Source organism: Streptomyces sp. NPDC005898, assembly GCF_040629635.1.
Classification (GTDB): domain Bacteria; phylum Actinomycetota; class Actinomycetes; order Streptomycetales; family Streptomycetaceae; genus Streptomyces.
The window spans coordinates 229786-285762 of the sequence record NZ_JBEXWC010000006.1 but is presented as its reverse complement, the minus strand read 5'-3'; the positions used below and the strand labels follow the sequence as shown (position 1 = coordinate 285762).

51 protein-coding genes and 2 pseudogenes (2 of these 53 cut by a window edge) are annotated in these 55977 nt (G+C 72.5%); 30 read left to right on the top strand and 23 right to left on the bottom strand.

The genetic code is table 11. From position 1 onward, the window contains the following. Positions 1-955, top strand: the 3' portion of a protein-coding gene (locus tag ABZ385_RS11665) for a cytochrome P450 (protein WP_358911084.1). Its footprint begins 272 nt before the window's first position; the window shows 955 of its 1227 coding nt (coding positions 273-1227); the start codon falls outside the window, past its left edge; its stop codon occupies positions 953-955. 11 nt (positions 956-966) lie between these two features. Further along, positions 967-1191: a ferredoxin gene (locus tag ABZ385_RS11660; RefSeq protein WP_358699916.1), complete on the top strand. Its 225-nt coding sequence runs from the start codon at positions 967-969 to the stop codon at positions 1189-1191. Between the two features lie 33 nt (positions 1192-1224). Here the strand turns inward: ABZ385_RS11660 and ABZ385_RS11655 are convergent, their stop codons facing one another. Both ABZ385_RS11655 and ABZ385_RS11650 read right to left on the bottom strand, forming a co-directional pair. After that, on the bottom strand, positions 1225-3792 hold the full coding sequence (locus ABZ385_RS11655) for a polysaccharide lyase family 8 super-sandwich domain-containing protein (RefSeq protein WP_358911083.1): 2568 nt from the start codon (positions 3790-3792) through the stop codon (positions 1225-1227). A gap of 242 nt (positions 3793-4034) precedes the next feature. Further along, positions 4035-4727 (bottom strand): pyridoxamine 5'-phosphate oxidase family protein, encoded by a 693-nt coding sequence (locus ABZ385_RS11650; protein ID WP_358588755.1) that lies wholly within the window; start codon positions 4725-4727, stop codon positions 4035-4037. 185 nt (positions 4728-4912) lie between these two features. On the opposite strand from ABZ385_RS11650, the gene ABZ385_RS11645 reads away from it, so the two are divergent. The 3 genes from ABZ385_RS11645 to ABZ385_RS11635 all read left to right on the top strand — a co-directional run bounded on the left by ABZ385_RS11645 (position 4913) and on the right by ABZ385_RS11635 (position 9307). Then, entirely contained in the window at positions 4913-7795 is a 2883-nt protein-coding gene (locus ABZ385_RS11645; RefSeq protein ID WP_358911081.1) for a glycoside hydrolase family 2 TIM barrel-domain containing protein, read from the top strand. A gap of 274 nt (positions 7796-8069) precedes the next feature. Continuing rightward, positions 8070-8792, top strand: a complete 723-nt coding sequence (locus ABZ385_RS11640) for a hypothetical protein (protein WP_358588761.1) — start codon at positions 8070-8072, stop codon at positions 8790-8792. An 83-nt stretch (positions 8793-8875) separates the two neighbouring features. Then, complete coding sequence (locus ABZ385_RS11635) at positions 8876-9307, top strand: VOC family protein (RefSeq protein ID WP_358588763.1); 432 nt, start codon at positions 8876-8878, stop codon at positions 9305-9307. On the opposite strand, the gene ABZ385_RS11630 is transcribed toward ABZ385_RS11635, so the two are convergent. Further along, the gene (locus tag ABZ385_RS11630) at positions 9290-10015 is read right to left on the bottom strand and encodes a helix-turn-helix domain-containing protein (RefSeq protein ID WP_358911079.1); all 726 of its coding nucleotides are present in this window, start codon (positions 10013-10015) and stop codon (positions 9290-9292) included. The genes ABZ385_RS11635 and ABZ385_RS11630 overlap by 18 nt on opposite strands. A gap of 9 nt (positions 10016-10024) precedes the next feature. Further along, the gene (locus ABZ385_RS11625) at positions 10025-10963 is read right to left on the bottom strand and encodes an AraC family transcriptional regulator (protein WP_358911077.1); all 939 of its coding nucleotides are present in this window, start codon (positions 10961-10963) and stop codon (positions 10025-10027) included. Between the two features lie 80 nt (positions 10964-11043). Here ABZ385_RS11625 and ABZ385_RS11620 point away from each other — a divergent pair, with 80 nt between their 5' ends. Then, positions 11044-11883 carry an NmrA family NAD(P)-binding protein gene (locus ABZ385_RS11620; protein ID WP_358911075.1) on the top strand — a complete coding sequence of 280 codons (840 nt, stop codon included), beginning with the start codon at positions 11044-11046 and terminating at the stop codon, positions 11881-11883. 83 nt (positions 11884-11966) lie between these two features. Here ABZ385_RS11620 and ABZ385_RS11615 read toward each other — a convergent pair whose 3' ends face one another. Next, positions 11967-13103, bottom strand: coding sequence for a YihY/virulence factor BrkB family protein (locus tag ABZ385_RS11615; protein ID WP_358583522.1), 1137 nt, complete (start codon positions 13101-13103; stop codon positions 11967-11969). A gap of 17 nt (positions 13104-13120) precedes the next feature. On the opposite strand from ABZ385_RS11615, the gene ABZ385_RS11610 reads away from it, so the two are divergent. The 15 genes from ABZ385_RS11610 to ABZ385_RS11540 all read left to right on the top strand — a co-directional run bounded on the left by ABZ385_RS11610 (position 13121) and on the right by ABZ385_RS11540 (position 26754). Continuing rightward, a complete protein-coding gene (locus ABZ385_RS11610; RefSeq protein ID WP_358911073.1) occupies positions 13121-14755 on the top strand; it encodes an acyl-CoA dehydrogenase family protein in 1635 nt (544 codons plus the stop codon). A gap of 217 nt (positions 14756-14972) precedes the next feature. Next, entirely contained in the window at positions 14973-15560 is a 588-nt protein-coding gene (locus ABZ385_RS11605) for a GNAT family N-acetyltransferase (RefSeq protein WP_358911071.1), read from the top strand. A 112-nt stretch (positions 15561-15672) separates the two neighbouring features. Further along, on the top strand, positions 15673-15756 hold the full coding sequence (locus tag ABZ385_RS11600) for a putative leader peptide (protein ID WP_355806261.1): 84 nt from the start codon (positions 15673-15675) through the stop codon (positions 15754-15756). A 140-nt stretch (positions 15757-15896) separates the two neighbouring features. After that, entirely contained in the window at positions 15897-17594 is a 1698-nt protein-coding gene (locus ABZ385_RS11595; protein WP_358583517.1) for a nitrite/sulfite reductase, read from the top strand. Continuing rightward, positions 17591-17770 carry a hypothetical protein gene (locus ABZ385_RS11590; RefSeq protein ID WP_358583515.1) on the top strand — a complete coding sequence of 60 codons (180 nt, stop codon included), beginning with the start codon at positions 17591-17593 and terminating at the stop codon, positions 17768-17770. Before ABZ385_RS11595 ends, ABZ385_RS11590 begins: the two co-directional genes overlap by 4 nt. Beyond that, positions 17767-18477 carry a phosphoadenylyl-sulfate reductase gene (locus ABZ385_RS11585; protein ID WP_358583513.1) on the top strand — a complete coding sequence of 237 codons (711 nt, stop codon included), beginning with the start codon at positions 17767-17769 and terminating at the stop codon, positions 18475-18477. Before ABZ385_RS11590 ends, ABZ385_RS11585 begins: the two co-directional genes overlap by 4 nt. Then, positions 18474-19043, top strand: a complete 570-nt coding sequence (cysC, locus tag ABZ385_RS11580) for an adenylyl-sulfate kinase (RefSeq protein WP_358583511.1) — start codon at positions 18474-18476, stop codon at positions 19041-19043. The genes ABZ385_RS11585 and cysC overlap by 4 nt, the downstream gene beginning before the upstream one ends. Then, a complete protein-coding gene (cysD, locus tag ABZ385_RS11575) occupies positions 19040-19978 on the top strand; it encodes a sulfate adenylyltransferase subunit CysD (protein ID WP_358583510.1) in 939 nt (312 codons plus the stop codon). Before cysC ends, cysD begins: the two co-directional genes overlap by 4 nt. A gap of 2 nt (positions 19979-19980) precedes the next feature. After that, on the top strand, positions 19981-21333 hold the full coding sequence (locus tag ABZ385_RS11570; RefSeq protein WP_358911069.1) for a GTP-binding protein: 1353 nt from the start codon (positions 19981-19983) through the stop codon (positions 21331-21333). A gap of 237 nt (positions 21334-21570) precedes the next feature. Beyond that, the gene (locus tag ABZ385_RS11565) at positions 21571-22677 is read left to right on the top strand and encodes an ABC transporter substrate-binding protein (protein WP_358911067.1); all 1107 of its coding nucleotides are present in this window, start codon (positions 21571-21573) and stop codon (positions 22675-22677) included. A 36-nt stretch (positions 22678-22713) separates the two neighbouring features. Next, positions 22714-23505 (top strand): ABC transporter ATP-binding protein, encoded by a 792-nt coding sequence (locus tag ABZ385_RS11560; RefSeq protein ID WP_358583507.1) that lies wholly within the window; start codon positions 22714-22716, stop codon positions 23503-23505. Then, complete coding sequence (locus ABZ385_RS11555; RefSeq protein ID WP_358583506.1) at positions 23492-24451, top strand: ABC transporter permease; 960 nt, start codon at positions 23492-23494, stop codon at positions 24449-24451. The genes ABZ385_RS11560 and ABZ385_RS11555 overlap by 14 nt, the downstream gene beginning before the upstream one ends. 6 nt (positions 24452-24457) lie before the next feature. Next, the gene (locus tag ABZ385_RS11550) at positions 24458-25249 is read left to right on the top strand and encodes a sirohydrochlorin chelatase (protein WP_358911065.1); all 792 of its coding nucleotides are present in this window, start codon (positions 24458-24460) and stop codon (positions 25247-25249) included. 11 nt (positions 25250-25260) lie between these two features. After that, complete coding sequence (locus ABZ385_RS11545; RefSeq protein WP_358583503.1) at positions 25261-26118, top strand: hypothetical protein; 858 nt, start codon at positions 25261-25263, stop codon at positions 26116-26118. Between the two features lie 114 nt (positions 26119-26232). Continuing rightward, on the top strand, positions 26233-26754 hold the full coding sequence (locus ABZ385_RS11540; protein WP_358583502.1) for a GNAT family N-acetyltransferase: 522 nt from the start codon (positions 26233-26235) through the stop codon (positions 26752-26754). On the opposite strand, the gene ABZ385_RS11535 is transcribed toward ABZ385_RS11540, so the two are convergent. From ABZ385_RS11535 to ABZ385_RS11515, 5 genes are all read right to left on the bottom strand, one after another. Further along, entirely contained in the window at positions 26723-27112 is a 390-nt protein-coding gene (locus ABZ385_RS11535; RefSeq protein WP_358583500.1) for a DUF4440 domain-containing protein, read from the bottom strand. The two genes, ABZ385_RS11540 and ABZ385_RS11535, sit on opposite strands and share 32 nt — an antisense overlap. Then, entirely contained in the window at positions 27105-27656 is a 552-nt protein-coding gene (locus tag ABZ385_RS11530) for a DUF1697 domain-containing protein (RefSeq protein ID WP_358583499.1), read from the bottom strand. The genes ABZ385_RS11535 and ABZ385_RS11530 overlap by 8 nt, the downstream gene beginning before the upstream one ends. An 85-nt stretch (positions 27657-27741) precedes the next feature. After that, positions 27742-28950: a S8 family peptidase gene (locus ABZ385_RS11525; protein ID WP_358583497.1), complete on the bottom strand. Its 1209-nt coding sequence runs from the start codon at positions 28948-28950 to the stop codon at positions 27742-27744. Between the two features lie 368 nt (positions 28951-29318). Then, positions 29319-30311 carry a CDP-alcohol phosphatidyltransferase family protein gene (locus ABZ385_RS11520; protein WP_358583495.1) on the bottom strand — a complete coding sequence of 331 codons (993 nt, stop codon included), beginning with the start codon at positions 30309-30311 and terminating at the stop codon, positions 29319-29321. A gap of 200 nt (positions 30312-30511) precedes the next feature. Then, the gene (locus ABZ385_RS11515; RefSeq protein WP_358583526.1) at positions 30512-30934 is read right to left on the bottom strand and encodes a MarR family winged helix-turn-helix transcriptional regulator; all 423 of its coding nucleotides are present in this window, start codon (positions 30932-30934) and stop codon (positions 30512-30514) included. Between the two features lie 143 nt (positions 30935-31077). On the opposite strand from ABZ385_RS11515, the gene ABZ385_RS11510 reads away from it, so the two are divergent. Beyond that, on the top strand, positions 31078-32133 hold the full coding sequence (locus ABZ385_RS11510) for a hypothetical protein (protein WP_358911063.1): 1056 nt from the start codon (positions 31078-31080) through the stop codon (positions 32131-32133). Between the two features lie 92 nt (positions 32134-32225). Here ABZ385_RS11510 and ABZ385_RS11505 read toward each other — a convergent pair whose 3' ends face one another. From ABZ385_RS11505 to ABZ385_RS11495, 3 genes are read right to left on the bottom strand one after another with little or no spacing between them, the layout of a single operon-like run. Beyond that, entirely contained in the window at positions 32226-33524 is a 1299-nt protein-coding gene (locus tag ABZ385_RS11505) for a sugar ABC transporter substrate-binding protein (RefSeq protein ID WP_358700141.1), read from the bottom strand. After that, positions 33521-34357 carry a carbohydrate ABC transporter permease gene (locus ABZ385_RS11500; protein ID WP_358700142.1) on the bottom strand — a complete coding sequence of 279 codons (837 nt, stop codon included), beginning with the start codon at positions 34355-34357 and terminating at the stop codon, positions 33521-33523. The genes ABZ385_RS11505 and ABZ385_RS11500 overlap by 4 nt, the downstream gene beginning before the upstream one ends. After that, a complete protein-coding gene (locus tag ABZ385_RS11495) occupies positions 34354-35277 on the bottom strand; it encodes a sugar ABC transporter permease (RefSeq protein ID WP_358911061.1) in 924 nt (307 codons plus the stop codon). Before ABZ385_RS11495 ends, ABZ385_RS11500 begins: the two co-directional genes overlap by 4 nt. Positions 35278-35445: 168 nt before the next feature. Here ABZ385_RS11495 and ABZ385_RS11490 point away from each other — a divergent pair, with 168 nt between their 5' ends. Further along, on the top strand, positions 35446-36309 hold the full coding sequence (locus ABZ385_RS11490) for an aminoglycoside phosphotransferase family protein (protein WP_358911059.1): 864 nt from the start codon (positions 35446-35448) through the stop codon (positions 36307-36309). Between the two features lie 411 nt (positions 36310-36720). Then, positions 36721-37347 (top strand): annotated as a pseudogene (locus tag ABZ385_RS11485) (serine hydrolase domain-containing protein). On the opposite strand, the gene ABZ385_RS11480 reads toward ABZ385_RS11485, so the two are convergent. Both ABZ385_RS11480 and ABZ385_RS11475 read right to left on the bottom strand, forming a co-directional pair. Next, positions 37295-38209, bottom strand: a complete 915-nt coding sequence (locus ABZ385_RS11480) for an MBL fold metallo-hydrolase (protein ID WP_358697162.1) — start codon at positions 38207-38209, stop codon at positions 37295-37297. The pseudogene ABZ385_RS11485 and the gene ABZ385_RS11480 overlap by 53 nt on opposite strands. A gap of 69 nt (positions 38210-38278) precedes the next feature. Continuing rightward, on the bottom strand, positions 38279-39541 hold the full coding sequence (locus ABZ385_RS11475) for an MFS transporter (protein ID WP_358911057.1): 1263 nt from the start codon (positions 39539-39541) through the stop codon (positions 38279-38281). Between the two features lie 133 nt (positions 39542-39674). Here ABZ385_RS11475 and ABZ385_RS11470 point away from each other — a divergent pair, with 133 nt between their 5' ends. From ABZ385_RS11470 to ABZ385_RS11460, 3 genes are all read left to right on the top strand, one after another. Further along, positions 39675-39884: a hypothetical protein gene (locus ABZ385_RS11470; protein ID WP_358583482.1), complete on the top strand. Its 210-nt coding sequence runs from the start codon at positions 39675-39677 to the stop codon at positions 39882-39884. Continuing rightward, the gene (locus ABZ385_RS11465; protein WP_358911055.1) at positions 39871-41262 is read left to right on the top strand and encodes an amidase; all 1392 of its coding nucleotides are present in this window, start codon (positions 39871-39873) and stop codon (positions 41260-41262) included. The genes ABZ385_RS11470 and ABZ385_RS11465 overlap by 14 nt, the downstream gene beginning before the upstream one ends. Before the next feature lie 143 nt (positions 41263-41405). Next, a complete protein-coding gene (locus tag ABZ385_RS11460; RefSeq protein ID WP_358583478.1) occupies positions 41406-41969 on the top strand; it encodes a TetR/AcrR family transcriptional regulator in 564 nt (187 codons plus the stop codon). Between the two features lie 354 nt (positions 41970-42323). On the opposite strand, the gene ABZ385_RS11455 is transcribed toward ABZ385_RS11460, so the two are convergent. The 5 genes and pseudogenes from ABZ385_RS11455 to ABZ385_RS11435 form a co-directional block, all read right to left on the bottom strand. Further along, entirely contained in the window at positions 42324-43082 is a 759-nt protein-coding gene (locus ABZ385_RS11455; protein ID WP_358697167.1) for an exonuclease domain-containing protein, read from the bottom strand. Positions 43083-43096: 14 nt separating this feature from the next. Next, a pseudogene (locus ABZ385_RS11450) lies at positions 43097-43192 on the bottom strand (3'-5' exonuclease); the annotation flags it as partial. A 103-nt stretch (positions 43193-43295) separates the two neighbouring features. Continuing rightward, positions 43296-44537: an SAV2148 family HEPN domain-containing protein gene (locus tag ABZ385_RS11445; protein ID WP_358911054.1), complete on the bottom strand. Its 1242-nt coding sequence runs from the start codon at positions 44535-44537 to the stop codon at positions 43296-43298. A gap of 104 nt (positions 44538-44641) precedes the next feature. Further along, positions 44642-45961, bottom strand: a complete 1320-nt coding sequence (locus tag ABZ385_RS11440; RefSeq protein ID WP_358911053.1) for a copper amine oxidase — start codon at positions 45959-45961, stop codon at positions 44642-44644. Between the two features lie 97 nt (positions 45962-46058). Beyond that, complete coding sequence (locus ABZ385_RS11435) at positions 46059-46844, bottom strand: Tat pathway signal sequence domain protein (RefSeq protein ID WP_358697172.1); 786 nt, start codon at positions 46842-46844, stop codon at positions 46059-46061. A 158-nt stretch (positions 46845-47002) separates the two neighbouring features. Between ABZ385_RS11435 and glgX the strand changes: the two genes are divergently transcribed. Both glgX and treY read left to right on the top strand, forming a co-directional pair. Then, entirely contained in the window at positions 47003-49111 is a 2109-nt protein-coding gene (glgX, locus tag ABZ385_RS11430) for a glycogen debranching protein GlgX (RefSeq protein ID WP_358697174.1), read from the top strand. Positions 49112-49289: 178 nt separating this feature from the next. After that, positions 49290-51713, top strand: a complete 2424-nt coding sequence (gene treY, locus ABZ385_RS11425) for a malto-oligosyltrehalose synthase (protein ID WP_358911052.1) — start codon at positions 49290-49292, stop codon at positions 51711-51713. 36 nt (positions 51714-51749) lie between these two features. Here the strand turns inward: treY and ABZ385_RS11420 are convergent, their stop codons facing one another. Continuing rightward, positions 51750-52301 (bottom strand): DUF1707 and FHA domain-containing protein, encoded by a 552-nt coding sequence (locus tag ABZ385_RS11420; RefSeq protein ID WP_358583469.1) that lies wholly within the window; start codon positions 52299-52301, stop codon positions 51750-51752. A gap of 144 nt (positions 52302-52445) precedes the next feature. Here ABZ385_RS11420 and treZ point away from each other — a divergent pair, with 144 nt between their 5' ends. Beyond that, positions 52446-54191, top strand: coding sequence for a malto-oligosyltrehalose trehalohydrolase (gene treZ, locus ABZ385_RS11415; RefSeq protein ID WP_358911051.1), 1746 nt, complete (start codon positions 52446-52448; stop codon positions 54189-54191). A gap of 14 nt (positions 54192-54205) precedes the next feature. Here treZ and ABZ385_RS11410 read toward each other — a convergent pair whose 3' ends face one another. Both ABZ385_RS11410 and ABZ385_RS11405 read right to left on the bottom strand, forming a co-directional pair. After that, positions 54206-55366, bottom strand: coding sequence for a serine hydrolase domain-containing protein (locus ABZ385_RS11410; protein WP_358911050.1), 1161 nt, complete (start codon positions 55364-55366; stop codon positions 54206-54208). Between the two features lie 199 nt (positions 55367-55565). Further along, a protein-coding gene (locus ABZ385_RS11405; RefSeq protein WP_358911049.1) for a PDZ domain-containing protein crosses the window boundary here: on the bottom strand, positions 55566-55977 show its 3' portion. The gene runs 77 nt beyond the window's last position; only the last 412 of its 489 coding nucleotides appear in the window; its start codon lies off the right edge, out of view — the gene reads right to left on this strand; the stop codon is at positions 55566-55568.

The window sequence follows — 55977 nt, the reverse complement described above, 5'->3', positions numbered from 1 at the left end:
CGTCGCCCTGCTCGGCGTGGACGACCCGCGGCACAACACCCAGCGCCGGATGCTGATCCCGAGCTTCTCGGTCAAGCGCGTCGCCGCCCTGCGTCCGGCGATCCAGGAGACCGTCGACCGGCTCCTGGACGCCATGGAGGCGCAGGGGCCGCCCGCCGAGCTGGTGGAGGCGTTCGCGCTGCCGCTGCCGTCCATCGTGATCTGCGCCCTGCTCGGGGTGCCCTACGCCGACCACGACTTCTTCGAGGAGCGGTCACGGCGGCTGCTGCGCGGCCCGCGGGCCGAGGACACCGAGGCGGCGCGGGACGAACTCGACGCCTACTTCCACCGGTTGATCGACCGCAAGCGCGCGAATCCGGGCGACGGCCTCCTGGACGAGCTGATCCACCGGCAGCTCGCGAAGGGCGCGGTGACCCCCGAGGAGTTGGTCAGCTTCGCCACGATCCTGCTGGTCGCGGGGCACGAGACCACGGCGAACATGCTCTCCCTCGGTACGTTCACCCTGCTCCGGCATCCCGAGCGGCTCACCGAGCTGAAGGCGGGGATCGGCCGCGAGGAGCGGCTGCCGCCCGCCGTCGTCGAGGAGCTGCTGCGCTATCTGTCCATCGCGGACGGGCTGCTGCGGGTGGTGAAGGAGGACATCGAGATCGCGGGCAACACCCTGCGCGCCGGTGACGGCGTCGTCTTCTCCACCTCCCTCATCAACCGCGACGACGCGGCCTTCGAGGCACCGGAGGAGCTGGACTGGCGCCGCGCCACCCCGCACCACCTGGCCTTCGGGTTCGGCGTCCACCAGTGCCTGGGCCAGAACCTCGCCCGTGCGGAGATCGAGATCGCCCTGTCCTCCCTCTTCGGGCGGCTGCCGGGCCTGCGTCTCGCCGCGCCCGCCGAGGACATCCCCTTCAAACCGGGTGACACGATCCAGGGCATGCTCGAACTGCCCGTCACATGGTAGGAGTTGGCCGCATGACACAGGGCGCGGCGGACAGGGCGATACGGATCGACACGGACCGGTGCGTGGGCGCGGGCATGTGCGCGCTCACCGCGCCAAGCGTCTTCACGCAGGACGACGACGGCTTCAGCCAGGTGCTCCCGGGCCGCGAGGACGGCGGCGGCGACCCGATGGTGCGCGAGGCCGTTCGGGCGTGCCCGGTGCGGGCGATCACCGCACCGGGAGTCGCCGAGGACTGAGCGAGCGTCACACTCCGCCACTGCAACGGGAGTTCAGGTACGCAGGGTGACCGTGAAGCTCCTGCCGTACGCGTGGTGCGTGTCGACGTCGATCCGTGTGCCGCCGGGGGCCCGGCTCACCCGTACGCCCGGGTCCGCGGCGACCTTGCGCAGGCCGCGCCCCCGGAGGAGGACGGTGATGGTGTCCCGGCCCGTCGTCGGGTCGGACACCGCGACGGTGACGCCCCGCCCGGGGCGTGCCTCGCGGCGCACGATGACCGAGGCGGGGCCGTCGACACGCACGCGCGCGGCCTCGTGCCGTCCGGACGTGAAGGTGTTGACGGCGGTCAGGCCGAGGCCGGTGTGGGAGAGGGCCTGCAGCCGGATCGAGTTGGCGAGGACCCTGAGCGGGCCGCGCCGGGTGTGGGCGCGCAGCCGGTCCTCGGTGGCGTTCGGCACGAGGGCGTACGCCAGGCGGGCCGGCCCGGTCCCGGCGGGCGTGTCGAGGCACACACCGAGGACGGAGCGGGTCACCCGCGTATCGGCGTTGGCGGTGCGCACGAGGCGGCGGCTGCGGGTGACCCGGTCCAGGCTCACCCGCACCGGCGGGGTGTCGAGGAAGACATAGCCGACGGCGGTGCCCTGGGTGGCGTTGGCGTACCGCAGCCACTTCAGGTCGGCGGTGCCGGGGCCGGACCAGGCGCGGCCGTCACGGCGCACGCCGGTGAGGGAGGTCAGGTCGTCGGGGGCGGCGGTGCGGGCGTCGACGGTCGTGGTCACGGCCCGTCCCCCGGCGTCGCCGACCCCCGCGGCGAGCACCACGATCTCGTCGTCCAGCAGGAACCACGACTTGGTCGCCGTCGCGTTCCGGTACACCACGAAGTCGTCCGGGAGCAGGGCGCGGTCGCGGTGGGCCGCGTCACTGGACTGCACCATGCTCGCGGTGCCGTACGCCCCGAGGACGGCGCCGCCGGAGTGGGCGTTCGTGCCGCGCGGGAAGTAGACGTACTTGTTCTGCGACTCGGAGGACGCGGTGAAGTGCAGCGGGTGCCCGGGGTTGTCGTAGAAGGCCTTGCCGTACAGCTCCGGTACGGTGCGCCGCTGTTCCACGGGGGCGGTGACGCCCGCGAGGCCGTGGGGCGGGACGGTGGTGTAGTAGTCGACGCCGTACGCCTGGGTCTGGTCCTGGCCGGAGAGGTAGAGGTGGTGCGCGCCGTCGCCCTGGAACCACGGCATGAGGTTCTCGCCGTTCATGTACTCGTACTTGCTGATCCGCTCGGAGCTGCGCGCGAGGGCGAAGGCGTAGCCGGGCCTGCGGTGCACCGTGCGGTCCATGGCGTTGAAGGCGACGCTGCGTTCGGCGGGGTTGAGGTCGGCGGGGCGCACGGCGGGGTCGGCGATGATGTCGGCGTGGCGCACGATGCTGACCGGGGAGACGAACCGGGCCGGGTCGAGGGGCGCGCGCGAGGTGGCCGCGATGTGCTTGACGTAGCTCTTCAGCGCGTCGGCCGCCCGCTCCAGGGCGCCGGTCCCGGCGCGGGCCGCCAGGAAGGCGAGGTCGACGACGGCCTCCACGACCACCGCCACGTCGGCGTATCCGGTGTCGGTGCGTGCCACGGCCCGGCCCTTGACGATCTCCATCATCCAGCCCTCGAAGATCAGCGGGGCGAAGCCGTCCTTCACCCAGCCGTGGACGGTCGGCAGCAGTTCCCCGCCGTGCGCGAAGCCGGTGCCATCGAGGATCTTGAGGGTCTGCACGACGCGGGTGAGCAGGCCTTTGCCGTACGAGCCGGTGTAGGCGACGGAGGCGTGCTGGAGGAACGAGCCGTCCGCGTAGTGGCCGTCCGTCATCCCGTGGCGCGGCCGGTAGGGGTCGACGGTGAGGAACACCGTCAGCTGGTCGGTGAGCGCCTTGCGGACGCGGGCGTCGCCGCCTTCGTCGAGGAGGGCGCCCTGGAGGACGCGGTTGGTGGTGATGTCGGCGAGGTTGGCGCCGGTGTGGAAGCGGGAGTCGAGGTTCACGTCGCCGTCGGTGCCGTTGCGCAGGTAGGCGTCCATCGAGGCGACGTAGGTGGGCACGAGGGAGGGGCGGTGGGCGCGCACTTCGTCGGCGAGCAGCACCAGGGTCCGGCTCACGTGCTGGGAGATGCCGATCTCCCAGTGGAACCAGTTGCCGTAGTAGCCCTTGGTCTGGTCGCCGTAGTGGTGCTCGTGCAGCCAGGCCAGGCCGTCGATCACCCGGCGCTGCACGGCGCTGTCGCCGTACAGCGCGGACGGGCCGGGCGCGCGGGTGGCGAGGGCGATCTCGTACAGCCGGCGGTAGGCCGTGTCGAGGTTGGCTTCGTCGGTGCCGAGCGGCAGGCCGGCGAACAGCTCGCCCTCGCCGGCGCCGTCCATCGCCGCGAGGTTCGCCCGCGCCGTCCGGTCGACGGCGGCGAGCTTCGCCGCCGTCTCCGGCCGGGCGTTGGAGGCGGCGGTCCCCGCGAGGACGGCCACCGTGTTGGCGATCAGCAGGGCGCGTCCCTCCGCCACCGCGGCGGCGTCCGCGCGGCCCGCGGGGACCACCGCCAGGAGTCCGGCGGCCGACAGGGCGGACAGCAGGTGTCTGCGGGTGATCTCCATGGCGGCCTCCGCCGGGGGTGTGAGGGGGCGTTCAGGCGGGCGGAGTCAAGCAGATGCCCCCACCGGCGACAAGGGTCCGCGCGCCGACGCGCCGGACGGCGTCCACAGCGTCCTTGTGATCTTGACGCGGTGCGGTTCGGGCGTGGCGCTCCCCTCTCCCCCGCGTTTCCCCCCGCGCGCACGCCGCTCGGCACGCGCACACAGCTGCGCGACGCCGCAACCGCCGTGAGGCGATCGCTCGCTCACCCCTGCCGGGTGCCGGCGCGTGCGGCGATGTGGGGCGGGGGCGTGATCCCGGCGGGGAGCAGGGGGTCGGCGACGGGCTCGCCCCAGGTGGCCGTCAGGGGGAGGTTGCCCGCCCAGACGCCGAGCGCGGCGTCCGGTCCCTGCCCGTCCTCCGGCGGTCCGACGGCCGTCTTGACGGAGGCCTCGGCCAGGGAGAGCGCGAGCAGCGTGGTCGCGGCCAGCTCCTTGCGGCTGGGGCGGCGGGCGTAGTCCCACTGGCCGGGCGTGGCGTGCTCGGTGAGCAGGCGCAGGCCGCGCAGTTTCTCCTCGGGGTCGGTCACCTTGCGCGGGACGCCGTGAATCATCGCGCTGCGGTAGTTGACGCCGTGCTCGAACACCGACCGGGCGAGGACCAGCCCGTCGATGTGGGTGACGGTGACGCAGACCGGCGCCCCGGGGTCGGCGGCCAGGCTGCGGCTGGCGACGGAGCCGTGCAGGAAGAGGTGCGTGTCGTCGCGGCCGTAGACCGTGGGCACGACCATCGGGTGGCCGTCGACGACGACGCCGAGGTGGCAGACGAAACCGGCGTCCAGGATCGCCTCGAGGTCGGCGCGCGCCAGGCTGCCCTGTTCGCGCAGGCGGCGGTGGCGGGTGCGGTCGGTCACGGGCAGTTCCGGGGCCAGCGCGGACGGCTGGGATGGTCTGTTCACACGGCGACAAGTTACCGATATCGCGACGCAGTTGCCATACGTCGACGGATTCAGTTCCCGCGTAGGCTTACTTCCGCGATATCCGTACTCCGTGACCCTTCCGTCCAAGTGACGCCCGCAAAGTCCATCGACTCCCGCTCCGAAACGATGGTCGGCCCCGGCCCCGGCGCGGTCTGATGGAAGGCATGGTTCGCATCGCTCTCCCCCACGACGACGTGTCCCCCGGCACCGGCTGCCTCCCGCCCCGCGCGTGGTACGCCACGTCGGACGCCCGCGCCCTCTGCCTCAACGGCAACTGGCGCTTCCGCCTCTCCCCCACCGCCGACGCCGAGGACGACGCCTTCGCCGCCGACGGCTACGACGCCGACACCGACGGCAGGGGGGCCTGGGGCGAGATCGCGGTCCCCGGCCACTGGGTGCTCCAGGGGCACGGCACGCCGCACTACACCAACCAGCTCTACCCCTTCCCGGTGGACCCGCCGCGGGTGCCGACGGACAACCCCACCGGCGACCACCTGCGCGTCTTCGACCTGCCCGGCGACTGGCCCGCGGCAGGCACGACGGTGCTCCGCTTCGACGGCGTGGAGTCCTGCGCCCGCGTCTGGCTCAACGGCACGGGGCTGGGCGACTTCAAGGGCTCGCGGCTGCCCCATGAGTTCGACGTGGGCCCGCTGCTGCGCCCCGGCCGCAACGTCCTCGCGGTCCGCGTCCACCAGTGGTCCGCCGGCTCGTACCTGGAGGACCAGGACCAGTGGTGGCTGCCGGGCGTCTTCCGCGACGTGACGCTGCTGCACCGCCCCGAGGGCAGCGCGGGCGACCACTTCGTCCACGCGGCCTACGACCACCGCGCGGGGACGGGCACCCTGCGGGTCGACGCGGACGTCCGAGGCCGCGTCACCGTCCCCGAACTGGGCGTCGACATGGCGACCGGCGAGAGCGCCACCGTGCCCGTCGAGCCGTGGACCGCCGAGACACCGAGGCTCTACGACGGGGTCCTCGCCACGGCGGGCGAGCGCGTCCCGCTGCGGATCGGCTTCCGTACGGTCGCCGTCGAGGACGGGCTCATCAAGGTCAACGGCCGCCCGCTCCTCTTCCGCGGCGTGAACCGCCACGAGTTCCACCCGGAGACGGGCCGCGCCCTCGACGCCGACACGATGCGCGCGGACGTCCTGCTGATGAAGCGGCACAACATCAACGCCGTCCGCACCAGCCACTACCCGCCCCACCCGGCCTTCCTGGACCTCTGCGACGAGCTGGGCCTGTGGGTCGTCGACGAGTGCGACCTGGAGACCCACGGCTTCCAGGCGGTGGGCCGGCGCGGCAACCCCGTCGACGACGACCGCTGGACGCCCGCGCTCCTGGACCGCGCGGCCCGCATGGTCGAGCGGGACAAGAACCACCCCTCGGTCGTCGTCTGGTCGCTGGGCAACGAATGCGGCACCGGGCGGGGCCTGACCGCCATGGCCGAGTGGATCCGCGCCCGGGACGACAGCCGCCTCCTGCACTACGAGGGCGACCGTTCCTGCGCGGACACCGACCTGTACTCCCGGATGTACGCCGACCACGCCGAGGTCGAACTCATCGGCCGCGGCGAGGACGAGGGACCCGAGGCCCGGCGCCGGCTCCCCTTCGTCCTGTGCGAGTACGCGCACGCGATGGGCAACGGTCCCGGCGGACTCACCGAGTACCAGCGGCTGTTCGAGAGCTATGAGCGGCTCCAGGGCGGCTTCGTCTGGGAGTGGATCGACCACGGCATCGCGCACCCCGCGTACGAGTACGCCTACGGCGGGGACTTCGGCGAGGAGCCGCACGACGGCAACTTCGTCTGCGACGGGCTCGTCCTGCCCGACCGCACGCCGTCCCCGGGCCTCCTCGAGTACAAGAAGGTGATCGAACCGGTCCGCATCGACGGCGACGGCCACGCGGGAGTCGTCCGCATCACCAACCTGCACGACTTCGCGACGCTCGGCCACCTCTCCTTCACCTGGTCCTACGAGGCGGACGGCGTGCGCGTCGCCGACGGCCCGCTCGCCGTGCCCGCGCTCGGACCCGGCGAGCACGCCGAGGCGCAGCTGCCCCCGGCCCCGCCGCACGCCCCGGAGGCCGAGACGGGCTGGACAGTGCGGGCGGTGCTCGCCGCCGACACGGCGTGGGCGGAGCGCGGCCATGTGGTCGCCTGGGCCCAACTGCCCCACGAGGCGGGTGCCGTCCGCCCGGCGGCGCGCGGCGCGAGCCCGGTGCGCGAGGGCCGGCGGACCACCCTCGGCCCCGCCGTCTTCGACGACCGGGGGGCGCTGCTGGCCCTCGGCGATCTGCGGATCGCGGACCTGCGTCTGGACGTGTGGCGGGCGCCCACCGACAACGACAACGGCATGCCTTGGCGCCCCGAACCCTCCCTGGCCACGCGGTGGCGACAGCTCGGCCTCCATCGGATGCAGCACCGCCTGGACGCCGTCGAGCCGAGCGGGGACGCCCTGACCGTACGGACCCGGGTGGCGCCCGCCGCGAGCGACCTGGGCCTGCGGGCGGTGTACCGCTGGCAGTCGGACGGGGCCCGGCTGCTGCTCGCCCTCGAAGTGGAACCGGAGGGCGAGTGGACGGTGCCGCTGCCGCGGCTCGGCATCCGTTTCGGGCTGCCCGGCGCGCGCGGCCCCGTCCGCTGGTTCGGCGGCGGGCCCGGTGAGGCCTACCCCGACACCCGGGCCGCCTCGATGACGGGCCTGTGGGAGGCCGACGTCGACGCGCTGCAGACGCCGTACGTGCGGCCCCAGGAGAACGGCGCCCGCCCGGACGTCCGCTGGGCGCGGATCGGCGGTCTGCGGATCGACTCCGGTCACCGGCCGTGGCTCACCGCGCGCCGCTGGACCACCGAGGAACTCGACGCCGCCCGGCACCGCGCGGACCTCGTCCCGGGCCGGACCGTGTGGGTCAATCTCGACATCGGCCAGCACGGCATCGGCACGGGGTCCTGCGGCCCCGGCCCCCTGCCCCCCTACCAACTGCACGCCCGGCCCACGCGGTTGGACGTCACCTTCTCCACCGCCGTGACCCGGGGAAACATGCCCTAGACCGGCGGCCCGCGAGGACGGCGTGCGCCGGCTGCTCTCCTGACCGCAGCCGCTGCACGAGGCGTGCGTGGACCTGACCAACACCCAGGAAGAGGTGCGCCGCCCGCACCCCGTGGACTCCTGGCGCCAAGAGGTCCTGCCTCTGTGGATGACCTTTCAGGGCCTTTCGGCGCTGCGGGCCCATGCCGTATGGATGTATCAGCCGGGTACCTGAACCCCGGGACCGGCGCGGACGCGCCCGGATGAGGGAGAGGGTGCTGTGGGAGTTCGGCACGTGCACAAGGCCAAAAGGCTGCTGGAGGAGGCCCTGGCCGGCTCCGGGGAGGGGGAGGCGGAGGGCGACCTGGTGCGGGCCGCCCGCGCGGTCGTGGCCGAACTGGGCGCGCCGGAGCGGCTGCTGCCGCTGGTGACGGAGCTGGCGGCGGGCGTCGGCGACCCCGCGGGGTGTGCGCTCCTGTCGTACCGCCACGTCCTCGGCTTCGACAAGCTGCTGCTGATCGACGGCGGGCCCCGGCACCGGTTGCGCGTCCATGTGTGGCATCCGGGGGCGAGCGCCCGGGAGGACGTGCACAACCACCGCTCCCCGCTCGCCTCGCACGTGGTGCGGGGCGCGCTCGGCATGGAGGTGTACGAGCCGGTCGGGGACGGCGAGGGCGGGCGGTCCGCCGAGCGGTACCGGGAGGCCCTCGCGGACAAGGGGGGCGACTGGCTGCTCGAACCCGTCGGGCGGGGGCGGCTGCGGCTGACGCAGAGCGCGCTGTACGCGGCGGGGAGCGGGTACGCCCTGCCGTCGTACACCCTGCACCGGGCGTGGTGCGCGTCGGCGGCGACGGCGGTGACGCTGTTCCTGGAGACGGGCGCGGGGCGGCGGCGCTACACGGACGTGTTCACCGACCCCGACACGGCGGACGCGCCGGCGCGGGCGGTGGCGAAGAAACCCCTGGACGTACGGGACTACCTGGCGGAGCTGAAGGTCCTGACCGGGCTCATCGACTGAAGGCCTGGCGGGTCCGGACTGTGGGACGGACCTGTCCGATTCCTTCAAGACCGGTCGTCCGGATGGCACATACGCTCGCGGACATGAACAGCACACCCGTTCCACGATTCGATCTGATCGGCCTCGTCGTCTCCGACATGGCCGCCTCGCTCGCCTTCTACCGCCGGCTCGGCCTCTCGTTCGCGGAGGGTGTGCAGAGCGCGCCGCACGTCGAGGCGGAGCTTCCGGGAGGCCTGCGCCTCGCCTTCGACACGGAGGAGACCATCCGCTCCTTCCACCCCGGGTGGCGCCCGCCCACCGGCGGGGGGCGGATCGGGCTCGCCTTCCACTGCGGGAGTCCCGAGGGTGTCGACGCCTCGTACGCGGAGCTGACGGGCTGCGGCTACCGGAGCGAGCTGGCGCCGTTCGACGCGCCCTGGGGGCAGCGCTACGCGGTGGTGCTCGACCCGGACGGCAACGGCGTGGACCTCTTCGCACCCGCGGCGGCCGCCGGGCGCTCAGGGAGCGCCGAGTAGCGCGGTCAATGAGCGGCCCGTCAACTCCTTGACGTCGCGGGCGAGATGCGCCTGGTCGGCGAAGCCCGCGGCGGTGGCGGTGGCCGCGTACGGCAGTCCGGTGCGGGCCAGCGCGAGGGCCCGCTGGAGCCGCAGCATCCGGGCCAGCGTCTTGGGGCCGTAGCCGAACGCGGGCAGTGAGCGGCGGTGCAGCCGGCGGGCGTCGACCCCGAGGGCCGCCGCCGTCGCGGCGACCGATCGGCCCGCGTCCAAGAGGCGGACGACCTCGGCGAGGAAGGGGTCGGGCGGTCCGGTGTCGGCGGCGCGGTCCAGGGCGAGGTCCTCCAGGGCGGCCACCGGATCGCGCGCGCTGTCCACCCGCGCCGTCAGGCGGCGCACCCGTGTAGCGGTCCACAGGTCCGCCAAGTCCACCCGTCTGTCGCGCAGTTCGTGGGCGGGTACGCCCAGGATGGCGGGGGCGGTGCCGGGGTGGAAGCGGATGCCCACGTGGCGTCCCGCGGTCCCGGCGGCGCCCGGGAGGTGCGCGCGGGTGTCGGGGCCCGCGACGAACAGCCTGCCCTCGGTCCACAGCAGGTCCATGCAGCCGTCGGGCAGTACGGGGCGGGTGGCGCCGGGGCCGGGCGCGGGCGTACGGGTCCACATGGCCGCGTCGGGCAGCCGGGAGGGTCGTTCGCGGTACTCCCCCTGGGCGCCGGTGCCGTGCGTCATTCCAGCAGGCTACGCCGTACGGACGCGGTGCTCCTGTGGGCTGATCCCGTACACCCGTTTGAAGGCGCCGGACAGGGCGAAGGCGCTGCCGTATCCGACCTTGCGGGCTATCGAGGCGATCGTCCGCTCACCGTCGCGCAGCAGGTCGGCGGCGAGCGCGAGCCGCCAGTTCGTCAGGTACGTCATCGGGGGCTCGCCCACGCGGTCGGTGAACCGGCGGGCGAGCGCGGCCCGGGAGACGCCCGCCTTCGCGGCGAGGTCCGCGATCGTCCAGGGGTGCGCCGGGTCGTCCTGGAGCAGCCGCAGGGCGCGGCCCACGACGGGGTCGCCCATCGCCACGTACCAGGCGGGGGCCGCCGCCTCGGGCCGGGAGAACCAGGCGCGCAGCGCGGCGATCAGGAGGAGGTCCAGGAGCCGGTCGAGGACGACGTCCTGGCCCGGCTCCTCCTTGCCGAGCTCGTCGGCGACCAGCGGGGTGAGCGGGCAGTCCCACACCTCGCCGGGCAGCACCAGCAGCGGCGGCAGCGCGTCCAGGAGCCGTCCGGTGAGTTCGCCCCGCAGCTGGTAGGTGCCGATCAGCATCTCCACGGAGCTGTCGCGGGACTCGCCCCAGGCGCGCGGGCCGAGGTCGGTGTACTTGTCGGGCGGGGCGCCGCCCAGCGGGACGCAGCGCTGGCCCGGCCGGATCTCGGCGAACGGCGCGGTGGCGGGGTCGCCGGCGCAGGTGTAGTGGTCGGGGCCGCGGGCGATGGCGAGGTCGCCGGGGCGGATGCGCTGGGCGGGCGTGCCGTCCTCGGGGACGATCCACGCGGTGCCGCGCACCATGACCATGACGGACAGGGGCGCCTCGTCCGCGATGCGCACGGACCAGGGCGGGTCGAACAGCGCGCGGATCATGAAGGCACCCCGGGCGCGCGGGCCTTCCAGCAATCCTGCGAGTACGTCCATGGCGGCAGCGTAGACGCAGGCGTATGGGCGTGAGCGCCTGGGCGATGGTCGCGGCGCGGGCCGGGCAGTTGGCTGAAGCCATGACGACGAACACGGCGGAAATGACGGTTTTGGTGACGGGCGCGACCGGGCGGGTGGGGCGCAGGGTGGTGGAGTCCGCCACGGCGGCAGGCCACACGGTGCGGGCGGCCTCGCGGTCCGGGGCGGTCCCGTTCGACTGGACGGACGGCTCGACCTGGGCGGACGCCCTGCGGGGCGCCGACGCGGCGCACCTCGCGTATCTGCCGGACGTCGGCGCGCCCGGCGCGGCCGAGGCGGTGGGCGCGTTCGCGCGGCTCGCGGTGGACCTCGGCGTGCGGCGCATGACGCTGCTCTCGGCGCGCGGCGAGCACCAGGCGCACGCCACCGAGCAGGCGGTACGGGACTGCGGCGCCGAGTGGACCGTCGTACGGGCGGCGTGGTTCGCGCAGAACTTCAGCGAGGGGCCGCTGCTGGACGGCATGCGGGGCGGGGAGCTGGTCTTCCCGGCCGGTGAAGTGCTCGAACCGTTCATCGACGCACGGGACGTCGCGGACGTGGTGGTGGCCGCGCTGGGCGGCGGCGACCGGTGGACGGGCCGGACCCTGGACCTGACCGGGCCCCGCCTGCTGTCGTTCCGGCAGGCGGTGGCGGAGCTCGCGGGGGCGGCGGGGCGGGAGATGACCTACGTACCGGTGCCCGCGAGGGACTACGGGGCGGCCCTCGGGGAGTTCGGGGTGCCGGCCGAGGAGGCGGAGTTCCTGGTGGAGCTGTTCGAGACGACGCTCGACGGCCGCAACGCGGCGGTCTCCGAGGGGGTGCGGGAGGTGCTGGGCCGCGAGCCCAGGGACTTCGCGGAGTTCGCCGAGGAGTGCGCGGCGGCGGGGGCCTGGTCGGCGTGACGCCGTGGGGCCCCGGTCGCCGAAGGGGCCGCGATGTGCGGCCCCTTCGGCGACCGGGTGCGCATACTGTGGAGCCGGTGGCCCTACTCCGGCGGGTGGTCGTCCGTCCCATGGCGCTTCACGTGCGCCCGCAGACGCGACGTCACGTCGTCCGGGGGCAGGAAGCGGGACCACCGCTCGGGGAACTCGGACGGCATCTCCGGGTCGTCCGGGTCGAGCCCCTCGCGCGCGGCGGCCGCGCGGGCGACGACCTCGGCGGCCTGGGCCTCCCTTATGCGGTCGTTGGCGGCGCGCGCGGCGGCCGTGGCGACGGACGGCCAGACGCGGTCGATCGCCGCGTTGACCGCGGCGCCCACCAGGACCGCGAAGGCCGACACGCCGATCCACAGGAGCACGGCGACCGGGGCCGCGAGCGAGCCGTAGATCGTGGGGCCCTCCACGGTGCTGGTGAGGTAGATGCGCAGCAGGAAGCTGCCGAGGACCCACATCGCGAGGGCGATCAGCGCGCCCGGCATGTCCTCGACCCACGGCGAGCGCACCGGCACCGACACGTGGTACAGCGTCGTCAGGAAGACGATGGAGAGGATGACGACGACCGGCCAGTAAAGGATCTGGACGACCGTCGTCGAGCCGGGCAGGAGATTCACCACGGCGTCGGGCCCGGCCACCATCAGCGGCAGCGCGACCGAGCCGATGAGCAGCGCCACGATGAAGAGACCGAAGGCGAGGAGCCGCGTCTTGACGATGCCGCGGACGCCGTCGAGGCCGTACATGACGGTGATCGTGTCGATGAAGACGTTCACGGCGCGCGAGCCGGACCACAGGGCGAACAGGAAGCCGATGGAGATGATGTCCGGCCGGCTCACCTTCATGACGTCTTCCAGTATCGGCTGCGCGATCTGGCTCACCCCCCGGTCGGACAGGACCGTGCGGGACGCCTCCAGGATGTTGTTCTCGACGCTGGCGATGGTGTTCGCGCCGGTCCACCGGTCGACGTAGGCGAGCAGCCCGATGAGGCTCAGCAGCAGGGGCGGCACGGAGAGCAGCGTGAAGAACGCCGCCTCGGCCGCGAGCCCCAGGATGCGGTACTCGACGCACGAGTTGACGGTGTCCTTGAGCAGCAGCCAGGCGGTCCTGCGCTTGGAGACGTTGCGGTAGAGAGCGCGGGCCCGTTTCCAGCGCCCCGAGGGCCGCCCGGGTGTTTCATTTGCCTGGTGCACCTCCTTACCGTAGCGGCATGGCAGCCAGCACCCACACAGTGACCAACCAGGCTCCGCCCCTGGTCGGATATGACGTCTTCGCGTCCGACCGGGCCCTCGTGGAGGGCGTCGAGCGGCATCTGGATCCGGCGCTCCTCGATTCCGCCCGCGAGGAGCTCTCGCTGCTCGGCCGCAGCGCCGGCTCCGCCCAGGCACAGGAGTGGGGAGCACTGGCCAACGACCACCCGCCGGTGCTGCGCACCCACGACCGGTACGGGCACCGGATCGACGAGGTCGACTTCCATCCGTCCTGGCACCGGCTGCTGGGCAAGGCGGTCGGCGCGGGCCTGACGGCGGCCTGGTCGCGGCCCGGCGGGCACCTGCGGCGGGCCGCGGGGTTCCTGGTGTGGACGCAGACCGAGGGCGGCCACGGCTGCCCGGTGTCGATGACGCACGCCGCGGTGCCCGCGCTGCGCGCCGATCCGGCGCTCGCCGCCGAGTGGGAGCCGCGCCTGACCTCGACCGTCTACGACCAGGGGCTGCGCCCGGCGTCGCGGAAGGCGGGCGTCCTGTTCGGGATGGGCATGACGGAGAAGCAGGGCGGCAGCGACGTGCGGGCCAACACGACGCGCGCGCGGGCCCTGTCCGAGGAGGGCGCCTACGAGCTGACGGGCCACAAGTGGTTCTGCTCCGCCCCGATGTCCGACGGCTTCCTGGTGCTCGCGCAGGCCGAGCAGGGGCTGACCTGTTTCCTCGTGCCGCGCGTGCTGGAGGACGGCACCCGCAACCCGTTCGCCGTCCAGCGGCTCAAGAACAAGCTGGGCAACCGCTCCAACGCCTCCGGCGAGGTCGAGTTCGACGGGACGTGGGCGCGGCGGGTCGGCGACGAGGGGCGCGGGGTGCGCACCATCATCGGGATGGTCGCGGCGACCCGGCTCGACTGCGTGATCGGTTCGGCCGCGCTGATGCGGCAGGCCGTCGCGCAGGCGGTGCACCACGCCACCTACCGGGAGGCGTTCGGCGGCAAGCTGATCGACAAGCCGCTGATGCGCAACGTCCTCGCGGACCTCGCGCTCGAATCGGAGGCGGCCACGACGCTGGCGCTGCGGCTCGCGGCGGCGTACGACGACGGGGGCGAGCAGGAGCGGGCGTTCCTGCGGCTCGCGGTGCCGGCGGCCAAGTACTGGGTGACCAAGCGGTGCACGCCGATGGTCGGGGAGGCCCTGGAGTGCCTCGGCGGCAACGGCTACGTCGAGGAGTCGGGCATGCCGAGGCTGCTGCGCGAGGCGCCGCTGAACTCCATCTGGGAGGGCTCGGGGAACGTCCAGGCGCTGGACGTCCTGCGGGCGTTGCAGCGGGAGCCGCTGGCCCTGAACGCCTTCCTCCAGGAGGTCGGCGAGGCCCGGGGCGCCGACCACCGCCTGGACGGGGCGATCAAGGGCCTGCTGACGGAGCTGGCCGATCTGGACGGCATCGAGGCGCGGGCCCGGCGGCTCGTGGAGCGGATGGCGCTGGTGCTCCAGGGCTCCCTGCTCGTGCGGTACGCGCCCCCGGAGGTGGCCGACGCGTTCTGCGCCTCGCGGCTCGGCGGCGACTGGGGCGCGGCGTTCGGCACGCTCCCGCACAGCCTGGACCTGGCCTCGGTGGTGGAACGGGCGGCGCCGCGTTCCTAGGCGGCACGGGCATGACACGGGGGCGGTGCCGCGCGACACGGGGCCGCCCCTGTCCTTGCCGGGTACCGCTGCGCACCGGGGCGATCCAAGGCGCGCGGTGACGGTGCGCACGGCGTGCGGTCGGACGGGGGTGCGGGGCCGTCGCGGGGGGCCCGCGGAGCTTCCCCGTCCGGACCCGGCAGCCGGAAGCGGCCCGGCGCGTGGTTCGCTGAGTCCCATGAGTCTCACCGTCACCACATGGTCGCTGGAGCAGACCTCCCCCCGCGATCTGCTGCCCGCCGCCGCGCCCGAGGGCGACGTGCGGATCGTGCGCGCCGAAGTGCCCTCGCCCGAGTTCAGCCGGTTCCTGTACGCCTCCGTCGGCGGGGACATCCGCTGGACCGACCGGCTCTCCCTCACCCATGCCGAGTGGCGCAAGCTGCTGGAGCGGCCGGGCGTGGAGACGTGGGTCGCCTACGACAGGGGGACGCCCGCCGGGTACGTGGAGCTGGCGGCGCAGGGCGAGCGGGGGGACGCGGCGCCGGGCGTCGTGGAGATCGTCTACTTCGGGCTGCTCCCCTCCTTCCGGGGCCGGCGCATCGGCGGGCACCTCCTCTCGTACGGGGTCGCGCGCGCCTGGGACCTGGCCGAGCGGTGGCCCGGCCTCGCGCCGACCGAGCGGGTCTGGCTGCACACCTGCTCCAAGGACGGCGAGCACGCCATGGACAATTACCTGCGGCGCGGCTTCCGGCTCTTCGACACCAAGGTCGAACAGGAACCGGAGGTCGCCGCTCCGGGCCCGTGGCCGGGGGCCCACCGCGACTGACGCGGCGACCTGCGCTGTGACCGACGACACCCCTGTCCACGATGCGGGACAGAGGTGTCCACATTTTGGATAATGCTGGACTGGGCCGAAAGTCCCATGACACGCTTCCGTCATGGATCGCACTGGAACCGCCTTGGTGAGTCGGCGTCACGTCGACCTCGGCCGCATGTCCAGCGCCATGTGTCCGGCCCGCTGACCGCCTCAGCGCCGCCGCACCTCCACCCCCTCGCTCGTCCCTGATCCCCTCCCTGCGCAGCGCCGCGCGCACATTTCCGCATGTGCCCATACCCGCAGGTCAGAGAGACGTTTCTCCGCTGCCCCGAAGGACGTACACCCATGCCCGCCACGCCAGAGAAGCCCGCCCCAGCCACGCCCCGCCGCAAGGCGAGCCGTCACCGCGGCGAGGGCCAGTGGGCCGTGGGCCACTTCACGCCCCTCAACGGCAACGAGCAGTTCAAGAAGGACGACGACGGTCTCAATGTGCGGACACGTATTGAGACGATCTACTCCAAGCGGGGCTTCGACTCCATCGACCCCAACGACCTGCGCGGGCGCATGCGCTGGTGGGGCCTCTACACCCAGCGCAAGCCCGGGATCGACGGCGGCAAGACCGCGGTCCTGGCGCCGGAGGAGCTGGACGACGAGTACTTCATGCTGCGCGTGCGCATCGACGGCGGCCGGCTGACCTCCGAGCAGCTGCGCGTCATCGGGGAGATCTCCGAGGAGTTCGCGCGCGGGACCGCCGACCTCACCGACCGGCAGAACATCCAGTACCACTGGATCCGCATCGAGGACGTCCCCGAGATCTGGCGGCGGCTCGAAGCCGTCGGCCTGTCCACCACCGAGGCCTGCGGCGACACGCCCCGCGTCATCCTCGGCTCGCCGGTGGCCGGTGTCGCCGAGAACGAGATCATCGACGGCTCCCCCGCCATCGACGAGATCCAGCGCCGCTTCATCGGCAACCCCGAGTTCTCCAACCTGCCGCGCAAGTTCAAGACGGCGATCTCCGGCTCCCCGCAGCTGGACGTCGCCCACGAGATCAACGACGTCGCCTTCGTCGGCGTGCACCACCCCGAGCACGGCCCCGGCTTCGACCTGTGGGTCGGCGGCGGCCTGTCCACCAACCCCAAGCTGGGCGTGCGCCTCGGCGCCTGGGTGGCGCTGGCGGACGTGCCCGACGTGTACGGCGGCGTCATCGGCATCTTCCGCGACTACGGCTACCGCCGGCTGCGCAACCGCGCCCGCCTGAAGTTCCTCGTCGCCGACTGGGGCCCGGAGAAGTTCCGCCAGGTCCTGGAGGACGAGTACCTGGGGCGCAGGCTCACCGACGGGCCCGCGCCCGAGCAGCCCGCCGGCACCTGGCGCGACCACCTCGGCGTGCACCGGCAGAAGGACGGCCGCTTCTACGTCGGCTTCGCGCCGCGCGTCGGCCGCGTGGACGGCGCCACCCTCACCAAGATCGCCGAGGTCGCCGAGGCCCACGGCTCGGGGCGGCTGCGCACCACCGCCGAGCAGAAGATGATCGTGCTGGACGTGGCGCGGGAGGACGTCGACTCGCTCGTCTCCGCCCTGGAGGCGCTCGACCTCAAGGTCAACGCCTCGCCGTTCCGGCGCGGCACGATGGCCTGCACCGGCATCGAGTTCTGCAAGCTCGCCATCGTCGAGACCAAGGCCCGCGGCGCCTCGCTCATCGACGAACTGGAGCGCCGCATCCCGCGGTTCGACGAGCCGATCACCATCAACATCAACGGCTGCCCGAACGCCTGCGCCCGCATCCAGGTCGCCGACATCGGCCTCAAGGGCCAGCTCGTCCTCGACGACGCCGGCAACCAGGTCGAGGGCTACCAGGTGCACCTCGGCGGCGCGCTCGGCCTCGACGCCGGCTTCGGCCGCAAGGTGCGCGGCCTGAAGGTCACCGCCGACGAACTGCCCGACTACATCGAGCGGGTCCTCAAGCGCTTCCAGGAGGAGCGCGCCGAGGGCGAGCGGTTCGCCACCTGGACCGCCCGCGCCTCAGAGGAGGCCCTGCGGTGAGCGAGCGAGCCGCCCCCTTCCACTGCCCCTACTGCGGCGACGAGGACCTGCGACCGAACGAGACCGGGCACGGCGCCTGGGAATGCGCCGCGTGCAACCGGGCCTTCCAGCTGAAGTTCCTCGGGCTGCTCGCCCGGGGGGTTCGGCACACCGACGGCGGAGGGGATCAGATATGACGTCCACTCAAGCAGTGCGTACGAACGACGAGTTGAAGGCGCTGGCCGAGCGGGCGGGGCGCGACCTGGAGGACGCGTCCGCCCTGGAGATCCTGCGCTGGGCCGCCGACACGTTCGCCGGCGCGTTCTGCGTGACCTCCTCCATGGAGGACGCGGTCGTCGCCCACCTCGCCTCGCGGGCCATGCCCGGCGTGGACGTCGTCTTCCTCGACACCGGCTACCACTTCCCGGAGACCATCGGCACCCGCGACGCCGTCGAGGCCGTGATGGACGTCAACGTCATCACCCTCACGCCCCGCCGAACCGTGGCCGAGCAGGACGCCGAGTACGGCCCCAGGCTGCACGACCGCGACCCCGACCTGTGCTGCAAGCTGCGCAAGGTGCAGCCCCTGGAGGACGGCCTCAAGGGGTACGCCGCATGGGCCACGGGCCTGCGCCGCGACGAGTCGCCCACCCGGGCGAACACCCCGGTGGTCGGCTGGGACGAGAAGCGGCGGAAGGTCAAGGTCTCGCCGATCGCCCGCTGGACGCAGGACGACGTCGACGCCTACGTGGCCGAGCACGGTGTCCTCACCAACCCGCTCCTGATGGACGGCTACGGCTCCGTGGGCTGCGCGCCCTGCACCCGCCGCCTCCTGGAGGGCGAGGACGCGCGCGCCGGCCGCTGGTCCGGCAACACCAAGACCGAGTGCGGGATCCACGGATGACCGCGGCACGACGAGCAGTTCAGGAGTCCCACGTGAGCGGAGCCACCGTCTGGCTCACCGGCCTGCCCAGCGCGGGCAAGACCACCATCGCGCATGAACTGGCGGGCCGGCTGCGCGCGGAGGGCCGGCGGGTGGAGGTGCTCGACGGGGACGAGATCCGCGAGTTCCTCTCGGCGGGCCTCGGTTTCAGCCGCGAGGACCGGCACACCAATGTGCAGCGCATCGGCTTCGTCGCCGAACTCCTCGCGCGCAACGGCGTGCTGGTGCTGGTCCCGGTGATCGCGCCGTTCGCGGACAGCCGTGCGGCGGTCCGTAAGCGTCACGAGGTGGCGGGCACCGCGTACCTGGAGGTGCACGTCGCCACACCGGTGGAGGTGTGCTCCGTACGCGATGTGAAGGGCCTGTACGCCCGGCAGGCGGCGGGCGAGATCTCGGGCCTGACGGGGGTCGACGACCCCTACGAGGCGCCCGAGTCGCCGGACCTGCGGATCGAGTCGCAGGACCAGACGGTGCGGGAGTCGGCCACGGCCCTGTACACGCTGCTCACCGAAAGGGGTCTGGCATGACCACTGTTGCCACTGTGACCGGCGAGGGCACCCGCAGCCCCTACGCCCTGAGCCATCTGGACGCGCTGGAGTCCGAGGCGGTGCACATCTTCCGCGAGGTGGCGGGCGAGTTCGAGCGGCCGGTGATCCTCTTCTCCGGCGGCAAGGACTCCATCGTCATGCTGCACCTGGCGCTGAAGGCGTTCGCCCCCGCTCCCGTGCCCTTCTCGCTGCTGCACGTGGACACGGGCCACAATTTCCCCGAGGTCCTCGACTACCGCGACCGCGCGGTGGCCCGGCACGGGCTGCGGCTGCACGTGGCGTCCGTGCAGGAGTACATCGACGCCGGAAAGCTGCGCGAGCGCCCCGACGGCACGCGCAACCCGCTGCAGACGGTGCCGCTCACCGAGAAGATCCAGAGCGAGAGGTTCGACGCGGTCTTCGGCGGCGGCCGCCGCGACGAGGAGAAGGCGCGCGCCAAGGAGCGGGTGTTCTCGCTGCGCGACGAGTTCTCGCAGTGGGATCCGCGCCGCCAGCGCCCCGAGCTGTGGCAGCTCTACAACGGCCGCCACGCGCCCGGTGAACACGTGCGCGTCTTCCCGCTGTCCAACTGGACCGAGCTGGACGTGTGGCAGTACATCGCGCGGGAGGGCATCGAGCTGCCGCAGATCTACTTCGCCCACGAGCGGGAGGTCTTCCAGCGGGCGGGGATGTGGCTGACCGCCGGCGAGTGGGGCGGCCCCAAGGGCGAGGAGCGGGTGGAGAAGCGGCTCATCCGCTACCGCACGGTGGGCGACATGTCCTGCACCGGCGCCGTCGACTCCGACGCCACGACGCTGGACGCCGTCATCGCCGAGATCGCCGCCTCCCGGCTGACCGAGCGCGGGGCCACCCGGGCCGACGACAAGATGTCCGAGGCCGCGATGGAAGACCGCAAGCGCGAGGGGTACTTCTAACCATGAGCAACACCACCACCGCGAGCGCCCGGCTGGGTGACCCGACGGCCACCACGCTGCTGCGGTTCGCCACCGCCGGGTCCGTCGACGACGGCAAGTCCACCCTGGTGGGCCGGCTCCTGCACGACTCCAAGTCGGTCCTGAGCGACCAGCTGGAGGCCGTCGAGCGCGTCTCGGCCGACCGCGGCGCCGACGCACCGGATCTCGCGCTGCTCACCGACGGGCTGCGCGCCGAGCGCGAGCAGGGCATCACCATCGACGTGGCCTACCGCTACTTCGCCACCGCCCGGCGCCGGTTCATCCTGGCCGACACCCCCGGCCACGTGCAGTACACGCGGAACATGGTCACCGGCGCCTCCACCGCCGACCTCGCCGTCGTGCTGGTCGACGCCCGCAACGGCGTCATCGAGCAGACCCGCCGCCACGCCGCGGTCGCCGCGCTGCTGCGCGTCCCGCACGTCGTCCTGGCCGTGAACAAGATGGACCTGGTCGCCTACGACGAGACGGTCTTCGCGAAGATCGCCGAGGAGTTCACCGCCTACGCGGGCGAGCTGGGGGTGCCGGAGATCACCGCGATCCCGATCTCCGCCCTCGCCGGGGACAACGTCGTCGAGCCGTCCTCCCACATGGACTGGTACGGCGGCCCCACCGTCCTGGAACACCTGGAGACGGTCCCGGTCAGCCACGACCTCACCTCGTGCCACGCCCGGCTTCCCGTGCAGTACGTGATCCGCCCGCAGAGCGCCGAGCACCCCGACTACCGCGGCTACGCGGGCCAGATCGCGGCCGGCACCTTCCGCGTCGGCGAGTCCGTCACCGTCCTCCCCTCGGGCCGCACCTCGAAGATCGCCGGGATCGACCTCCTGGGCAAGGCGGTGGACATGGCGTGGACGCCGCAGTCCATCACCCTGCTCCTGGCGGACGACATCGACATCTCGCGCGGCGACCTGATCGTGCCGAGCGGCGACACCCCGCCGACCTCGCAGGACATCGAGGCGACGGTCTGCCATGTCGCCGACACGCCGCTGGCCGTCGGCCAGCGGGTGCTGCTCAAGCACACCACCCGCACGGTCAAGGCGATCGTCAAGGAGATCCCCTCGCGGCTGACCCTGGACGACCTGTCCCAGCACCCCGAGCCCGGACAGCTCGTCGCCAACGACATCGGGCGCGTGAAGGTGCGCACCGCCGAGCCGCTGGCGCTCGACGCGTACGCGGACTCGCGGCGCACCGGATCGTTCCTGCTCATCGACCCGGCCGACGGCACGACGCTCGCGGCGGGCATGGCGGGCCAGGCGTTCGCCACGCCGGCGGACGACGGCGCCGCCCCGGCCGACGAAGAGGGCTGGGACTTCTGACATGCCCCCACTCGACGTGTTCTCCACCTTCGCGAAGGAGGGCGGCCGCATCGGCAGCGGCGCCCTCGGCAGCGGGCAGGGCGGGGTGGCGCGATGTGCGCGATGACGTACGCGCACCGCTCGCGCGCCCACGGCCGCCCCGTCCTCCGGGGCGCCTCTGTACGACGACGAAGACCTGCCGACCTCCCGGCCACGACCTGACGGCGTGCGCCCGGGCCGACGAGAGGAACACCTCCCGTGCCTGCTGCACCACGTACCACCCTCACCGCCCTGCTGGCGCTCCCCCTGCTGGCCCTGTCCCTCGGCGCCTGCGGCTACGGCTCCGGGGCGAGCGAGGGCGACGGCAAGACGAAGATCGCCGCGGGCGCGAAGAAGATCGACGGCCTGGACAGCGTGAAGATCGGCTACTTCCCGAACCTCACGCACGCCACCGCCCTGGTCGGCAACCGCGAGGGCCTGTTCCAGAAGGAACTGGGCGGCACGGAGGCGAAGTACTCGCAGTTCAACGCCGGCCCCTCGGAGATCGAGGCCCTGAACGCGGGCTCCATCGACATCGGCTGGATCGGCCCCTCCCCCGCCATCAACGGCTACACCAAGTCCGCCGGCAAGAACCTGCGCATCATCGGCGGTTCGGCCTCGGGCGGCGTGAAGCTCGTGGTGAACCCCAAGAAGATCAAGTCCCTGGCCGACGTCAAGGGCAAGAAGATCGCGACGCCGCAGCTCGGCAACACCCAGGACGTGGCCTTCCTCAACTGGATCGCGGAGCGGGGCTGGAAGGTCGACGCGCAGAGCGGCAAGGGTGACGTGTCGGTGATCCGCACCGACAACAAGATCACCCCGGATGCCTACAAGTCCGGTTCCATCGACGGCGCGTGGGTGCCCGAGCCGACCGCGTCCAAGCTGGTCGCCGAGGGCGGCAAGGTCCTCCTCGACGAGGCCGACCTGTGGCCGGACAAGAAGTTCGTGATCACGAACATCATCGTGAAGCAGAGCTTCCTCGAGGAGCACCCGAAGGTCGTCGAGGCCGTCCTGCGCGGTTCCGTGAAGACCAACGCCTGGATCGGCGAGAACCCGGCCAAGGCCAAGGCCGCGGCCAACGCCCAGCTCAAGGCGGACTCCGGGAAGGCGCTGCCCGCCGAGGTGCTCGACCCCGCGTGGAAGTCCATCAGCACGACCGACGACCCGCTGGCCGCCACCCTGGACGCCGAGGCCGAGCACGCGGTCAGGGCCGGTCTCCTGGAGAAGCCCGACCTCAAGGGCATCTACGACCTCCGGCCACTGAACAAGGTCCTCCGGGCCGCGGGCCGGCCCCCGGTCGACGACGCCGGTCTCGGCGTCAAGTAGCCCCGGAAATATCCCCGTTCCCAGGAGGTGACGACCATGGCGACCACCCTCGCCGAGGCCGCGCAGGACATCCGCACCGAGACCACGCACGCCGCCCGGATCGCGCACGTATCGAAGTCCTTCGCCGGTCCCGCCGGGACCCAGCTCGTCCTCGACGACATCACGCTCGATGTCGCGCCCGGCGAGTTCGTCACCCTCCTGGGCGCCTCCGGCTGCGGCAAGTCGACGCTGCTGAACCTGGTCGCCGGGCTCGACAAGCCGTCGGCCGGGGCCATCACGACCGACGGCCGGCCCGCCCTGATGTTCCAGGAGCACGCGCTGTTCCCGTGGCTGACGGCGGGCAAGAACATCGAACTGGCCCTGAAGCTGCGCGGCGTGGCGAAGGCCGAGCGCCGCCCGAGGGCCGAGGAACTGCTCGAACTGGTGCGGCTGCACGGCGCGTACGGCAAGCGGGTGCACGAGCTGTCCGGCGGCATGCGCCAGCGGGTGGCGCTGGCCCGCGCGCTCGCCCAGGACAGCAGGCTGCTTTTGATGGACGAGCCGTTCGCGGCGCTGGACGCGATCACCCGGGACGTGCTGCACGACGAGCTGACCCGCGTCTGGCGCGAGACGAACGTCTCCGTCCTGTTCGTCACGCACAACGTCCGCGAGGCCGTGCGCCTCGCCCAGCGCGTGGTGCTCCTCTCGTCGCGTCCGGGCCGGGTGGCGCACGAGTGGCGGGTCGACATCCCGCACCCGCGCCGCATCGAGGACTCCGCCGTGGCGGAACTGTCCGTCGAGATCACCGAGAAACTGCGTGGGGAGATCCGCCGCCATGGCCAGCACTGAGACGACCGGTCCGGTCACCGGGACGACCGGCACGGGCTCCGGGACGACCGGCCTGCGCAAGGAGTCCGAGGGGCCCGGTGACGGCCAGGACCTCGCCGGCCTGGAGGCGGGCCTCGACGCGCTGGAGACCAGCGCGGGGCCCGGCCGCACGCCGCTGCGCCAGGTCCTGACGCAGAAGGTGCTGCCGCCGCTCACCGCGGTGCTGCTCGTCCTGCTGGTCTGGCAGGCGCTGGTGTCCTTCGAGGTCGTCGACGACCCGAGCAAGCTGCCCTCGCCGTCCGCGGTCTGGGACGAGGTGCGCGCGGCCTGGGTGCAGGGCACGCTGCTCGACTACATCTGGACGTCCGTCTCACGCGGCCTGCTCGGCTTCCTGCTCGCCCTCGCGATCGGCACGCCGCTCGGTCTGGTCGTCGCCCGGGTGCGGTTCATCAGGGCCGCGATCGGCCCCATCCTCTCCGGACTCCAGTCGCTGCCGTCGGTGGCGTGGGTGCCGCCCGCGGTGCTGTGGCTGGGCCTGGAGAACAAGATGATGTACGCGGTGATCCTGCTCGGCGCCGTGCCGTCCATCGCCAACGGCCTGGTGTCGGGTGTCGACCAGGTGCCGCCGCTGTTCCTGCGCGCGGGCCGCACGCTCGGCGCGAGCGGCCTGCGCCACACCTGGCACATCGTGCTCCCGGCGGCGCTGCCCGGCTATCTGGCGGGGCTCAAGCAGGGCTGGGCGTTCTCCTGGCGCTCCCTGATGGCCGCCGAGATCATCGCGTCCTCGCCCGAGCTGGGCGTGGGTCTCGGCCAGCTCCTGGAGAACGGCCGCAACGCCAGCTCCATGCCCATGATCTTCCTGGCGATCTTCCTCATCCTGATCGTCGGCATCGCCATCGACCTGCTCATCTTCAGCCCGCTGGAGCGGCGCGTGCTGCGCGGCCGCGGCCTCCTCGTGAGGAGCTGACCCGCCGTGCGCCGACCCGTCCCGCCCCCGCGCCGTCCCGTGCTCCTCGTCATCGCCCACGGCAGCCGCGACCCGCGGCACGCCGCGAGCGTGCGCGCGCTGGTGCGGCAGGTGCGCTCGCTGCGCCCGGGGCTGCGCGTGGAAACCGCCTTCCTGGACTTCAACGCCCCCTCCGTCCCGGGCACGTTGGAGCAGCTCGCGGCCGAGGGCGTACGGGACGTGGTGGCGCTGCCGCTGCTCCTGACGCGGGCGTTCCACGCGAAGGCGGACATCCCCGCGGTGCTGCGCGAGGCCCCCGCGGGCCTGCGCGTGCGCCGGGCGCCGGTCCTCGGCCCTTCCCCGCTCCTCCTGCACACCTTGGAGCAGCGGCTGCACGAGGCGGGGCTCGACCCCGCCGACAGGTCCTCGACCGGGGTCGTCCTGGCCTCGGCGGGGTCATCGGATCCGGAGGCGATCGCAGTGATCGCTGAAATCGCGCGGGAGTGGCGGCTCACCGGTTGGTGTGCCGTGCGGCCTGCGTTCGCCTCCGCTTCCTCGCCGCGCACCCGGGACGCCGTACGCGCACTGCGTGCCGTGCCCGGCGTACGTCAGGTGGCGGTCGCCCCCTACGTCCTCGCGCCCGGTTTCCTGCCGGATCGCATCGCGCGGGACGCCGTCGAGGCCGGCGCCGACATCCTGGCGGACGTCCTCGGGCCCGCGCCGTCGGTGGCGCGGCTGCTGCTGCGGCGCCACGACGAGACGTACGCGCCGGACACCTGCCCTGTTGCTCCTCTGGCGCGGACCCCCGCTCTGGCCTAGCTTGTGGGGTCATGACCCCGAGCCGTTCCCGCACGCTGTGGCTGCGGACCGAACCCCTGCACGCGGTGATCTACTTCGAGGAGCGCTGCCGAGGCCTCGGCCGTGCGGTGGGCCTCAAGGGCTTCTGGATGGGGTATTTCGCCGCCCGCACCGCGCCGATGGGGCGCGTGGGCCCCGGCGTCGCCTCGGCGGCACTCGGTGTCTTCGCGCCGGGCATGGTGGCCCGCGCCCTGCCGTCCGCCTGGGAGTACGCCTCACCGGACCGGGTCGTCGAGGAGCGGGCCCGCCTCGCGGCCCGCGCCCTGCGGCAACTGGTCCCGGACATCGCCATCTTGACGACGTCGTCCAACCCGCCGCTGACCGCCGTGGTGGAGGACGCCCCTCCCCTGGCCCGTCCGCTGTTCGCCGCCAACCGCGACCTGGTGGGCCGCACCGACCCGGTCGAGCGCCTGTGGCAACTGACCACCTGCGTACGCGAGTTCCGGGGCGACGCCCATGTCTCGGTGCTCGCCGACCACGGCCTGGACGCCCGCGAGGCCCTCGCCCTGGCCGCCGTGACCGGCAGGGTGGATGCGGCCCGCATCCGGCAGGACCGGGGCTGGAGCGAGGAGGAGTGGGAGACGGCCATGGACCGGCTGCGCTGCCGGGGCCTGATCGACACGGCGGGCCGGGTCACCGAACGGGGGCTCACGGAACGCGAGTTGATCGAGGACGACACGGACCGCCTCGCGGACCGCCTGCTGCGCCCGCTGTCCGCCCCGGCCGCGGACGCCCTCCTCGCCGCCCTGCATCCGGCGGCCCGCGCCATCCAGAACTCGGGCCTGCTGCCCTACCCGAACCCGATCGGGCTGCCGCGTACGGTCGGGTGAGCGGCGTATCGCCGGGCGCGGGGACCCAGGGCCGCCGGGGGGGGCGCACAGCCGGTCGAAGAGAGGGCGCAAACTGCTTGCTCCGCCCGCCCCCGCCCCCTTACCGTCTCGCGGATGACACCCGAGCTGCGGTCCGAACGACTCTCCCTGACGCCTTACGTCGCCTCCGACGAGGCGCACTTCGTCGCGCTGTTCCAGGACGAGGCCGTGGGGCGGTGGTTCGGCGAGGGGGTGCAGAGCGCGGCGGAGGACCGGGCCCTGTTCGGCCGGATATTCAGCCTCGTCTACGCGGAGGAACGCTTCCCCGTGTGGGCGGTCCGGCACGAGGGGCGCTATGTCGGGCACGCCGAGGTCAAGCCGTCGCCGGAGACCTGGCTGGACGGCCACGAGATCGTCTACGGCCTGACCAGGGAGAGCTGGGGCCTCGGGCTCGGCACGGAGCTGGCGCGGCTGCTGACCTCGTACGGGCACGAGACCCTGGGGCTCGCCGAGGTGCACGCCACGGTGGACTCGGAGAACACCGCCTCCCTCGCCGTCCTGAAGCGTCTCGGCTACACCCAGGGACGCGAGGTCCCGGAGGAGGACGGCAGGACCACCCTGCTGCTCACCTCCCGGGTTCCGGACCCGGGTCGGTGAACGGCGTGCCCTGATGGAACCAGAGCCGCCAGCGGCCGTCCGTGCGGCGCCACAGTGAACTGCGGTGCGCGCGGCGGCCGTTGTCGTCCGTGTCGTAGGTGAGGTGCACCAGGTCGTCGGCGAGCTGGACGCCGCGCATGCGGGAGACGGTGGTGGCGGCGCGGCCGGCGGGTGCGGACCCGTCCATGAGGACCTCCCCGATGGTCTCCCGGTCCCAGCGCGTGCCGGAGGCCCCGACCTCGGTGAACTCCGGGTGCAGCAGCGCCCCGAACAGCTCCGGTGACGCCCGCACCTCGGGGTCGAGGAGGCGCAGCTCGCCCTCCATGGCGGCCTCGACGGCGGGGGTCGGCTCAGGCACGGGTCAGCTCCACCAGTCGGGTGACGGTGCTCCAGTTGCGGGTGGTGGCGATCAGGCCCTTGTTCAGGGCGGGCCGCGACAGTTGCTCGCCGAGCTTGGAGCGGCCGAGGCCGTCGGGCGCGTACAGGTACAGGGCGCGGTCGCCGAGCCTGAATTCCTCGGGCAGGTAAGCGGCCTGGTCGATGGCGGCGAAGCGCGCCGGGTCGACCGGCGCGGAGAAGTAGGTGACGTGGAGCTGCTTGGCCTCCAGCTCGGCCGCGGGGAAGGGGCAGGCGTCCGCCACCGCCCGCAGATACGCCCCGTCGCGGACCAGGACGTCGACGGCGAAGCCGAAGTGCTCCTCGATGGCCGCCCGCAGCTCGGCTCCGAGCGACTCCTCGTCGCCCCGGGGCGCGGTGAAGACGGCGTTGCCGCTCTGCAGGTACGTCCGCACGTCGCTGTGCCCGAGCTCCTCGAGGAGCGTGCGCAGCCCGGCCATCGGCACCTTCTTGTGGCCGCCGACGTTGATGCCGCGCAGCAGCGCCGCGTATGTCCTGGTCGCCATGCGCACACGATAGGGCACATGACGAGGCGGCCGCCGTGCCCCGTGGGGGCGGGCACGGCGGCCGCGGTTCAGTGGACGGCGAGGATCACTCGACGATCTTCAGGAGCTTGTTGGGCGTGCCCTCGCTCGGGTTGGAGATCTTGTCCGGCGTGGCGCCGTCGGTCAGGGCCTTGGCGACGTCCGCGGGCTTGGCGTCCGGGTGGGCGGCGAGGTAGACGGCGGCGGCGCCCACGACGTGCGGGGTCGCCATCGACGTGCCGGAGATGGTGTTGGTGGCGTCGTCACCGGTGTTCCAGGCGGAGGTGATGTCCGAGCCGGGGGCGTAGAGGTCCACGGCGGGGCCGAAGTTGGAGAAGTCCGACTGCTTGTCGTCCTTGGTGGAGGAGGCGACCGTGATGGCCTCCCGCACGCGGGACGGGGAGCCCTGGGAGGCGTCGGTCGACTCGTTGCCGGCGGCCACCGCGAAGGTGACGCCCGAGGCGATCGCCTTGCGCACGGCCGCGTCGAGCGCCTCGTCCGCGCCGCCGCCGAGGCTCATGTTGGCGACGGAGGGGCCCTGGTGGTTCTTGGTGACCCAGTCGATGCCCGCGACGACCTGCTCGGTGGTACCGGAGCCCTGGTCGTCCAGGACGCGGACGGCGACGATCTTGGCCTTCTTGGCGACGCCGTGCGACTGGCCGGCGATGGTGCCGGCGACGTGCGTGCCGTGGCCGTTGCCGTCGTCGGCGTTGTCGTCGTTGTCGACGGCGTCGAAGCCGGAGGTCGCGCGGCCGCCGAAGTCCTTGTGGCTGACGCGGACGCCGGTGTCGATGACGTACGCGGTGGCGCCCTCGCCGGCCGCGTCCGGGTAGGTGTACTTGTCGTCGGCCGCGGTGTCCGTCTGGTCGATGCGGTCCAGGCCCCAGGACGGCGGGTTGTCCTGGGTGGCGTCGATGGTGAACTTCTTCGACTGGACGACCTTGCCGACGGCCGGGTCGGCGGCCAGGCGCTTGGCCTCGGTCTCGCTCAGGCCCTTGGCGGAGAAGCCGTTGATGGCGGAGGAGTAGGTGCGCTTCAGTTCGCCGCCGTACTCCTCGGCGAGCTTCGACTTGGCCGCCTTGTCGGCCTTCTCGTCGAGCATCACGATGTAGCTGCCGGCCACGGCGCCCTTGGCGTCCAGGCCGTACACCCTGCCCTCGGCGGGGGTGGCCGCGCCGGCGAAGGAGGTGGCGAATACGGTGACTCCGACCGCGGTGGCGGCGGTGGTGATCGCGGCGGTGAGCTTCATCGTGCGGGCACGCCTGTGAGTTGCCATGAAGAGGGGTCTCCTCAGTGCTGTGTGGGGGGAATGTGGGGGGTATTCAGCTGTCTGCCCAGGGGTGCGCCGCGGCGGGAAGTTCCTCGGCACGTCCCCTGAGGCCCGGAAGATCTCCGGGTGTTGGGACGAAACCCTGACCGATTGACGCGCGCAGATCAATACCTACATGCAGCTGTGACTTGTTCAACAAGGTTCCGTAATGACAAACCGGCTCTCTTGCGGTGGAACCTGACATCTCACGGGCCGACAACGGCAACTTCCAGCCACAGCAGCCACTTTGCGCCCCACACGCACCACCGGGCGGGCTGGAGTGACCAGCCCGCCCGGCGCGAGTTCTCTCCGTCTTCCAGGCCTTCCCGGCCTTCCTAGACCGCGGTGGCGACCTTCTGCTCCTCGAAGGAGTCGATCGTCCGCGTGAAGTCCCGTGTGGAGAGCAGCAGTTTGTAGATGATGGCCAGTTCGAAGACCAGCAGCAGGGCGCCGGCGACGATCGTCGCGGGCATCACCACGTCGAAGAGCGGGCCGATGATGAAGACGCCCATCTGGAACTCGATGCCGCTCACCAGGTGCGCGCGGATGCGGTGGCGCAGCAGGAAGGAGCGGGCCCGCAGATAGGCGGGGAACTTCCGCCGGAACTCCTGGTGCAGGTCGATCACCTGGGGCTTCGGCGCCACCGGCGCCGCCTCCCCGTCGACATCCGCGCCCCGCGCCTCGGGAAGGTCGTACGCGGCCTCCCCTGCGGCCCGCTGGAGGTCCTGCTCGATGTCCGCCGAGGGGTTGTCGCGGAGCAGGTCCTCCATGAAGGCCACCTCCGCCTCGTTCTGCGCGCGCCGCGCGGCCCGCATGCGGGCCTTGATCTGCTTGCGCATGGTGTGGCGGATCTTGAAGATCTCCAGGGAGTTGATGTAGCGCAGGGTGTCGAGCGCCACGACGGCGAGCGCCAGCCAGATGTAGCGGGTGTCGCCGGTGCGCTCGTACTGGCCGCCCATGAGGGCGACGCCGCACACCATGACGCGGATCCGGTCGAAGACGAAGTCGAGCCAGGCGCCGAAGACGGAGCCCTGCCCGGTGAGGCGGGCGATCTTGCCGTCCATGCAGTCAAGGATGAAGCTGAAGTGGTAGACGACGGCGCCGAGGGCGAGCCACTTCCAGTCGCCGAACGCGAAGCACGCGGCCGAGCCGAGACCGAGGAGGAAGGCGCCCCAGGTGATCTGGTTGGGCGTGATCCTCGTGCGCATCGCGGTGCATCGCACGAGCGGGGTGGCGACCGGGTCGACAAGCAACACGGTCCACCACGCGTCGCGCTTCTTCTGGGTGATGCGACGCACCTCGGCGAGGGGCGGTATGTCTCGACGCATGGGGGTCAACTTCCTGGCGTTCGACGAAAGTTCATCTCACGCTAGGGAGTGATTCACCCCAGGAACAAGATCTACGGAGTGCAACCTTTCACCGGGGGTAACGGTCAACCTTTCGCGCTGAGTCCATGGCCATTCCAGGACATTGGGCGTGTTACCAGAGTGTTATCGAATGGAGGGAACGGCCGACCCCTCACGGAGCGTCACTTCAGGGCCCCTCCGTCCGCGCCGCCGTCCCCGGCCCCTTCGGCCGCCTCGTTGTACCGCAGCAGATACTCCGCGAACCGCGCCAGGTCCGGCCCGCTCCACTCGGCGAGCCGCTCCTGGAACGCGACCCGGCGCGCGGCGCCGACCTGCGCCAGCACCTCGTGACCGCGCGCGGTGAGGTGCAGGACGTGGACCCGGTGATCGGCCGGGTCGAGCCGCCGCTCGACGAGTCCCGCCTTCTCCAGGGTCCCGACCTGCCGGCTGATCGTCGATTTGTCGAGGGTGTAGTGCGCGGCCAGGTCCGTGGCCCGGCAGCCGCCCTGGTGCTCCAGGTGACCGAGCAGCGTGAACGAGACGAGCGACAGCTCGGGGTGCATGCGCGCGGCGGTGGCGCGCGCCCGCCGGGCGAACGCCGTCATCTCGCGCTGGATGACCTCGATGGACTCATCCCGCGCCGCCGGCTCGGACCTGTCTCGATCGGTCACAGTTTTTCCCTCTCCGCGAATGGTTGTAGAGTACAACATTAGAGAGAGTTGCATATACCAACCATCGGAGTCCCCCCATGTCCGCCACCGCGGCAGCCGCCCCTCGAACACGTGACGCCCTGCGCCATGTCCTCCTCCACCTGGTGACCCCCCTGCTGATGTGTCTCGGCATGGGCCTCGCCTACATGGGCGCGTTCGTCACGCCCGAGCCGCACGACATGCCGATCGCCGTCGTCGGCTCGGGCCCGCGGGCCGAGGCCCTCGCCCGCACCGTCCAGGACAAGGCGGGCGACGCGCTCGACGTACGCACCCTCGCCGACCGCGAGCAGGCCGTCGCCGCGCTCAAGTCCCTGGACATAGCCGGGGCCTACCTCCCGGACGCGAAGGCGCCCGAGCTGATCGTGGCCTCCGCCGGATCCGACATGAGCGCGCTGGCCGTGCAGAAGATCTTCACGCCGGTCGCGGCGGAGCAGGGCCTCCCGCTGAAGGTCACCGATGTGGCCAAGCCGGTCTCCGACGACCCCACCGGGCAGGGCCTGTTCTTCCTGCTCGTCGCCGTCAGCATCGGCTCCTACGCCTCGGTGGCGGTACTCGGCGCGGCGGGCGCGGCGCTGCGGATGCGGGTCCGCGCCGCTCTCGTGGTGGGCGTCTCCTTCGCGGTCAGCCTGATCGGCGCGGCGCTCGCGGGGCCGGTCTTCCACCTGGCGCACCAGGGCCTGTGGGGCGTGTGGGCGATGTCGTGGCTGTACTCGGCCGGGGTCCTGTTCATCGGCGTGGGCCTGCACACCTTCCTGAAGCGCTGGACGACGCTGACGATGATGGTGCTGTTCGTGATGCTGAACTTCACGACGTCCGGCGGGCTCTTCCGGCCCGAGCTGCAGAACGGCTTCTTCGGCTCGCTGCACGCGTTCTGGAACGGCGCCGGCTTCGTCGAGGGAATCCGCGGCCACCTGTACTTCGGCGGTCACGACCTCGGCCGGCACGTCATGACGCTGGCCGCCTGGCTGGTCCTCGGCCTGCTGATGACCGCCGTCGCGGGGCTGTGGGAGCGGCGCCGGCGCCCGGCCCCCGTCGCCGCCGCCACCCGCGAGGCGGACCAGGAGGAGGAGATGGAGGAGTCGGTCGCGGTGTGAGCTGCGGCTCGCCCCACAGCCCGCTGGTCCGGCGACCCCGGCGGCCCGCTACGAGGCTTCGCCCCGCCCCCCGGCGCCGGGCCGGACGCGGCTCAGCGCTGGTACCGGGCGAGGACCAGGTTGCCGTCCTCGACCAGCCGCTCGCGCAGCTCGGGGAGGCCGATCGCGCCGCTGTAGTACTCCTGGAGCGCCGGGGTGGCGACCTTGTCCTTCCACTCCGGATAGCCCCGCACGGACTGGGCGGGGGCCGAGCGCAGGTGTGCGGCGAGGGCGGTGCCCACCGCCCAGTCGTTCTCCGTCGTGTGCAGCGCGCGGTCCTTCAGCGCCTCCTGGCCGGTCGGCAGCATCCAGTCGCCGCGCGCCAGCCGGACCATGTTCCGCGGCTGGAGGAAGAAGTCGAGGAACGCGGCCGCCTCCTTCTTGTGCGGGCTGTCCTCTGCGACGGACAGGGTCTGCGGGCTGACCCCCTGGGTGAGCCCCTCGGGCCCGGCGGGCGCGGGCAGCACCTGCCAGTCGAAGCCCTCGGGGGCCTGCTGGGCGAGCTGCTGGCGGTAGGAGAACCCGAGCGGGACCATCGCGTACTTCCCGCCGAAGAAGCCGGGCAGGGTGTCGGAGCCTCCCATGCCGAGGGTGGTGGCGGAGGCGCTCTTGTCGCCGTTCACCTGGTCGTGGACCGTGCGCGGCACGGTCTCGTCGGCCTGGTCGAAGCGGACCTCGACCTTGCCGTCCGCACCCCGGTGGAACATCTTGCCGCCGGTCGACAGGGAGAGGTTGAGGGTCGCCGAGACCGGTTCCTTCAACGGCCAGGCGACGCCGTACTTCCCCTCGTCCGCGTCGCCCAGTTCCCTGGTGACGTCCCGGAACTCGGCCCAGCTCCAGGGCTTGTCGGGGGTGGGGACGCGTACGCCCGACTTCTTCAGCCACGTGGCGTTGGCGACCAGGACGCGCGGCTCCTGGAGGAACGGCACGCCGTAGACCTTGCCGCCGAACGTCGTCGTCCGCCAGCTGCGCCGGGGGATGTCGGACTTCAGGCGGTCGGGCAGCAGCTCGCCGAGATCCGCGAGATAGCCGCCGTACGCGAAGTCGGCGAGGTCGTCGGAGGCGTCGTGGATGATGTCCGGCGCCTCGCCGCCCTCGAAGGAGGTGAGCAGCTGGTCGTGGACGCTGTCCCAACTGCCCTGGACGTACTCGACCCGCACGTCGGGGTGCGTGGCGTTCCACTGGGCGACGAGGGCCTTGTTGGCGTCGACGGACTCCTTCTGCCAGGCCAGGGACTGGAACCGGAGGGTGATCTTCCCGTCGTCGTCGCCGGAGTCGCCGCCGCACCCGGTGAGCAGCAGGGCGAGGGCCGTGGCGGCCGCGGTCAGCATGCGGGGTGCCGTGCGCATCAGGCCTTCACCGCCCCGGCCAGCATGCCGCTCGTGAGCCGCTTCTGGATGATCGCGAAGAGGACGAGCGAGGGCAGGGTCGCGAGGAACGCCGCGGCGGCGAGCGGCCCGAGGTCGGCGACGCCCTCCGCGCCGATGAAGCGGTTGAGGACGACCGGCAGTGTCTGCTTCTCGGGGGTCTTCAGCAGGACGAGCGCGAAGAAGAACTCGTTCCAGGCGGTGATGAAGGCGAACATCGCCGTGGCCACGATGCCGGGGGCGAGCAGCGGCGCGACGACGGAGACGAACGTCCGCACCTTGCTCGCGCCGTCCACCGCCGCCGCCTCCTCCAGCTCGGCGGGCACCGCGCGGACGTATCCGACGAGCATCCACAGGGCGAAGGGCAGCGACCACACCACGTACACCATGACCAGGCCGGTCAGTGAGTTGATCAGGTGGAGGTTCTTCAGGATCAGGAAGAGCGGGATGATGATCAGTACGAACGGGAACGCCTGGCTGATCACCACCCAGCCGGTCGCCGCCTTCGCCAGGCGGGTGCGGTGCCTGGCCATGACGTACGCCATCGGTGTGGCGACGACGACCGCGATCAGGGCCGCGCAGAGCGCCGCGAGCAGGGAGTTGCCGGCGGCCCGCAGGAGCGGCTGCTCGTCGAAGGCCTGCCGGAAGTTGTCCAGCGTGGGGTTTTTCGGGATCCAGGTGGGGTGCAGGCTGCCCAGTTCACGGGCGGGTTTGAAGGCCGTGGAGATCAGCCAGAGGAACGGGAAGGCGAGGAAGACCAGATAGGCGGCGAGCGCCGTGTACTGCGCGGCGCGCGCGGACTTGTTGGTGCGCGTCACGTCTCGTCGCCTCCTTTCAGCCGGCCCACGAGGTAGCAGGCGAGGATCACGGAGATGACGGCGACCATCACGCAGCCCATGGCGGCGGCGTAGCCGAACTGGCCGTAGCGGAAGGCCTCTTCGTAGGCGAAGAGCATGGGCAGGCGCGTGCGGCCGCCGGGGCCGCCCTGGGTCAGGACGTAGACCAGGGCGAAGGAGTTGAAGTTCCAGATGAAGTTGAGCGCGGTGATGGCGAGGGCGACCGGCTTGAGGGCGGGCCAGGTGACGGTGCGAAAGCGCCGCCAGGCGCCCGCGCCGTCCATCGCGGCGGCCTCGTGCAGCTCGCGCGGCGTGTTCTGGAGCCCGGCGAGCAGGGCGACGGTGGTCTGCGGCATGCCCGCCCAGACGCCGACGACGATCACGGCGAAGAGGGCGGTGGCCGTGCCGGTCAGCCAGTCCTCGCCGTCGCCGAGGCCGAGGTCGGCGAGCGTTTCGTTGAGGATGCCCGCGTCGGGGTGGTAGACGAGGCGCCACATGATGCCGACGACCACCTCGGGCATCGCCCAGGGGATGATCGCGAGGGCCCGCGCCAGCCAGCGGAAGCGCAGATTCTGGTTGAGCAGCAGGGCGAGGCCGAGCGCGAGCAGGAACTGCGGCACGGTGACGCCGGCCGCCCACAGCAGGCCGATCCGGAACGAGTCCCAGAACAGCGTGTCGTGCAGCAGGTCCTGGAAGTTGAGGGCGCCGATCCACCGGGTGGGCTCGGTGCGGCCCGACTGGGAGTCGGTGAAGGCCAACGCGATGCCGTACAGGAGCGGGCCGACGCTCAGGACGAGGATCGGGATCAGCGCGGGCAGCACCAGGAACCACGCGCCGTGGTCCGCGACGGCCCGGTGCGGCGCGCGTGGCGCTGACCGCTTCGTCGCGGTCGCCAAGGTCACGGATTCGGCTCCTTCGGGCGGCTCGTACGGTCCGGCCGCCCCGGCGGCCCCCGTCATCGTGCTGACGCGGTCCTGATACGTCAAGGAGGTGCGCGTCCCCCGTACGCCTGGTGGCCTGTGCGAATGCGAGACTGTCGGCGAACGGGGCACCGGGTGCGGGAGGCACGGATGGACGAGGCACGGGCGCGGCACGTACTGGAGGCGGCCGATCTGCCGGTTCCGGTGGGCGGGGCCGAGCTGCTGGCGCTCGGCGAGAACGCGGTGTTCGGCGCCGACGGCCTCGTCGTCAAGGTCGGCCGCGCCGCCCCCGGGCTCCTCGACCGGGCCCGTCGCGAGCTGGGCGTCGCGGCCTGGCTGGAGCGGGCCGGCGTCCCCGCCGTTCGGGCCGCCGAGGCGGAGCCCCGGGTCGTGGACGGGCACCCGGTGACACTCTGGCACCGGCTCCCGGCTGCCGTGCGGCCCGCCGAGCCGCGTGACCTCGCCGCGCTCCTGCGGGCCGTCCACGAACTGGCCCCGCCCTCCTTCGCCCTGCCGCGCCGTGAACTGCTCGGCGGTGTGGAGCGCTGGCTGCGCCTGGCGGGCGGCGCGATCGACCCCGCCGACGCGGACTATCTGCGCGCGCGCAGGGACGGCTTCGCCTCCGCCGCCGCCGCGCTGACGCCGCACCTGGCGCCGGGTCCGATCCACGGCGACGCGCTGCCCCGCAACGTCCTGGTCGGCCCGGACGGGCCGGTCCTGGTGGACCTGGAGACCTTCTCCTTCGACCTGCGCGAGCACGACCTGGTCGTCATGGCCCTCTCCCGCGACCGGTACGGCCTGGCGCCCGAGGCGTACGAAGGCTTCGTGCGCGCCTACGGGTGGGACGTACGGGAGTGGGAGGGCTGCGCGGTGCTGCGCGGGGCCCGGGAGACGGCCAGCTGCGCGTGGGTCGCCCAGCACGCGCCCGCCAACCCCAAGGCGCTGACGGAGTTCCGCCGCCGGGTGGCATCCCTGAGGGACGGCGACACGGCGGTGCGGTGGTACCCCTTCTGAGCCCGGGCGGCGCGACACCGGACCGGTGACGAGCCGCCCTGGGGATATTCCCCCCTTCCGGGCGTGGGGTGTGCCGGATGGCCTCTCGTCGGGGGCGAATCCAGCGTTCAGACATGACTTGGACTCCGCGAAAGCGCCTCGCCGTGTCACTCGGTGTCGCCGCGCTGCTCGCCGCGGAGGTGGCCACTACCGTCGCCCGGCCCGCCCGCCCCTCCCCCGCGGAGCAGTTACGTCGGGACACCGAGGCGATCCACGCCCTCGGTGTCAGCGGTGTGCAGGCCCGCACGATCGCGCCTGACGGTCGGCAGACGGTGGCCACCAGCGGCACCGCCGACCTGAACACCGGCCGCCCCATCGCTTCCGACGGCTATTTCCGCATGGCCAGCACGTCCAAAGACGCTGGTCGCCACCGTGGTCCTCCAGCTGGAGGCCGAGAGAAGGCTGTCCCTGGACGACACGGTCGACCACTGGCTGCCCCACGTGGTGCGGGGCAACGGCAACGACGGCCGCCGGATCACCCTCCGCCAACTGCTCCGGCACACCAGCGGCATCCACGACGACCTGCCCGGATACACCACGCCGGAGGAGTAGCGCCACGACGTCTACGGCCCCGAGCAGTTGGTGGCCCGCGCCCTGGCTCACGCGCCGGACTTCCGGCCCGGCAAGGACTGGGCGTACTCGAACACCGGCTATGTCCTGCTCGGCAGGATCATCCAGAAGGCCACCGGGCACTCCGCGCACCAGGAGATCGAAGATCGCGTCCTGCGCCCGCTCGGCCTCGACCAGACCAGGTGGCCGGGCACCTCGCCCACCCTGCCCCGGCCTCACGCCCAGGCGTACCAACTCTTCGGCCCCGGCTCGCGGGTGAACGTCACCGACCAGATACCGGTGGACCACGAGACCCTTTCGTGGGTCACGACCACGCGGGACGAGAACCACTTCTTCCGCGCGCTGCTCTCGGGCCGCCTGCTGGGCCGCCACCGGGTCAGTGCGAGTCGGCGGGGACGGGTGCGAGTCGGTAGGCGCCCTCATGGGTGACGACGCGGCCGGCGGTGGGCGGCGCGAAGTGGGTGCCCAGGACGAGGGTGCGCGTACCGGCGAGCGAGCCGAGCAGCGCGCGGCGCGAGGCCTCGGACTGCTCGGGTTCGATGTCGACGCAGGCTCCGATGGTGGGGTGGGCGAGCTGGACGGGGTGGTGGACGCAGTCGCCGGTGATCAGAGCGGTCTCCCCGCGGCTGGTCAGCTCGACGGCGACGTGGCCGGGGGTGTGCCCGGGGGTGGGGATCAGGCGCAGGCCCGGGAGAACTTCGATCCCGTCGGCGGGGACGTCGACGAGGTCGAGCAGCCCCGCCTCCTCCACCGGGATCACGGAGTCGCGGAACATCTGCTCGCGCGCCTCCTCCATGTCGTACCCGACCCAGAACTCCCGCTCGACGCGGGAGGTGACGTAGCGAGCGTTGGGGAAGGTGGGAACCCACTCGCCGTTCACCTCGTGGGTGTTCCAGCCGACGTGGTCGGCGTGCAGGTGGGTGAGGATCACCAGGTCGACGGAGTCCGGGGGGAACCCGGCGGCGCTGAGGCGCTGAAGGTAGTCGGTGTTCAGAGCATGCCAGGCGGGGTTGGCCCGTTCCTTGCCGTTGCCGATGCCGGTGTCCACCAGAATGCGCAGCCCGCCGACGGTGAACGCGAAACTGTGGCTGTCGAGGCGCAGGATGCCCTCGTCGTCGGCGAAGTCCGGGCGCAGCCAGTCCTGTCCGGCAACGACGTCCGGGGTGGCGCCGGGCAGCAGCCACGGTCCGGTGGCCGGCGGCAGCCGGATCTCGTCGATGCGGTGGACGGTGACGTCGCCCACGGTCCAGGAGGGGATGGCGGTCGGGCCGGTGGCCGGTGCGGTGCTCATGATCGGTCGTTTCCCTTGCTCTCGCTCATCTCGTTACGGAAGGTCGTCTCGTTACGGAAGGTCGTCTCGTTACGGAAGGTCGTCGTGTGCGCTGTGGGCTGCCCCGCGTCTCGACATGGCGAGTGCGGCCAGGGCCGTGACGGCGAGCAGGGCGGCGGCGATGGCGTAGGCAAGCGCGGTGGTGCGCAGCCCGTAGTGCTGGGTGGCGGCGCCCGCGGCGATGGCGGGCAGGCTCATGGACAGGTAGCTGAGGACGTAGTAGGCGGCCAGGGTCGCGGCGCGGTCCTGCTCGCCGATGGAGGCGAGCGTCATGCGCAGCGCCCCTTGGGAGACGGCGCCGAAGGCGACTCCGGCCAGGGCCGCGCCGCCGTAGACGGCGGGCAGGCCGACGCCGTGCAGACCGAGCAGGCTCAGGGCCGCGGACGGGATGACGGCCAGGCTTCCGCCGGTGACGGCGGGGCGCGGCGCCGTGCTCCGCAGTGTCCACACGGTGAGCGTGGCCGCGGCGGTGAGTACGAAGAAGATCAGGCCACCGGCCGTCTGTGAGGCATCTGAGGCCACGAGGCGCACGAGCGCCGGTCCGAGGGAGGAGTAGAAGCCGCCCAGCGCCCAGACGGCGACGACAGCGGCGCCGACCGCCAGCAGGGCGCTGCGCGCCGACGGCGGCACGGCGAGGTGAGGGCGCAGCGATCGCAGGGCGCCGGTGTGCGGGCGGGCCGTCTCCGCGGTGAACGTGACCGCGATCGCCTGGGCGGCGAAGAGGATCGACGGCAGGACGTACACGGTGACCGTGGGCGCGGGGGCGAAGCGGAGGAGGAGGGTGGAGGCGAGGACGCCGGCGGCCATGCCCGCCACGGGCGCGATGCTGTTGGTCAGGGCGGACCGGTCCGGACGCAGGGGGTCGTGAAGGTCGAGGAGGGCCGCTCCCGCGGCGCTGGTGGCCGCGCCGGTGGCCGCCCCCTGCAGTATCCGGGCGGTGATCAGCGCTTCGGCGCCGTCCGCCGTGGCCAGCATCAGCATGGCGGCGGCCTCCAGCAGCAGGGCGCCCACCAGGACGGGGCGCCGCCCGAGGTGGTCGGAGAGCGCTCCGGTGGTGAGCAGGGCCAGCAGCAGCGTCAGGGAGTAGGCGCTGAAGACCACCGTGATGGTGAGTGCGGACAGGTCCCAGGCGTCCTGGTAATGGGGGTAGAGGGGCGTCGGAGCACTGGATGCCGCGAGGAGGGCGGCCAGGATCGAGGCGGCCAGGACGAAGGACGCCGCGCGGTGGGTGTGCTGGGTGCGGGCTCCCGGATGACTGGATTGGGCGGGCGCGCGCGGTGTGACGGTGAGCATGGGACTCCTTGGGAGCTAAACGCAATGGGTTTGCGTTTAGCCACCGTAGGACTCTACAGTCGACTAAAGCAAACCCTTAGCTTTTGGCCTCGGAGGGTGCTCCGCCCCCTCCAGTCCTGAGGAGAGAACGTCCATGTCCGCCGCTGAACTCACGCCGTCGGAAACGGCCCGCTGGGCCGCCCACGCCGGGCTCCCGCTGCCTGCCGACCGCCACGCCCCGGTCGCGGCCACCGCCCACCACATCCACTCCGTCGTCGCGGTCCTGCGGGAGCTGGACTTCGGGGACACCCCGCCCGCCCCCGCCTACCGCGCCGAACAGGAGAACCACGATGCAGCCGTATGAACTGCCCCTGACCGCGGCCGCCGACGCGATCCGGGCCCGGCAGCTGTCCCCCGTCGAGCTGGCTGAATCCGTCCTGGAGCGCATCGAACAGGTGGAGCCGTACCTTCAGGCGTACGTCACCGTCACCGCCGAGCACACCCGCTGGGCCGCGCGCGAAGCCGCGAACGACATCGCGGCCGGTCGCTACCGCGGTCCGCTGCACGGCATCCCGATGGGCCTCAAGGACCTGATCGACGTCGCCGGAGTGGCGACGTCGGCCAGTTCCCGCGTCCGAGCCGACCACCGCGCCAAGGCCGACAGCGCCGTCGCCGCACGTCTGTCGGCGGCCGGAGCCATCCTGGTCGGCAAGACCCACACCCACGAGTTCGCCTACGGGCTGACCACCCCGCAGACCAGCAACGCCTGGGACACCGGCCGGGTCGCAGGCGGCTCCAGCGGCGGATCCGCCGTCGCCGTCGCCGCGGGCACCGCGACCTTCGCCCTGGGCACCGACACCGGCGGATCGATCCGGGTGCCCGCCGCGCTGAACGGGGTCGTCGGCCTCAAACCGACGTACGGCCTCGTGCCCCGCCACGGCGTCACGTCCCTGTCCTGGTCACTGGACCACGTCGGCCCCATCACCCGCACCGTCGAGGACGCGGCCCTGGTCCTGGCCGCCCTGGCCGGACACGACCCGCGCGACCCCGCGTCCCTCACCACTCCCGCCGTGGACTACCGGCCGGGCGGGGGCACGGACCTGACGGGGCTGCGCGTGGGCGTGCCGCGCAACTACTACTTCGATCACGTCGACGCGGAGGTGGAAGCCGCCGTCCGGCACGCGATCACCCAGCTTCAGGCCCTTGGCGCGCGCCTCGTCGAGGTCGAGATCCCCATGACCCGCTACATCCAGGCCACCCAGTGGGGCCTCATGGTGCCCGAGGCGACCGCCTACCACGAGAGCACCCTGCGCACCGCCCCCGAGCTCTACCAGGACGACGTCCGCATCCTCCTCGAAGCCGGCGAACTGATGCCCGCCGGGGACTACCTGCGGGCCCAGCGCGCCCGCACCCTCATGCGGCAGGAATGGGCACGCATGCTGCGGGAGGTCGACCTGATCGTCGCCCCCACCGTCCCGGCGACCGCGGTCGAGGCCGGCCAGGAGACGATCACCTGGGCCGACGGCACCGTCGAGGGCGTATCCGACGCCTATGTACGCCTCTCATCCCCTGCCAACATCACCGGGGTGCCGTCCCTGTCCGTCCCCGTCGGCCACGATGCGGCAGGCATGCCGATCGGCATGCAGCTGCTCGGGCGACCGCTCGCGGAGAGCGCGCTCCTGCGAGTCGGCCAGGCCTACGAGCAGACCCAGCCCGCCCGCGAGCTCGCGCGCGCAGCGTGAACGAGCGCTTGGGCCCCGCCTCCCCACTCGGCCGGACCCGAAAGCGCCGTTCGACTCCGCTCGGCCAGGTGCCGCGAGAAGAAGGCCGTCGCACGGAGGGGGCAGGCCACTAGACGCAATGATTTTGCTTTAAGGTGGGCTGTATGAGCAGGCAGATGGTGCGCCCCGGCGGGCGCAGCGCCAGGGTCCAGGCATCGGTCCACGCCGCCGTACGCGAACTCGTGTCGGAAGCGGGCCGGGACGCCCTGACCGTACCGCTGATCGCCCAGCGTGCGGGCGTGACACCGTCGACGATCTACCGCCGCTGGGGGGATCTGCAGGAGCTGCTGTCGGACGTGGCGGTCGAGCGTCTGCGGCCCGACACCGCACCCGACGACCACGGCGCCCTGTCGTCCGACCTGACGGCCTGGGCCGAGCAGTTCCTCGACGAGATGGCCTCCCCCACCGGGCGGGCCTACATCCGCGACGCCCTGCTCGGCGACCCGGACGGCAGCAACGCCGGCCAGTGCTCGGCCTACGCCGCCGAGCAGATCGGCCTCGTCCTCACCCGCGCCACCGAACGCGGGGAGAAGACGCCCGAGGTCGAGACGGTCATCGACGGTGTCGTCGCGCCCATGATGTACCGCATCCTCTTCCGCCCGGACGGACTCGACGCCACGTACGCGCGCTGCCTCGTCGCAGAGGTCCTCGGCCGGACCGGCCCATGACCAGCTGATCGCACCGGCATGCCCCGTCGGCAACGCCTGCGCGAAAGCGCCGGCTTGCTCGCTCTCGCACCGCCGGCCCGGACCGCCAAAGCCGCGCCGTGGCACGGTCAGGACAGGTGGGGGTGGTGAACGTCCAGGAGTCAGCCGGTTAAGCGTTCGCACCTCCAGGGTGCGGTGCTGCGCGGCGATGTCCAGGGCCCGCTCGACGCGCTCGGCCGCGCCCGCAGCCACGCGGCCGATGTGCCGCTCCTCCCGCTCCGGGAGCGCCGTGAACGGCCCCGGCGCCCGGGTGACATGGGCGAGGAGCCACCGCGCGACGTACGGCGCCGCGGATCAGTGCCGCGCACCTCCCCCTCACCCTCCCAGGGCCCCCTGCGGGCTCACCTCGGCGATACCTCCCGCGTACGGCACCACCGGCCAGGCCGGCTCGATCGTCGCCTCGGGGTTCGAGGTCCGGCGCAGGTACCTCTGCAGGGAAGCCGCCTGCTCGGCCGCCGCACGTACCTGTAGATCGTGCAGTTCCGCCGGCCCCAGCGTGCCTATGGCCGCATGGGCGAGGCCCATGGATCGCGCGGCGCGCGCCGCGGCCACCGCGTCCGCGACCGCGTTGTGCGCGTCGTCGAGCGGCACTCCGTAGTGCTCGCAGAGCGCCTGGAGGTTTCTCGACCCCTTCCGATACCGGTCCACGTGCTTGTCCAGGACCAGCGGGTCGACGACGGGCGAGGGCGGGGCCCCTTCGCCCAACCGCTCGGCCAACGGCGCTATCCCGTGCCGTCTGCACTCGCGGTCCAGGAGCGAGAGGTCGTATCGCGCGTTCATCACCACCAGCGGAGTCCCCGAGTTCAGCACGTCGGCCACGGCCGAGGTGATCTCCTCGATCGCGGGAGGTGCCGCGACCCCGTGCCTGCGGGCGTGTTCCGTGGAGATGCCGTGGATGGCCGAGGCCTGTCGCGGGATGCTCACCCCCGGGTCGAGCAGCCAGGTCCGGGCCTTCGGCGGTCGGCCGTCCGCCTCCACGGCGACGACCGCCGCGGTGACGATCCGGTCGGTCTCGATGTCGGTCCCGGTGGTCTCCAGGTCGAAGGCCATCAACGGCCCGCTGGTCCAGCTCATCACAGGGCCCCGGCCTCGATCACCGCGCCGGTGACGACGCGCGCCTCGGCCGGATCCGTCCCCTTCGTCCCCAGGTCGAAACCGATCAGCAGCTCCCGGTGCCGGCCCATGCCCGCCCCCTTCTTTCGTGGTGCTTTCCCCCAGTGACCACCACGATCGCATGGGCCACTGACAATCCGAGGGGCACCTTCCGCTTCCGGCGGCCGGGGGCCGTCAGGACACCGGCCGCGAGTCCGCCCACGCCACCTCGAACTCCTCGCGATACGTGACGAAAAGGCCGCCCTCGCCCGGATCGCCCGATTTCACCACGCGGCCGCCGCCGCGCAGCACGAGCACCGGCGCCTCCATCCCCCGCGTCCTGCGCAGGTAGGACTGGACGACGGCGATGCCGTCCGCCCCGTCCCCGTCGACCAGATACGCGGTGAACCTCGGTGTCTCGTCGAAGACCTGGATCTCGAAGGCGCCCGGATCGCGCAGCCGCGCCCGCACCCGCCGCATGTGCAGGATGTTCATCTCGACCGAGCGGCTCAACTCGCCCTTCTTGATGCCCAGTTCCCGCTCCCTGCGCTTGACCGCGCTGCTCGCCGGGTTGAGGAACAGCAGCCGCACCCGGCACCCCGACTCGGCCAGCCGGACCAGGCGGCGCCCGGAGAAGTTCTGCGCCAGCAGGTTGAGCCCGATGCCGATCGCGTCCAGGCGCCGGGCGCCGCCGAAGATGTCCTCGGCGGGAAACTGCCGCAGCAGGCGCACGCGGTCCGGGTGCACCGCCACCACGTCGGCGTACCGGTCGCCGACCAGGTCCTCGACGGCGTCGACGGGAAGGCGGCGCGCGGAGGGCGTGTCGGTGCCCGCGCCGAGGATGTCCAGGAGCCTGGCCGAGGCCCGCTCCGCCTGCGCGAGGACGGCCTGCGAGAGGGCCCGGTTGCGCGAGACGACGTTCCGCGTGACCTCCAGCTCGTCCAGCGCCAGCTCGACGTCCCGCCGGTCGTCCAGGTACGGCTCGAAGCACGGCCAGTGCTGCACCATCAGCTCGCGCAGCTGCGGCAGCGTCAGGAAGCTGAGGACGTTGTCGTCGGCGGGGTCGAGCAAATACCCCTTGCGGCGGCTGACTTCGCGTACGGCGACGGCCCGCTGCACCCATTCCTGCCCCGCCGGGCCCGCCGCGGCGACCACCCAGTCCTCGGCGTGGACGGGTTCGTAGACGGGACGCAGAACAGCGGCCACGACCGCGCGCAGCCGCTGCTCCACCAGGTTCAGCCAGATGTAGGCCCGCCCGGCGCGCTGGGCGCGCGTACGGACCTCGCGCCAGGCGTCGGTGTCCCAGTCCAGTTCCGGTCCGATCTGGGACCCCGTCTCGATCGGCCGCGCCAAGGACACCGCTGAGGCGGGTACGTCCACGGAGCCCCCCTCGCGACCCTCGTCACCGGGGGCCGGCTCCCGCCCACCCGAGCTCACCCGCGCACCGCCTTTCGCTCCCCCGAGCCACTCCCCCGGTCAACGATCAAGGAAGGGTACTCCGGGAGCGGCGGGCGGTGCAGCCGGATGCGCCGGGTGGTTCCTCAACCGCCCATCGGAGGACGACCGTTCTGGTTCGACAGCTCCTGCGGAGTGAGCGGGCTCATAGCGGTGACATCGCGGGCGGCCAGCGAGAAGCCCTGCCAGTGGACCGGCATCGGCTGCTGGTCCTCGTCGCGGGCGATGTGGTGGAAACCGATGTGCACCCAGGTGATGGGGTGCGTCAGGGTCTCGCCGTTCGCCCACTTGTCGACGCTGTTCGGCGTGCCGTTCGGGCAGCCGATGTTGTTGCTCGCGTACTGCTCGCACTTCTTGTACTGCGTGAAGTACACGTCGTGCTTGGTGAAGGGCCGGCCCGCGTGCTTGTTGCTGGCCCCGGGGACGATCTCGTACGACCTGGGGTGGCCGTCCTTGTTCTTGCCCGTCCCGCTGACCACGCGCCACCAGCGCATGTCCTTGCGGTCGCCGGTCAGTTCCTTGGTGACCTTCGTGCGGGTCGTCCTCGTGGTCGGGCTGCCCTGGCCGGTGGGCGGGGTGACCTTGGAGTCGTACTGCTCCACCTTGGCCTTCGGGGAGCCGTCCAGGCCGAAGTTGAGCCGCCAGAAGACGTTGTGGGCGTGGCTCTCGGCCTTGGCCTGGTCGCCCTTGCCGATGGGCCAGCCCCGGTCGTCGCCGCCGTCGTAGTCGTAGGGCGAGAGGCTGCCCGTCGCGCCCACGTTGGAGGTGATGGTGCCGTCGGAGGAGAAGCGCCACTCGGTGATGTACTCGTACCAGGAGGCCTTGTTCACCGTGTACACGAGCAGGTCCTTGCCCTGACCCGTGAAGACCTTGCCGGAGCCGCCGGTGCTCTGGTCGTCGTTGAGGCGGTACGCGTGCCCCCGCGCGCGCGTGGTGGCGCACAGGCCCTTCACGTCCCCGCGGCCGGGGACCTTGACGGTCTTGATGGTGCCGCCGGGGCACTCGCCGGGCTGGAGGTTCTGCAGCGCCTGGCCGAAGTCGGTGCCGGTGACGTCGTCGTACTCGGCCTGGCCGTCGTCGTAGGGCACGTGCACCTGGGCGAGCCGGGCGCTGGTCAGGACGGGTATCGGCTTGGCCTCGCCCTTCGGCTGGTAGCTGATCTTGTCGAGGATCAGCCCGGAGAGCGTGTTGTAGTGCCAGCACATGCGCCAGGTGGTGCCGCCGTCGAGGGTCTGCTCGATCTGGTAGGCGGCGCTGCAGTCGGCCGCCGGGGCAGGGGCCTTGCCGGGCGGCCTGGGGGCGGCGGAGGCGGGAGCGGTGGCGCTCAGTGCGCCGCCGAGGAGCGCGGACACCGCGACGGCCAGTGCGGCCCCCTTGCGGGTGCGCGAGACTCTTGTGACGTGCATTGCTGAATGGACTCCCTCGTACGAGGAGAAGTTGGTGAGTGGTGTCCGGTGCGGACGGCCCGCGTCAGCGGGTGGACGGGCGCGGCCGACGGCCGCGTCAGCCGAGGCGGCCGACGGTGCGGGTGCTCAGGTCGACGACGAGGGCCCTGGTGTCGATCCACGGCCCGTTCTTGACCTTCGTGACGACCTGGAGGCACCGGTGCTCGCCGCACTCGGTGAGGTCGGAGGGCACCTGCTTCACGGTCTCCTTGCGGAAGACCATGCCGCTCAGCTGGAGCTGCTCCGGGCTCTTCAGCGCCTTGCCCGTGGCGTGCTCGAAGTCCTTCTTCAGGCCCTTGCCGAGCCGGTCGGCGATCAGGAGTCTGGCGCCCTCGGCCAGTTCCTCCTGGCTGGGCGGCGGCTGGACGTTCCGCGCGGTGGTCGTGTCGTCCACCTTGCCCGTCTCCAGGTTCACCGTCTTGGTGATGACGGCGTCCTTCTTGTAGTCGTAGTAGACGACCTCGGCCCTGCGCGGGGCCGCCGCCCCGGTGTCGGCCGGATCCGGCTCGCTGAGGTTCGTGGACAGCAGCTGCGGCCCGCGGTCGCCCTCCACGTCCCGGGCGCGGGCGCGCAGCTGCCCGGTGACCGACGCCTTCTCGGCCCGCTCGATCTCCTGATCGGTCAGCGGGTCGCTGCCGATGCCCTTGGCGCCCTCCCGGGGCGCGGCCTCCACGACGCCGTCCTTGGCGATGGCGTCCTGCTTTCCCGCCGCCGCGTTGGCGGGGCGGTCCCCCGACCCGCCCGAGCCCGACAGACCGGCGCCCACCAGCACGGCGGCCGCGGTCACCGCGACCGCCGAGCCCGCCACCACCTTCCCCAGGTGGCGTCCGACTATTTCACGCACTTACTCCCCCTACTCCCCTGGCGCCCCATTCGTGGGCATGCCAAGTATGTGGTCAGCCGGATAGACGGGTACAACTCCTGGGTGGTTGCCCCACTTTCGGGCAGACTCCGGCCAAAGTGGCCGGGGCCCTTGCGGGCGTGAGGGAAAGAGTCGTATTCATGCAGGTCTGGCCTGGGCAGGCATACCCCTTAGGCGCCACGTACGACGGTGCCGGCACGAATTTCGCGGTCTTCTCCGAGACCGCCGAGCGCATGGAGCTGTGCCTCCTGCACGACGACGGCTCGGAGACGGCCGTCGAGCTGCGCGAGTCCGACGCGTTCGTGCGGCACGCGTACCTCCCCGGCATCATGCCGGGACAGCGGTACGGCCTGCGGGTGCACGGGCCCTACGCACCCGAGCGCGGACACCGCTGCAACTCCGCGAAACTGCTGCTCGACCCGTACGCGCGCGCGGTGAGCGGGCGCGTCGACTGGGGTGAGGAGGTGTACGGCTACCACTTCGAGGACCCGGGCCGGCGCAACGACCTGGACTCGGCCCCGCACATGATGACGTCGGTGGTGGTCAACCCCTACTTCGACTGGGGCGACGACCGGCCGCCCCGCACGCCGTACCACGAGACCGTGCTCTACGAGGCCCATGTGAAGGGCCTGACCATGCTGCACCCCGACCTTCCGGACGAGCTGCGCGGCTCGTACGCGGCGCTCGGCCACCCGGCGATCATCGAGCACCTCACGCGGCTCGGGGTGACCGCGCTGGAGCTGATGCCGGTCCACCAGTTCGTGAACGACCACCGCCTGGTGGACATGGGCCTGAACAACTACTGGGGCTACAACACGATCGGCTTCTTCGCCCCGCACAACGCCTACGCCTCCTGGGGCGACCGGGGCGAGCAGGTCCTGGAGTTCAAGCAGGCCGTCAAGGCGCTGCACGAGGCGAACATCGAGGTGATCCTGGACGTCGTCTACAACCACACCGCCGAGGGCAACCACCTGGGCCCCACTTTGTCCTACAAGGGCCTGGACAACGCCTCGTACTACCGCCTGACGGACGATCCCCGCTACTACATGGACACCACGGGGACGGGCAACTCCCTCCTGATGCGCTCGCCGCACGTCCTCCAGATGATCATGGACTCGCTGCGGTACTGGGTCACGGAGATGCGCGTGGACGGCTTCCGCTTCGATCTGGCGGCGACGCTCGCGCGGCAGTTCCACGAGGTGGACCGGCTGTCGTCGTTCTTCGACCTCGTACAGCAGGACCCGGTGGTCAGCCAGGTCAAGCTGATCGCCGAGCCCTGGGACGTGGGCGAGGGCGGCTACCAGGTGGGGAACTTCCCGCCCCTGTGGACCGAGTGGAACGGCATGTACCGCGACACGGTGCGCGACCTGTGGCGGGGCGAACCGCGCACCCTCGCGGAGTTCGCGTCCCGGCTGACCGGCTCCTCCGACCTGTACCAGGACGACGGGCGCCGCCCCCTCGCCTCGATCAACTTCACCACCTGCCACGACGGCTTCACGCTGCACGACCTCGTCTCGTACAACGAGAAGCACAACCACGCGAACGGCGAGGACAACCAGGACGGCGAGAGCCACAACCGCTCCTGGAACTGCGGTGTCGAGGGCCCCACGGACGACCCGGACGTGCTGGCGCTGCGCGCCCGGCAGATGCGCAACCTCATCGCCACGCTCATGCTCTCCCAGGGCGTGCCCATGCTCAGCCACGGCGACGAGTTCGCGCGCACGCAGGGCGGCAACAACAACGCGTACTGCCAGGACAACGAGGTCGCGTGGGTGCGCTGGCCGGACGGCGACAGTCCGGTCCTGGACTTCACGCGCGCGATGGCGATGCTGCGGCGGGACCACCCGGTGTTCCGCCGGCGCCGGTTCTTCCACGGCCGCCCGGTGCAGGGCACCCGCGACGAGCTGTCCGACATCGCCTGGTTCACCCCGGAGGGGCGGGAGATGGAGCAGCACGACTGGGACGCCGCGCACGCGCGCGCCCTGACGGTGTTCCTGAACGGCAACGCGATCTCCGAGCCGGGCCCGCGCGGCGAGCGGATCAGCGACGACTCGTTCCTGCTGATGTTCAACGCCTCGCCCGAGCCGCTGGAGTTCGTGGTGCCGGTCGACCACGGCCGGCAGTGGCAGGTGGTGGTCGACACGGCCCGCCCGGAGGGGGTGCCGGTGGAGGCGGGCCCGAAGGTGGGGGCGGGCGACCGCCTGACCCTGACGGACCGCAGCCTGACGGTGCTCCAGCGACCGGCCTGAGCGCGCGACGGCGCCCTCGCGCGGGCCCGCGCGTGGGACGGCCGAGCGGACACGCGCGTGGGACGGCCGAGCGGACACGCGCGTGGGACGGCCGAGCGGGCACGCGTGTGGGGCGGCCGAGCGGACGCGCGTGTGAACGGATGACAGGAAAGCCGCCGGGACGGGTACGTACCTTCGCATGACGCCACAGCGCTCCCGTCCCGCGGTGCCGCCCACGCCGACCGCCACCTACCGGCTCCAGCTCCAGCCGGAGTTCCCCTTCGCCGCCGCCGAGGCGGCCGTGCCGCACCTCGCCGCGCTCGGCGTCTCGCACCTGCACCTGTCGCCGGTCCTGGAGGCGGTCCCCGGGTCGACCCACGGCTACGACGTGGTGGACCACGCGCGGGTGCGGGCCGAGCTGGGCGGCGAGGAGGGGCTGCGCTCCCTGGCGCGTACCGCCCGCGCGGCGGGGCTCGGCCTGGTGGTGGACATCGTGCCCAACCACATGGCGGCGGCCCCCCGGCACAATCACGCGCTCTGGGAGGTGCTGCGCGAGGGCCCCGGCTCTCCGTACGCGCGCTGGTTCGACATCGACTGGGAGGCCGGGGGCGGGCGCGTCCTGCTGCCGTTCCTCGGCGGCAGGCTCGGCGAGGAGCTGGCCTCGCTGCGGGTGGACGGCGACGTGCTGCGCTACCACGAACACGCGTTCCCGCTCCGGGAGGGCACCGAAGGGCTGCCGCTGCCCGAGCTGCTCGACGCCCAGTTCTACCGCCTGTCATGGTGGAGGCTGGCCCGTACAGAGCTGAACTACCGGCGGTTCTTCACCATCTCGGACCTGATCGGGGTGCGCGTCGAGGACCCTGAGGTGTTCGACGCGACCCACGGCAAGATCCTCGAACTGCTGCACGAGGGAGTCGTCGACGGGCTGCGGATCGATCACCCGGACGGGCTGGCCGATCCGGGTGCCTACCTCCGCACGCTGCACGAGGCGAGCGGCGGCCGCTGGACCGTGGTGGAGAAGATCCTCGCCGACGGCGAGCGGCTGCCGGCGGCCTGGCCGGTGGCCGGCACCACCGGCTACGACGCGCTGCGGCACCTCGACGGGGTCCTGGCCGACCCGGCGGGCGCGCGGGAACTGCTCGGCCACTACCGGCGCTTCGCCGCGCCGCCGGACGACCGGGGCGGCGACTGGGAGGCGACGGTGCGCCGCGCCGCGTACCGGGTGGTCACGCGGGAGCTGGCCGCCGAGGTGGACCGGCTCACACGCGAGGCCGCCGCGATCTGCGCGGCCGACCCCGGGCTGCGGGACCACGCGCCGTGGGCGCTGCGCACGGCCCTGCGGGAGCTGCTCGTACGGCTGCCCGTGTACCGGCCGTACGTGTCCGGGGGCGCCGCTCCCGAGACGGTGCTGACCCGGGAGGCGGCCGAGGAGGCCAAGGCGGCGTTCACCGTGCCCGAGGAGGCGGCGACGGTCGACGTCGTACGGGATCTGGCGCTGGGCCGGGCCGGGGCGGCGGAGGACCGGTCCCGGGAGGCGGTGGCCGGGTTCCGCGCGCGGTTCGCCCAGACCGCCTCGGCGTTGCGTGCCAAGGCGGTCGAGGACAGCGCCTTCTACCGGCACGCCCCGCTCCTGTCCGCCGCCGAGGTGGGGGGCGCGCCCGAGCGTCCCGCGGTCCCGGTGGCGGAGTTCCACGCGTACTGCGCGCGGGTGCAGCGGGACTGGCCCGCCACGGGGACGGTGCTGACGACGCACGACACCAAGCGCAGCGCCGACGTGCGGGCGGGCATCTCGGTCCTCACGCAGTGCCCGGGGCGCTGGGCGGACCTGCTGGCCGACCTGACGGAGCGGACGGCGCGCGAGAGCGGGGTGCGCGCGCCCGACCCCCAGGTGGCGTGGGCCGTCTGGCAGACCGCGCTGGGCTTCGGCCCCCCGGATGCCGCCCGGCTGCGGGACGCGCTGGTCAAACACGTGCGCGAGGCGGGTCTGCACACGAGCTGGACGGAGCCGGACGAGGCGTACGAGCGGGCGGTGACCGCCTTCGTGGAGGCGGGCCCGTGCGGAGCGCCGCGACACGCGGTGGCGTCCTTCGCGCGGGACCTCGCGCCCCATGTCCGGGCGAACGTCCTCGGGGCGGCGCTCCTGCATCTGACGATGCCCGGGGTGCCGGACCTCTACCAGGGGACGGAGGGCGAGTACCGCGCCCTGGTCGACCCGGACAACCGGCACCCCGCCCGCTTCGGCGCGGACGTCCTGGAGCGCCTGGAGGCGAAGCCGGGCAGCCGGGACCTCTCGGACGAGAAGCTGGCGCTCACCGCGGCGGCGCTGCGGCTGCGCGGGCGGCGCCCTGAGCTGTTCGGGGAGGCGGGGACGTACGAGCCGTTGACGGCCGAGGGCCCGGGCGCCGCGCACTGTGTGGCGTTCACGCGCTCCGGGGAGGTGGTGGTGGCGGTGACACGCCTGTCACTGCGCCTCGCGGAGGCGGGCGGCTGGCACGACACACGGCTGGCGCTTCCGGCGGGCCGGTGGACGGACCTGCTCGCCCCGGACCGGGAGTTCACGGGGGACGCCCCGGCGCGGACCCTCTTCGCGGAGTCCCCCGTGGCCCTGCTGCAACGGTCGTAGGCGGTGGCGCCGGGACCGGCGTTCGGGCTCGCCGGTTCAGTTCGTGGCGAGCCGGAAGGCCATCCGGCCGAAGCTCACCAGGTCGCCGTCCTGGACGAGGGCGGCGCCGACGACCCTGCGGCCGTTGACCGACGTACCGTTGGTGGAGCCGAGGTCGCGCAGCACCCACATGCCGCCCTGGCGGCGCAGCTCGGCATGGACGCGGGAGACCGTGTCGTGGCTGAGCCGCAGGCCGTTGGCCGGGTCGCGGCCGATCCGCAGCGGATAGGGACTGTCCGGCGCGGGCAGCAGCAGCTTCGGCAGCCGCTCGGCCTGCCAGGCCCTGCGCAGCTTCACCGTGAACCCGGACACCGCCTCCACGCCGCCGAGGACCCGGCGCGCCCAGCGTCCCTCGGTGCGCAGGTCGGCGGTGAGGGCGGCCAGTTCGTCGGGCCTGCGGGCGGCGAGCACCAGCTCCATGCGCCGTACGAAGGTGTCGTGCGAGAGCCTGCCGACGGCCGCGCCCTCCTTGAGTGCGTCCAGCGCCCGGTCGCGCTCAGCGTCCGTCACCCGCGCGGGGTAGGTGGAGAACTCGAAAGAGGATGTCACCAGCTGATTGTCGGGCAACGCCACCCCGGGTGTCCAGAATGGGCCGGGCGGCGGCCGATCGATCTCTTCCGCCCACGGACAGGGCACTTCTGACGCACCATGGGACGCAGGTGTGACGACGGACAGCGGACGAGGGGAACGTCGGTGAGGTTCGAGGTGTGGGCACCCGAGGCGGAGCAGGTCACGCTGGAGTGCGCGGGTGCCCCGCGCGCCATGGAGCGCGACGAGGAGCGCGCGGGCTGGTGGACGGCGGAGGCGGCCGCCGAGGACGGCACGCGCTACGGCTTCTCGCTGGACGGCGGCCCGCTCCTGCCCGACCCGCGCTCGCGGCGCCAGCCGGACGGCCCCGACGGCCTGAGCGCGGTGGTCGACCAGGGCCGCCACATCTGGCGGGTGCCTTGGGCCGGGCGCGGGGTCCGGGAGGCGGTCCTGTACGAGCTGCACGTGGGGACGTACACCCGTGAGGGCACGCTCGACGCGGCGGCGGGCCGGCTCGGGCACCTCGCCGAGCTGGGGATCACCCATGTGGAGCTGATGCCGCTGTGCCCCTTCCCGGGGCGGCACGGGTGGGGGTACGAGGGGGTGTCGCTGTGGGCCGTGCACGAGCCGTACGGCGGCCCCGAGGCGCTCAAGCGCTTTGTCGACGCGGCGCACGGGCACGGCCTCGGCGTCGTCCTGGACGTCGTCCACAACCACCTGGGCCCGTCGGGCAATCACCTGCCGGCGTTCGGTCCGTACTTCACCGAGACGCACCAGACGCCGTGGGGCGCCGCGGTCAACCTGGACGCGCCGGGGTCGGACGAGGTGCGCGCCTTTCTGGTGGGCAGCGCGCTGGCGTGGCTGCGGGACTACCGCCTGGACGGGCTGCGGCTCGACGCGGTGCACGCGCTGCGGGACACGCGCGCGTGCCACTTCCTGGAGGAACTCTCCGCCGCCGTCGACTCCTTGGCGAAGGAGCTGGGCAGGCCGCTGTCGCTGATCGGCGAGTCGGACCAGGGCGATCCCCGGCTGGTCACCCCGCGCGCGAGCGGCGGGCTGGGCCTGCACGCGCAGTGGAACGACGACTTCCATCACTCGCTGCACACCGCGCTGACGGGTGAGGCGCAGGGTTACTACGCGGATTTCGCGCGCGCCCCGCTGGCCGCGCTGGCCAAGACGATGACGCGCGGCTTCTTCCACGACGGGACGTACTCCTCGTTCCGGGGCCGCGCCCACGGCCGACCGGTGGACCGTGCCCGCACGCCCGCCCACCGCTTCCTCGGCTACGCGCAGACCCACGACCAGATCGGCAACCGCGCGCAGGGCGACCGGCTCGCCGCCACGCTGTCCCCCGGGCTGCTGGCGTGCGCCGCCACGCTGACGCTCACGGGCCCCTTCACACCGATGCTGTTCATGGGCGAGGAGTGGGGGGCCACGACGCCCTGGCAGTTCTTCACCGACCACACCGATCCCGAGCTGGCCGAGGCGGTGCGCCGGGGCCGGCGCCGGGAGTTCGCGGCACACGGCTGGGCGGAGGAGGACATCCCCGACCCGCAGGACCCGGCCACCCGTGAGCGGTCCTGCCTCGACTGGTCGCAGCCGGAATCCGGCCACCACGCGCGTCTGCTGGCCTGGCACCGCGAGCTGATCTCCCTGCGGCGGGCCCGAGCCGACCTGATGGACGCCGACCTGGCGGCGGTACGGGTCGTCTACGACGAGCGGGCTCGCTGGTTCGCCTTCCGGCGCGGGGACCTGAAGATCGCCGTCAACCTCGGCGAGGAGCCCGCCGCCGTCCCCCTCGGGCACAACCACGCGCGCGTGCTCGCCGCCTGGGACCCGGTCGAACCGCCCGGCGCGGACGGCACACTGCGGCTGCCCGCCGCGTCGTGCGCCGTCCTGGGCGTCGCCTGAGTCGCCTGAGTCGCCTACGGGGTGTGGCAGAACTCCGCCTCGATCACCGCGTGGCTGTCCCCGGACCAGTCCCCGTTGAAGTTGAAGGCCAGCGAGTGGCGGCCGTCGGCCGTCGTGACCGCCTCCGAGGTCCAGCCGGTGATGCCGCCGTGGTGCCCCCAGACCGTGACGCCGCAGCTCAGCTCGCGCTCGGCCAGACCCAGGCCGTAGCGGACTTTGGGGAGCCCCTTGGCCTCGACGGTCGTCTTCATCTCGGCGAGCTGCTTCTTGGGCAGCAGCTCGCCGCGCAGCAGGGCCGAGTAGAAGCGGTTCAGATCGGCGGCCCCGGAGATCATGTCGCCCCCGGCGCGTGTCGGGTTCAGTTCCGTGACGTCGTGGCTCGGGCCGTCGGTGGACTCGGCGAGCTTCGCATAGGCCCGGCTGCTCGGCCGGGGCACCCGGGGGTTCGTACCGGGGACGGAGGTGGCGCGCAGGCGGAGCGGTGTGATGACGCGGCGGCGGATCTCCTCTCCGTACGGGTTGCCGGTGGCCTTCTCGATCACCATCGCGGCCAGGGAGTAGTTGGTGTTCGAGTACTGCCAGGAACTGCCCGGCGTGAAGTAGGGCTTGTTCGCCATGGCGTACTTCACGTGCCGGTCGAGGGCGACCGTGTCGTAACGGGTTTTGTAGAAGGCGTCCTTGAGGATGTACGTCCGCACGAACTCATCGTCGTCGCGGTAGTTGAAGATGCCGCTGGTGTGGTTGAGGAGCTGGCGGAGGGTGATCCGACGGCCGTCGTGGAGATTGCCCCGGACCACTCCCGGCAGCCATGTGTCGACCTTGTCGTCCAGGGACAGCCGGCCCTCCGCCTCCAGCTGGAGCAGCACGGTGGCGACGAAGGTCTTGGTGATGCTGCCGACCCGGTAGTGCTCGCCGGCCGAGCGCGGCCGCCCCGTCCTGAGGTCACCGACGCCCGATGTGCCCTTCCAGGTGCCGTAGGTGTCATTCACCTGCCCGACGACGCCGGGAACGCCGTCCTTCACAGCAGCGTCCATCGCTTCCCGTGTCGCACTGTGGTCGCCGGTGGCCGACCCGGAGGCGGGGGCGGGGGCGGCCAGTGCGTCGGCCGCGAGCGATGTCGCGGTGAGAGCGACAGCTCCCACCAGTCCGAGGCGCAGGCTGCGGAGTGCTCTCATGAGTCGGTACGTCCTTCGGTCGAGGATCGTTGATCTCCGAGGGAAGGGACACGGCGGCCGACGAGCGGGTTGCCTGTCACTGAGCGGGTTGAGCGCTTTTGAGCCTTGTCGGGGACCAGGACGACATCCTCGGCGGATCGGCGGCCGCGTCCGTCCCCGGGCGGCCGGCGGCCGCCCCCGCCCGTGCCGGGCCCGGCGTTCAGGTCACGACGCCCGGTCTGGCGCCAAGGTACTGGCGCCGCCCGTCCTGGTGGCGGACCGTCAGTGTCAGCAGCCTGCCGGGGTGTGCGGCGGCGACCGCCGACGCGAGGCGGGCCGCCGAATCGACGCGGGCCCCGCCGACCGCGAGCAGCGTGTCGCCGCGCAGGAGCCCCGCCGTGTGGCCGGGGCCCGGGACGCGCACGCCGACGACCAGGGCGCCCGGGCCGGCGGGGGCGTCGACCGCCTCGATGCCGAGGGTGGCGGACCCGGCCGGCCTCGCGTGCCCGGCGCCGGGCACGGGGGCGCCCCCCGACTTCGGCGCTTCGGGAGCGGCAGCCCGCTGCGGCACGGGCGCGGCCCGCCGGGTCCCGGCGAGATCGGCCACGCTGACGACGCCCACGCCGACCGCA

Excerpts from the sequence above, each read along its gene's own strand:
- ABZ385_RS11545 (WP_358583503.1), top strand. The coding sequence starts at position 25,261 with ATGACCCCGAGCCGTTCCCGCACGCTGTGGCTGCGGACCGAACCCCTG.
- ABZ385_RS11455 (WP_358697167.1), bottom strand. The coding sequence starts at position 43,082 with ATGAGCTGGACCAGCGGGCCGTTGATGGCCTTCGACCTGGAGACCACC.
- cysD (WP_358583510.1), top strand. The coding sequence starts at position 19,040 with ATGACCACTGTTGCCACTGTGACCGGCGAGGGCACCCGCAGCCCCTAC.
- ABZ385_RS11540 (WP_358583502.1), top strand. The coding sequence starts at position 26,233 with ATGACACCCGAGCTGCGGTCCGAACGACTCTCCCTGACGCCTTACGTC.
- ABZ385_RS11655 (WP_358911083.1), bottom strand. The coding sequence starts at position 3,792 with ATGGAGATCACCCGCAGACACCTGCTGTCCGCCCTGTCGGCCGCCGGA.
- ABZ385_RS11630 (WP_358911079.1), bottom strand. The coding sequence starts at position 10,015 with ATGACGCACGGCACCGGCGCCCAGGGGGAGTACCGCGAACGACCCTCC.
- ABZ385_RS11525 (WP_358583497.1), bottom strand. The coding sequence starts at position 28,950 with ATGGCAACTCACAGGCGTGCCCGCACGATGAAGCTCACCGCCGCGATC.
- ABZ385_RS11645 (WP_358911081.1), top strand. The coding sequence starts at position 4,913 with ATGGTTCGCATCGCTCTCCCCCACGACGACGTGTCCCCCGGCACCGGC.
- ABZ385_RS11560 (WP_358583507.1), top strand. The coding sequence starts at position 22,714 with ATGGCGACCACCCTCGCCGAGGCCGCGCAGGACATCCGCACCGAGACC.
- ABZ385_RS11610 (WP_358911073.1), top strand. The coding sequence starts at position 13,121 with ATGGCAGCCAGCACCCACACAGTGACCAACCAGGCTCCGCCCCTGGTC.
- glgX (WP_358697174.1), top strand. The coding sequence starts at position 47,003 with ATGCAGGTCTGGCCTGGGCAGGCATACCCCTTAGGCGCCACGTACGAC.
- ABZ385_RS11530 (WP_358583499.1), bottom strand. The coding sequence starts at position 27,656 with ATGGCGACCAGGACATACGCGGCGCTGCTGCGCGGCATCAACGTCGGC.
- ABZ385_RS11515 (WP_358583526.1), bottom strand. The coding sequence starts at position 30,934 with ATGACGGCGTTCGCCCGGCGGGCGCGCGCCACCGCCGCGCGCATGCAC.
- ABZ385_RS11620 (WP_358911075.1), top strand. The coding sequence starts at position 11,044 with ATGACGACGAACACGGCGGAAATGACGGTTTTGGTGACGGGCGCGACC.
- ABZ385_RS11510 (WP_358911063.1), top strand. The coding sequence starts at position 31,078 with ATGTCCGCCACCGCGGCAGCCGCCCCTCGAACACGTGACGCCCTGCGC.
- ABZ385_RS11555 (WP_358583506.1), top strand. The coding sequence starts at position 23,492 with ATGGCCAGCACTGAGACGACCGGTCCGGTCACCGGGACGACCGGCACG.
- treY (WP_358911052.1), top strand. The coding sequence starts at position 49,290 with ATGACGCCACAGCGCTCCCGTCCCGCGGTGCCGCCCACGCCGACCGCC.
- ABZ385_RS11635 (WP_358588763.1), top strand. The coding sequence starts at position 8,876 with ATGAACAGCACACCCGTTCCACGATTCGATCTGATCGGCCTCGTCGTC.
- ABZ385_RS11605 (WP_358911071.1), top strand. The coding sequence starts at position 14,973 with ATGAGTCTCACCGTCACCACATGGTCGCTGGAGCAGACCTCCCCCCGC.
- ABZ385_RS11600 (WP_355806261.1), top strand. The coding sequence starts at position 15,673 with ATGGATCGCACTGGAACCGCCTTGGTGAGTCGGCGTCACGTCGACCTC.
- ABZ385_RS11585 (WP_358583513.1), top strand. The coding sequence starts at position 17,767 with ATGACGTCCACTCAAGCAGTGCGTACGAACGACGAGTTGAAGGCGCTG.
- ABZ385_RS11520 (WP_358583495.1), bottom strand. The coding sequence starts at position 30,311 with ATGCGTCGAGACATACCGCCCCTCGCCGAGGTGCGTCGCATCACCCAG.
- ABZ385_RS11475 (WP_358911057.1), bottom strand. The coding sequence starts at position 39,541 with ATGCTCACCGTCACACCGCGCGCGCCCGCCCAATCCAGTCATCCGGGA.
- ABZ385_RS11465 (WP_358911055.1), top strand. The coding sequence starts at position 39,871 with ATGCAGCCGTATGAACTGCCCCTGACCGCGGCCGCCGACGCGATCCGG.
- cysC (WP_358583511.1), top strand. The coding sequence starts at position 18,474 with ATGACCGCGGCACGACGAGCAGTTCAGGAGTCCCACGTGAGCGGAGCC.
- ABZ385_RS11595 (WP_358583517.1), top strand. The coding sequence starts at position 15,897 with ATGCCCGCCACGCCAGAGAAGCCCGCCCCAGCCACGCCCCGCCGCAAG.
- ABZ385_RS11460 (WP_358583478.1), top strand. The coding sequence starts at position 41,406 with ATGAGCAGGCAGATGGTGCGCCCCGGCGGGCGCAGCGCCAGGGTCCAG.
- ABZ385_RS11470 (WP_358583482.1), top strand. The coding sequence starts at position 39,675 with ATGTCCGCCGCTGAACTCACGCCGTCGGAAACGGCCCGCTGGGCCGCC.
- ABZ385_RS11490 (WP_358911059.1), top strand. The coding sequence starts at position 35,446 with ATGGACGAGGCACGGGCGCGGCACGTACTGGAGGCGGCCGATCTGCCG.
- ABZ385_RS11410 (WP_358911050.1), bottom strand. The coding sequence starts at position 55,366 with ATGAGAGCACTCCGCAGCCTGCGCCTCGGACTGGTGGGAGCTGTCGCT.
- ABZ385_RS11660 (WP_358699916.1), top strand. The coding sequence starts at position 967 with ATGACACAGGGCGCGGCGGACAGGGCGATACGGATCGACACGGACCGG.
- ABZ385_RS11625 (WP_358911077.1), bottom strand. The coding sequence starts at position 10,963 with ATGGACGTACTCGCAGGATTGCTGGAAGGCCCGCGCGCCCGGGGTGCC.
- ABZ385_RS11570 (WP_358911069.1), top strand. The coding sequence starts at position 19,981 with ATGAGCAACACCACCACCGCGAGCGCCCGGCTGGGTGACCCGACGGCC.
- ABZ385_RS11440 (WP_358911053.1), bottom strand. The coding sequence starts at position 45,961 with ATGCACGTCACAAGAGTCTCGCGCACCCGCAAGGGGGCCGCACTGGCC.
- ABZ385_RS11480 (WP_358697162.1), bottom strand. The coding sequence starts at position 38,209 with ATGAGCACCGCACCGGCCACCGGCCCGACCGCCATCCCCTCCTGGACC.